This window comes from Serratia sp. CY82433, from assembly GCF_052166535.1.
Classification (GTDB): Bacteria; Pseudomonadota; Gammaproteobacteria; order Enterobacterales; family Enterobacteriaceae; genus Serratia; species Serratia sarumanii.
This window is the reverse complement of the sequence record NZ_JBJNOR010000001.1, coordinates 2532109-2589779: the sequence shown is the minus strand read 5'-3', so window position 1 is coordinate 2589779 and position 57671 is coordinate 2532109. Positions and strand designations below refer to the sequence as shown.

The following is a 57671-nucleotide window of genomic DNA, read 5'->3' as shown; positions in this document are numbered from 1 at the left end:
TCTTGCAGGCGATCTTCATCCAGGTAGCGCTGCAGCAGCATGTCGGCCTCGTCGGCGTTTTGTCCCAGTCCCAGGACGAACACCAGGCTGCGCTGATCGCCGTCGATCAGGCTGAGCGCCGACTGTACCGCGCCGCACGGATCCAGCCCGGCGCCGACCCTGCCGGAAAGCCGGCGCAGTTTCAGCACCGCCGGATTGGCCAGCGTGCCGTTGCGGCCGAGGAATTCACGCCGATCGCCGCTGATGGAACAGTGGGCGCCGGTAACGCCGAAAAAGGCGGTGCGCTCGGAACCGTTGCCGCCGTAATGGTTGGTGGCCAGAATGCCGCAGCCGCCCGTCGTCGTCGCGGCCTGTGTCACGACGTGCATGGCGGTTTTACTGCGCAAATCGCCGAGGATGAATTCCATGTAGCCGGTGGCGGAGAGTTTGCGCGTGCGGCCTGAACCGTTGGTCAGCGTCAGCAAAAACAGCTTCACCGGCGCGTCCTGCGCCACCAGCATCGTCAGTTGGCTGTCGATGCCGCCTTCGCGGTGCTCGAACACGCTGTAGCCAAAGCCGTGGCGCGTCAAATAGTGGCCGCGACCGCGGGCCGGCAGCGGCGTGGGGGACCAGACGTGGCCGCTTTCCTCGTCGCGCAGATAAAACGCTTCGCCACCGCGATCGCTGATGGGATCGTTATCCCACGGCGTCAGCCGGTACTCGTGAGCGTTTTCGTACCAGCTATAGGCCTGACCGCTTTCTGAGATAACCGTGCCAAACAGCGGGTTGGCGATAACGTTTGACCAGGGTGCCGGAGTGATCTTGTTCTCGTTCATCGCAATGACATATTCGCGTCCGTCGCTGGAGAATCCGCCCAGCCCGTTAAAGAATTGCAGGTCTTCGATGGCGGGCAACTGCGGCGAATGCAGGTTGCGCGGCAGGTTGTCTACCGTCGCCAGCTTCGACGACGCGGTGACCGGAGACAGCGGCTGTTGCAGGGTTTGCGGCAGCTGCAGGCGTTGGTTGAGCTGCTCCGCCAAACCGCCGCGTCGGTCGTCGAGATAGATGCGCGCCACGCTGAGCAGCAGACGATGGTCTTCCGGCGACATATGTTCGCTGGTCCGCACGAAAATGCCCCCCGGCTTGTCGGTCAGGGTGGATTCCATGCCGGCGGCGATCAAGCCCATGATCTGATTTTGCAGATCCTGGCGGTAGCCGCCGACGTCTTCGTTGAGGATCACCAGATCCACCTGCAGCCCCTTAAGGCGCCAATAGTTGTGTGCCTGGATCAGCTGCTGCACCAACGCGATATTCTCCGCGTCGCTGACCGTCAGCAGCACGATCGGCAGATCGCCTGAGATCGAATGCCCCCATAACCCGGACTGGCCGCGGCGGTTGCTGATGATTTCACCGCCGCCGGCGCGCATTTCCTGCGCCGGGAACACCACGGCGCCGGCCAGACGGTTGAACAGATTGGCGTCTTCCTCATTGGCGTTCAGTTGGCGCAACACCACCTGGCTGTGTGACCAGGCCAGTTCGAAGACGCGATCCGCCAAGTGGCGATCGCGATACTTTTCCAGCATCGCCAGACAGGAGGCGCGATCCTCGCAAACGCCGTAAAACACATCCAGCGTCAGCGGAACGTTGGGTTCCAGCACCACGCGCTGGCGGATGGCGATGATCGGATCGATAACCGGCCCGGCGCTGTTGGTCAGCGGCGCATTGTGGTACAACGCCTGCGGATTGGCCGGCGTGCGGCCGCGGCCGATAAATATGCCGCGATCGGTTTCGAACGAGGTTTGCGCGCTGTTTCCCTGTACCGTCATCATGTGCAGCAGCCACGGGCACGTCTCTTTTGGCTCGCGCGGTCTGCGATGACACAGGATCGCTTCCTGGTCTGGCAGTAGCTCGGTTTGCACGAACAGATTGCTAAAGGCCGGGTGCGCCAGATCGTTCCCGGCCGGTGCCAGCACCACTTCGGCATAGCTGGTGATCTCAAGGATGCGCGGCTGTTTACCGCGGTTGATGAGCGTCAGGCGGCGCAGTTCGATATCATCTTCCGGCGAAACCACCACCTGCGTTTTGACCGAAAGCGTGCCCAGATGGCGCTGGAATTCGGCGCCGGCGTCGTTGAACACCGCGCGATAGTCTTTGGCGCCGCCGCCGCCGATCGGTTGCCAGGTATTGCTCCACACTTCGCCGGTTTGCGGATCGCGCAGGTAGCAGAAAGCGCCCCAGTTATCACGGGTGGCGTCCTCGCGCCAACGGGTCAGCGCCAGGTTTTGCCACCGGCTGTAACTGCCGCCGGCCTGCGACAGCATCAGATGATAGTTGGCGTTGGACAACAGTTGCACTTCGGGTATCGGCGTATCGACGCGGGTGAATTCACGCGCGCTGAAGCTGGCCGGCTGGATGGTGCCTTCGTGGGTTTCGAAATGACGACGCGGGCTATAGAGCTCGACTGCGTCCGGCACGCGTTCCTGCAGCAGCAGGCGCGCTGACTGGAAGGCGGGATAGCGGGCGAAACGCGCCACCATCGGCGCATCCAGCAGCAGGTGCGACAGCGCCAGGAACCCCATGCCCTGGTGGTGTGCCATGTAGGAGCGGACGATCGTGTACAGTTGCCCGCGGCTCAGGCGTGCGGTGGTGTAATCGAGCGCTTCGTAAAAACCGTATCGCCCTTTGGCGCCGTTGTGTTCCAGCGTCAGCAGGTTATTGCAAGCGGCGACGGGCTCAACGATCAGTGCCATCAGCGTCGCGTAAGGGGCGATCACCATATCGTCGGCCAGGCCGCGCCGCAGCCCCAAACCGGGCACCCCAAAGGCGTGATATTGATAATTTTGCTGCGCGTCGAAGCCGAAATAGCCGGATTCGGAAACGCCCCAGGGGACGCCGCGCTCCTTACCCCAGGCGATTTGGCGCGCCACCGCCGCGCGGCACATCTGCACCAGCAGCGAATCGGGATAGGCGGGCATGACCAACTGCGGCATCAGGTATTCGAACATCGACCCGCTCCACGACATCAGCGCAGGCTCCTTGTCGATGACGGTGAACAGCCGGCCAAGGGCGAACCAGCTGCGCTGCGGCACCTGATTGGTCGCGATGGCCACGTAGTTGGTCAGACGGATTTCCGACGCCAGCAGATCGTATTTGCTGCTGTCCATGCGGTTATGGTCGCAGTTGAAGCCGACGCTCAGCAGGTGGGTCGATTCGTCATACAGGAAGTGGAAGTCCATCTGCGCCATTTTTTCCAGCCGCTGCCGCAGGCTGCCGAGTTGCGCCAGGCGCTGTTGCGCCAGCGCGGCGGCGGCATCGAGCCGGCTTTGTTGCTCGGCCGAAAGCCCCAGGTTCGCCGGGGCGTCGGCCAACCAGCGCAGGCTGGGCGGCTGCGCCAGATCCGGCGGCGCATCGCTCAGCCAGCCATACCATTGCGCCCATTCCGCACAGAGTTCATTAAGCTGCTGATGGAGCGCGCCGGCCCAGCGTTTAGTTTCTTCGTCGTGGTTTAACGCCGGCTCCTGCAACCCGTTGCTGTAGTTGCGCATGGCGTCCAATTCAAGCAGCAGCGCGGCGTACGGGCTGTTTTGCGCCTGTTGCCAATGTTGGCGCAGTTTGGCCAGGTTTTTCGGCGCTGCGTTTCCCCACTGCTGTTCCAGCAGTTCCAGGCTGTCTCCCAGACCGGCCACTATCCGCTGCGGATCGATGACCGGCTGTTGGGCCAGCGCCGGCAGCCCGGCGCAGAGCGTCAGCAGATGCCCGGCCAGGTTGCCGCTGTCGACGCTGGAAATATAGCGCGGGTTTAACGGCTCTAAGGTGCGCGTGTCGTACCAGTTGTACAGATGGCCGCGATAGTGCTCCATGCGATCCAGCGTATCGAGCGTCAGTTCAATGCGGCGCAGCGCCTCGCACAGCGTCAGGTAGCCGAAATCGCAGGCGGTGAGGTTGGCCAATAGCGACAAACCGATATTGGTCGGCGAGGTGCGGTGCGCTATCACCGGTTCCGGTATTTCCTGATAGTTGTCCGGCGGCAGCCAGTTCTCCTGAGCATTGACGAAGGTGTTGAAAAAGTCCCAGGTCTGGCGGCTGGTATGGCGCAGGAAGCGCCGTTGCTCCTCATCGATCGCCGTTTTGCTGCGCTGCGGCTCGCGGCTCAGGTAGTAGAGCAAGAACGGCGCGAATACCCACAGCGCGGAAAGCGGCAAGGCGACGACGAGCGCCATCGGGTTATGCCACGCGGTGAGCAGAAGCAACCCCGCCCCGGCCAGCGGATTGACCCACATGGCGCGATAGAAATTGGTCGGCGTCACCCGCAGGCGCGTTTTGCTCTGGGCGTAGCTGGTCCACTCTTGCAGATTGCGTTGGCTGAACAGCAGGCGCCATAGGGTAACGGCGATCGCTTTCAGGCTGTACAGCGCTTCGTGCGGGAGTGCCGCGAGGCGCAGGCCGATTTGTGCCAACCGGTGCAGCGTGCCCTTCAGCGCCAGCCGCACATGCTGGAGAAACGGGCGGCGTGGCGGTTTGCGCGCGATGTCCTGCAGCAGCGCCAGCGCGGAAGGCAGCAGCAGAAGGATAAAGACCACCGCCAGCCAGTAACCGGTGTTGGGCAACCCTGTCAGGCAGCAGAATAAAAGCAGCAACAGGCTGGGGGCCACCAGGCTGCGGCGCAGGTTGTCGAACAGCTTCCACTGCGACAGCGCGCTCAGCGGGTTGGCGCAGCGTGAGCCGTCCGCTTTTTTCACCCGCGGCAGCAGCCAGTTAAGCAACTGCCAGTCGCCGCGGATCCAGCGCGAACGGCGCGCCACGTCGACCAGATAGTTGCTGGGATATTGCTCATACAACAGCACATCGCTCAACAGCCCCGAGCGGGCATAGCAACCTTCCAGCAGATCGTGGCTCAGCACTAAATTCTCCGGGCAGGTGCCTTGCAGGCTGCGCGCAAACACGTCCACGTCGTAAATGCCTTTGCCGATGAATGAGCCTTCGCCAAACAGATCCTGATAAATGTCCGACGCCATGCGCGTATAGGGATCGTTGCCCGGCGTGCTGCTGCATAAGGCGGCGTAACGTCCCTGACCAAAACGCGGGATCTCTTCGGCCATGCGCGGCTGCAAAATGGCGTAGCCTTCCACCACGCGCTGTCTGTTTTCGTCATACTGCGGCTGGTTGAGCGGATGCGCCATGGCGGCGATCAGCTGGTGAGCGGTGTCGCGCGGCAATACGGTATCGCTGTCGAGGGTGATGACGTATTTGACGTTTTTCAGAGCCTCAAGGCCGGTGCCAACCAGGCTGGAGAAGGCGTTGTCGCGGTTGCGTAGCCAGTCGTTAAGCGCATTCAGCTTGCCGCGTTTGCGCTCCAGCCCCATCCACACGCCCTGTTTGTCATTCCACTGCCGATCGCGGTGGAACAGGAAAAAGTGGCCCGGCCCTTCACAGGGATAGCGTGCATTCAGCGCGCCGATTTTTTCACTGACGTAAGCCAGCAACGCGGCGTCGTCAGCCTGCCGCTGATGCGGGGCGTCGTTAAAGTCGGTGAGCAGCGCGAAATGCAGGTGTTTCATCGCATTACCCAGATAACAGACCTCCAGCGCGTTGAGCAGCCGGTCGATGCCGGTTTTCTCGTCGAGCAGGGTGGGGATCACCACCAATGTGCGGAACTCGGCCGGAATGCCGCAGGAGAAATCGAGCCTCGGCAAAGGTCGGGGTTCCCGGCTGCGGGTCGTAACCTCGCTGAGCAGGTTAAGCACGAATTGGCTGACGACGATCGCCAACGGGAAAAACAGCAGCGCCAATCCCCACCAGCTGATGCCGCTGCCCGCCGCGTGGCGCAACAGTTCCGCACAGCTGGCGGTGGTGAGCAGGCTGAGGCTGCCGAGCCAGGACAGCAGCGGCGCCTGGTTCAGCGCGTGGCGCACCCGGGTAATGCGGCTGAGGCGTACCGCCAACTGCTGTTCCAGCGCCGGTCTGCCGTCGTCGATCAGGTAGTAGCCGATGTGATGGTTGCGCGCATCGCCGACGGGATCTTCCGCCGCCACTCGCGCCATGTTGAGCACGTGTCGCGCAACCTGTACCTCGTCGTGCGGGCTGTGGCGGGCCAGCATTTCGATCACGTGGCGATAGTGATCGCGGGTGTCGAAGTGCATCATCGGATACACCCCAGCCGGATCCTGACGCAGCGTTTGATCTACCAGGCTCATGGTTTCCACAAATTCCGCCCAATCCATTTCGCTCAGCTGGCGCAGGCCGGCGATGCTGTTGCTGACCGACAGTTGGCTGACCGCCAACTGTTGGTTGAAGCGGTGGATCAGTTCATCGGAGGTCATGCTGACCTCCGCCAGACGCTGTTCCACCCAGGTGAGCGGCAGCGCCAGCATGGTGCCGTGGCCCTGCAGACGGCGCACCAGCTCGGCGACGAAGGCGCTGGTGCGCGGCGGATTGGATCGCGCCATGTCGGCGATAACGATGATCAAATTGGCCGGATCGTTTTCCGCCGATTCGAGCATTTTATTGACCCAGTCATCGGCCAGGTTGCGTTCACGCTGAGCCTGCGCTACCTCGACGCTGACGCGGCGCAGGTTGTCTATCAGCGCCAGACGCAGCATGCCCGGCAGCGCCCACAGTTCACCCAGCGTCAGATTGGTTTCCTTTTGATAGGCGGCGATATAGCGCGTCAGGCTCTCTGCGTCCCAGCGCCCGTCGCCGTGGGTGATGGCTTCGGCGGCGATGTCGTAAATGCGCGGGCAGTTGTGCGGTGCAGTCAGCTGCGGCAAGCCGCGGCCAAAGGTCTTAGGCAAGTGATGTCGCACCACGCGGATTTGCTCTTCGATCAAATAGTAATTATCGAGCAACCACTCCCCGGCGGGCGTCATGCTGCTTTTTTTGCCGTTGCTGAGCTGGCGGCAGCTCTCAGCCAGCACCCGTTCGTTGTGATCCAGCCGCTTCAGCAAATAGTAGGGGGTCTTACGCGTCGCCAGTTTGTGAGAGCGTGCCAGACGCTGGCCGTAGCGTTCCATCTGATCGACGGAAAACAGCTCGGCCTTGATGGTGCCGCCGAGCGGTTCCGGTTCGCCTTTAGCGCTTCTGGCGGCGAGCGGCTTTATTTTGCTGTTTTTGCGTTGACTTCTTAACCAATTGATAAGTTTTTCTTTCACACAAAAGCTCCTCACTTCTGACCAAAAGGGCAGCCGGTAAACCCGCTGGGAGTGCGTGAACATCCTGTATCTGGCGCCGGGAACATATGGCGTGGATTTGTTGCAGGAAGGAACAGACCTTTCCAGTATAGCTGTTCAGAATGAGATGCGTCTGTTTTTTAATCGTATTGTTTAATTTTAATAAACATTTGTCGAGGCGGGGCGTTCTGACCTATGCCCGATCAGCAACGGTATGTCATGGAGGTTGACTTGCTGTGGCGGGAAGATACGTCAGGATAAACTCACTGGGTATTTCCCTGATTTTTGTATGGACGGATTGAGCCGGCGCCGCCGCAAGTGTAAAGTATTTGTGTTTTTATTGTTTATTTTTTGTTCTAAATCAAATAATTATCTGGTGTAAACGCCCAGGGATATACGGCGTTCTTGCGCTGGCGCAAAAGCCGTGAAAATAACACCTCATATAATACAGAGCGTAACTACAGGCGCGGCGTCCGTCGGCTGCGCCGGAGACGATCTCTGCTAACTGACTTGTGAGCGAACTATGTCGACAAGTGTTTTTAATCGCCGGTGGGCGGCTGTGCTGCTCGAGGCGCTGGCCCGCCATGGGGTGCGGCATGTTTGTATCGCTCCGGGATCGCGCTCCACGCCGCTGACGCTGGCCGCCGCGGCTAACCGATCGTTTATCTGTCATACCCATTTTGACGAGCGCGGGCTCGGCCATCTGGCGCTTGGGCTGGCGAAGGCGGCGCGTGAGCCGGTGGCGGTGATCGTCACGTCCGGCACCGCGGCGGCCAACCTTTATCCCGCGTTGATCGAAGCCGGCCTGACCGGTGAGCGGCTGGTGTTTCTCACCGCCGATCGGCCGCCGGAGTTGATCGACTGCGGCGCCAATCAGGCGATCCGTCAAAACGGCCTCTACAGCAGCCACCCGACGCTGGCGATCGATCTGCCGCGTCCTACGCCGGATATTCCGGCCGCGTGGCTGGCCTCCAGCGTCGACAGCGCGATGGCGCGCCTGCAGCACGGCGCTTTGCACATCAACTGCCCGTTCGCCGAGCCGCTGTACGGCGGCGACGAACGTCACTATGCCGACTGGTCCGCCGCGCTGGGCGACTGGTGGCAGAGCGATCGCCCATGGCTGCAGGAAAGCGAGACGCATGCGGCGCCATTGCCGCAGCCGGACTGGTTCTTCTGGCGGCAAAAGCGCGGCGTGGTGTTGGCCGGGCGCATGAGCGCGCAAGAGGGCGCGCAGGTGGCCGAATGGGCCGCAACGCTGGGCTGGCCGCTGATCGGCGACGTGCTGTCGCAGACCGGGCAACCGCTGCCCTGCGCCGATTTGTGGCTCGCTCACCCGAAGGCGCAGCGCGTACTGCAAGATGCGCAGCTGGTGGTGCAGTTCGGCGGCAGCCTGACCGGCAAACGCCTGCTGCAGTGGCAGGCGCAGTGCCGGCCGGAAGAGTATTGGGTCATCGACGAGCTGCCGGGGCGGCTCGATCCGGCCCAGCACCGGGGGCGGCGCCTGCGCGCCGGCGTGGCGCAGTGGTTGGCGCAGCACCCGGCGCAGCCGCGCCAGCCTTGGGCCGCCGGGCTGGCCGTGCTGGCGGATAAAGCGCTGACGGCGGCATCCACGCATCTGCACGATAACTTTGGCGAAGCGCAGCTGGCGCACCGCCTGCCGGAGCTGCTGCCGGAGAACGGCCAGCTGTTTCTCGGCAACAGCCTGGTGGTGCGACTGATCGACGCGTTAACCACGCTGCCTGTCGCTTACCCGGTATTCAGTAACCGCGGCGCCAGCGGCATCGACGGCCTGATCTCCACCGCCGCCGGCGTACAGCGCGCCACCGCCCGGCCGACGTTGGCGGTGGTGGGCGACCTTTCCGCGTTGTATGACCTCAATGCGCTGGCGCTTTTACGCCACTGTTCGGCGCCGACGGTGCTGATCGTCGTCAATAACAACGGCGGCCAAATTTTCTCGCTGTTGCCGACGCCGGACGAGGAGCGCCAACGCTTTTACTGCATGCCGCAGAACGTCGAGTTCAGCCACGCGGCGGCGATGTTCCAGCTGGGTTACGCGCGGCCGGAGAACTGGAGCCAGCTGCAACAAGCGGTTGAACAAGGCTGGCGGCGCGGCGGCGCCACGCTTGTCGAACTGCAGGTGCCGCCGAGCGCGGGGGCCGAAAGCCTGCAATACCTGGTGCAACAGATGGCGGTGCAATGATGCTGGCGACGCGAATTTTGCAACAGGGCGAGGCGGGCCGCCCGTGGCTGGTGTGGCTGCATGGCCTGCTTGGCAACAACAATGAATGGCGGGTGATCGCCGCGCGCAGCCCGGAATGGCCGTCGCTGGCCATCGATCTGCCCGGCCACGGCGATTCCGTGGCGGTGAGCTGCCGCGGCTTCGACGACATCAGCGCGCAGATCGCCGCCGCGCTGCAGCTGCGCAATATCGAACGCTATTGGCTGGTGGGCTACTCGCTCGGCGGGCGCATCGCCATGTATCACGCCTGCCACGGCCACCATGCCGGCCTGCAGGGGGTGATCGTCGAGGGCGGTAATCCGGGGCTGGAGGACGAAGAACAGCGCCGCCGGCGCTGCGAACAGGATGCGCTGTGGGCGGCGCGTTTTCGCAGTGAGCCGATCGCCGAGGTCCTGGCGGACTGGTATCAGCAGCCGGTGTTCAAAGAGCTCAGCCACGTGCACCGCCAGGCGCTGATCGCCGCGCGCTCGGTCAACAGCGGCCCGGCGATCGCCGACATGCTCGAAGCCACGTCGCTCGGGCGGCAGCCCTATCTGGCGCCGCAGCTACGCCAACTGACCGTGCCGCTGCGGGTGCTGTGCGGTGAGAACGACCCCAAATTTCAACGGCTGGCGCGCGACGCCGGGTTGCCGTTGCGCATCGTGCCGCAGGCCGGGCACAACGCGCACCTGGCCAATCCGCAGGATTTCGTCGCCGAGCTGCAGACCTTTCTCGTTAACCCTGGTTAAAGGAACCGAACATGCTTTATCCGAATGAAGAACAGCTGTATGCCGCTATCGCCTGGCAGGATTGCACCGGCGATTTCGAAGACATTCTGTATCACAAGTCCGCCGACGGCATCGCCAAAATCACCATTAACCGGCCGCAGGTGCGCAACGCGTTTCGCCCGCAAACGGTTAAAGAGATGATCGACGCGCTGGCCAACGCCCGTTACGACGACGGCATTGGCGTCATTATTCTGACCGGCGCCGGCGATAAGGCCTTCTGCTCCGGCGGCGATCAGAAAGTGCGCGGCGATTACGGCGGCTATCGCGACGACAGCGGCGTGCATCACCTCAACGTGCTGGACTTCCAGCGCCAGATCCGCACCTGCCCGAAACCGGTGGTGGCGATGGTGGCCGGCTATTCGATCGGCGGCGGCCACGTGCTGCACATGATGTGCGATCTGACCATCGCGGCGGATAACGCCATCTTCGGCCAGACCGGCCCGAAAGTGGGCTCGTTCGACGGCGGTTGGGGCGCGTCTTACATGGCGCGCATCGTCGGCCAGAAGAAGGCGCGTGAAATCTGGTTCCTGTGCCGCCAGTACGATGCCGCCGCCGCGCTGGACATGGGGCTGGTCAATACCGTGGTGCCGCTGGCCGATCTGGAAAAAGAGACGGTGCGCTGGTGCCGCGAAATGCTGCAGAACAGCCCGATGGCGCTGCGCTGCCTGAAGGCGGCGCTGAACGCCGACTGCGACGGCCAGGCCGGTTTGCAGGAGCTGGCGGGCAACGCCACCATGCTGTTCTACATGACCGACGAAGGGCAGGAAGGGCGCAACGCGTTCAACGAGAAGCGTCAGCCGGACTTCAGCAAATTCAAGCGTAACCCGTAATGAACGGGGTAAACCGCAGCGCGGCGCTTTACCGTTACAGCCTGCCGATGGAGGCGGGCGTGGTGCTGCGCAATCAGCGGTTGAAAACGCGTGACGGATGGGTGGTGCAGCTGCGTCAGGGCGAGCGTGAAGGCTGGGGCGAGATCGCGCCGCTGCCGGAATTCAGCCGGGAAACGCTGGCGCAGGCCGAACAGGCCGCGTTGGACTGGCTGCAGGCCTGGTTGGCGGGCAACGAACCGGATGACAGCGCGCTGCCTTCGGTGGCCTTTGGGCTCAGCTGCGCGCAGGCCGAGCTGGAGCAGCGCTTGCCGACGCAGGCGGATTTCCGCAAGGCGCCGCTGTGTACCGGCGATCCGGATGAGCTGTTCGAGACATTGAACGCCTTGCCGGGCGAGAAAGTCGCCAAGGTGAAGGTGGGGCTGTATGAGGCGGTGCGCGACGGCATGATCGTCAACGTGCTGCTGGAGGCGCTGCCGGATCTGCGGCTGCGGCTGGACGCCAACCGCAGCTGGACCCGCGCCAAAGCCGACGGCTTCGCCAAATACGTCAACCCGGCGTGGCGCGATCGCATTGCCTTTTTGGAAGAGCCCTGCAAGACCCGTGATGAATCGCGCGATTTCGCCCGGGCGACCGGCATCGCCATCGCCTGGGATGAGAGCGTGCGCGAGGCGGACTTTGTGGTGCAGGCCGAGCCGGGCGTGGCGGCTATCGTGATCAAGCCGACGCTGGTCGGCAGCCTGGCGCGCTGCCAGGCGTTGGTGGCGCAGGCGCACGCGGCGGGGCTGACGGCGGTGATCAGCTCCAGCATCGAGTCCAGCCTGGGATTGACCCAGCTGGCGCGCATCGCCCGCTGGCTGACGCCGGACACCGTGCCGGGGCTGGACACGCTGGGGTTGATGCAGGCGCAGGTGCTGCGGCCTTGGCCGGGTAGCGCATTGCCGCTGCTGGATGCCTCGGCGCTGGAGTGCCTATGGCGCCGTTAAGCGATTGGCCATGGCGGCACTGGGCGAGCCTTCAACCGCAGGCGACGGCGCTGCTGCTTGGCGAGCGGCCGCTGAGTTGGCTGGCGTTGCAAGGCCAGGTGGATGAGCTGGCGGCGGATTTCCAGCACCAGGGCGTGGAGCCGGGCTGCGGCGTGGCGCTGTGCGGTAAAAACAGCTATCCACTGCTGCTGGCCTATCTGGCGCTGTTGCAGTGCGGCGCACGCCTGTTGCCGCTCAATCCCGCCTTGCCGACGCCGCTGCTGGCGCAGCTGTTGCCGGAATTGGATATGACCTTTGTCTTCGGCCCAGACTCGTTGCCGGCGCTGCCGGAAGACGTGATTCGATTGACCCCGCCGTCGACCGAGCCGCGTTGGCCAGACCTGCCGATGTGGGATGCGCAGCGTCTGGCGACGCTGACGTTGACTTCCGGTTCCAGCGGCATGCCGAAAGCGGCGGCGCACAGCTATGCCAACCATCTGGCCAGCGCCGCCGGGGTGTTGGGGCTGATGGCGTTTCAGCGCGAGGATTGCTGGCTGCTGTCATTGCCGCTGTTTCACGTCTCCGGACAGGGCATTGTCTGGCGCTGGCTGGCGGCGGGCGCCCGGTTGGCGGTGCGCGAGATGCACCCGCTGAACGAGGCGTTGGCGGGATGCACGCATGCCTCGTTGGTGCCGACCCAGCTGTGGCGGCTGTTGGCGCAACCGCTGGCGGGCATGACGCTGAAGGCGGTGCTGCTCGGCGGCGCGATGATCCCGGTGGAACTGACCGAACGGGCGGAGGCGGCGGGGATCCGTTGCTGGTGCGGCTACGGGCTGACCGAACTGGCCTCCACGGTGTGCGCCAAGCGCGCCGATGCGCGGCCGGGCGTCGGCCTGCCGCTCAGCGGCCGCGAGGTAAAACTGGTGGACGAAGAGGTCTGGATCCGCGCCGACAGCCTGGCGCTCGGCTACTGGCGTCATGGCCAGCTGCAGCCGCTGGCGGATGCTCAGGGCTGGTTCGCGACCCGCGATCGCGGCGCGATGGCCGAGGGGGAACTGCGTATTCTCGGCCGGCTGGACAACCTGTTTTTCAGCGGCGGCGAAGGGGTGCAGCCGGAGGATATCGAACGCGTGTTGGCGGCGCACCCGCAGATTTCGCAGGCGTTTGTGGTGCCGGCGGCGGACGCCGAGTTCGGCCAGCGGCCGGTGGCGGTAATCGACGGCGATCCGTCGCTGTCGCTGGCGGCGTTGCTCGCCTGGTCGCAGGACAAGCTGGCCAATTTCCAACGCCCGGCGGCGCTGCTCCCGCTGCCTGACGAGCTGAAAAACGGCGGCATCAAGATTTCGCGCCGCCAGTTGCAGCAATGGGTGGCGCAGCGCCTCTCTCAGGCATAAAAAAGCCGCCCGAAAGGGCGGCTGAGTGGATGACGGCAGGGGGTTATTGCAGCCCCAGCGCCTTGGCGACGCCGGCGCCGTAGTCCGGGTGCACCTTGGTGAACAGCTCGACCTGACGGCGCTGGATTTGCTCCGGCACCTGCGACAGTTCGCCGGCGATGCGGGTGAACATGCGCTGGTGCTCTTCGGCGCTCAGCAGGTTGAACAGCGCGCGCGGCTGGCTGTAGTAATCGTCGTCTTCACGATGATTCCAGTGGTCGGCCGCGCCCTCAATGCTCAGCGGCGGCTCGCTGAAGTCCGGCTGCTCCTGGAACAGGCCGAAGCTGTTTGGTTCGTAGGTGGCGCCGTTGCCGCTGTTGCCGTCCACGCGCATCGCGCCGTCGCGATGGTAGTTGTGGAACGGGCATTTGGCGCCGTTCACCGGGATCTGGTGGTGGTTGACGCCCAGGCGATAGCGGTGCGCATCGCCATAGGAGAACAGACGGCCCTGCAGCATTTTATCCGGCGAGAAACTGATGCCCGGCACCACGTTGGCGGGGTTCATCGCCACCTGCTCAACCTCGGAGAAGTAGTTGTCGGGGTTGCGGTTCAGCTCGAAATAGCCGACGTCGATCAGCGGATAGTCGCCGTGCGGCCACACCTTGGTCAGATCGAACGGGTTGTATGGCGTCTGCGAGGCTTCGTGTTCTGGCATGATCTGAATTTGCAGCTTCCAGCGCGGGAAGTCGCCGCGTTTGATCGCGTCGAACAGATCGCGCTGTGAGCTTTCGCGATCCTTGGCGATGATCGCTTCCGCTTCTTCATCCATCAGGTTTTCAATGCCTTGCTGGCAGCGGAAGTGGAATTTCACCCAGAAACGTTCGTTGGCGGCATTGATAAAGCTGAAGGTGTGGCTGCCGAAGCCGTGCATGTGGCGATAGGATTTCGGAATGCCGCGATCGCTGAAGTCAATGGTCAGCTGGTGCAGCGACTCCGGCAGGTGGGAGAAGAAGTCCCACTTGTAGACGGGGTTGCGCAGGTTGGTATGCGGATCGCGTTTCACCACGTGGTTGAGATCGGGGAATTTCAGCGGATCGCGCAGGTAGAACACCGGCGTATCGTTACCCACCAAATCCCAGTTGCCTTCTTCGGTATAGAACTTCATGGCGAAGCCGCGAATGTCGCGTTCGGCGTCGGCGGCGCCGCGTTCACCGGCGACGGTGGAGAAGCGGATGAACATGTCGGTCTGTTTGCCGACCTCGGAGAAGATCTTGGCGCGGGTGTAGCGGGTGATGTCGTGGGTGACGGTAAAGGTGCCGTAAGCGCCGGATCCCTTGGCGTGCATGCGGCGCTCGGGAATGACTTCACGGTCGAAGTGGGCCAATTTTTCCAGGAACCACACGTCCTGCAACAGCATCGGGCCGCGTTTGCCTGCGGTGATCACGTTATTGTTATCGACAACCGGGGCGCCGGCTGCGGTGGTCAGTCCTTTCTTGCTCATCACTTGCTCCTTATCGTAGTGCAGTTAAGTAAAGACTCGGGCGGTTTAAGCGTTCATCAGCATAGTCCTTTGGCGGGGCTTCTTCCCCTGACCTTGGTCAAAGCCACTACTAGTTGTAGCCCTATTGCCGAGCGACGGCAAATAGGTCTCGGTTATCGTTGGCATTGCCTTGACGAATATAGAATCTTGTTTGCAAATATTTACATTTATTTGATTATTGAAGAATTTTTTCGCTTTTATCCCTTAAATACTCATTGCGCTTTGGTATAGACTCGTGACGTTATTATTATGCGTTGATTCGATCATTCGGTACGGATGACAAACCAGAGGGAAAGATGATGAAAAAGACTTGGGTCGCGTGCGCGGCAGGATTGCTGTTGGTGACCGGCGCGGCGAACGCCATCAGCGTGTCGGGCGAAGCCGGGCAGCACTACACCAACCTGGGCGTTGGCATGAGCACCGGCTCTTCTGGTCTGGGCCTGACCGGCAACTGGGCGCGCAGCGACCACGACGGTAACGTCGGCAGCGTGGGGCTGAACTTCGGCGTGCCGCTGGGGCCGTTGACGGCGACCGTGGGTGCCAAAGCGCTGTACCTCAGCCCGAAAGACGGGAAGAGCGGCGGGGCGGTGGCGCTGGGCGGCGGCCTGGAGTGGGAGATCAACCGTTACTTCAGCCTGCACGGCGAAGGGTACTTTGCCCCTGAATCCTTCACCAGCGGCGTGAAAGCCTATAACGAAGCCAGCGGCGGCCTGCGCTGGAAGTTCCGTCCGCTGAGCGTGGACGTGGGCTACCGTTACATGCAAATGGAAGGCAAAGACGGGCGTCGCGACAACACGCTGGCCGATGGCCCTTACGTCGGCGTGGGTCTGAGCTTCTGACGCTGTGAAAAAGGGGCCTTCAGGCCCCTTTGTTCTTTCTGTTCCGCTTACCCTACCGCCGGCAGCATGCCGCTGGCGATGCCCAGTTGAATGGCGATCACCGTCACCCCGCAGACAAACACCAACGCCAGCGCCGGCGTACCGCCCCAGACGCGATACTGTGCCTGATGTTTTTGGCGCGTTTTCCATACCAGCAGTGAAGGCAACAGCAGGGCCAGCACCGACAGAGCGATGGCGGCGAATCCCAACGCCAGCACGAAGCCGCGAGGATAAAACAGTGCAAAGGCAAGCGGCGGCAGGAAGGTGATGGCACCGGTTTGCAGGCGGCCACGCACGTTGTCTTGCCGCTTGAACAGATCGGCCAGGAAATCGAACAGCCCGAGCGCGACGCCGAGGAACGAGGTCGCCAGCGCCAGATCGGCGAACAGGTGCACCGCCAGTTCAACGTGCGGCGAAGCCACCGCGTCGCGCACCGCCTGCAACAGACCGTTCAGCCCGGCCTGCTGCGCCAGAATGCCGACGAAGGTGTCGGAGCTGATGCTGCCCAGCGTTGCCAGCTGCCAGAAGATGTAGGCCATCAGCGGGATAGCGCTGCCGATGATAAACACCCAGCGCAGTTTGCGAATGTTGCCGCCCATATAGTTGACGATGCTCGGCACGCTGCCGTGGAAGCCGAAAGAGGTGAAGATCACCGGAATAGCCGACAGCGCCAGGCCTTGCTCCAGCGGCAGCGTCATCAGGTTGGTTTGGTGGATATTCGGCAACATCAGGCCTAGCATCACCACCAGAAATACCACTTTGGCGCTGAACAGGATGCGGTTGAACAAATCGACCGAGTGGGTGCCGATGCACACCACGCCGCCGGCCACCAGGGTGAACAGCAGAACGCCGAGCGACACCGGGAAGTCCTGCGACGTCCACTGGCTGATGCTGGTGGCGAGCAGTTCGCCGGCGCCGCTGATGTAGGCGGCGGTGAGGGCGTACATCAGGAACATCATGCTAAAGCTGGTCAGCCACTGGCCGCCGCCGCCGAGATAACGTTTGGCGAGGGTGCCCAGACCGGTATCCGCCTGCTCATGCTGGTAAACCTCTACCAGCAGCAGCGCGGTGTAACACATCAACAGCCACAGCCCGACCAGTAAGGCCAGCGTGACGCCGAAGCCGACGCCGGCCGCCGCCAGCGGCATCGCCAGCATCCCGGCGCCAATGGTGGTGCCCGCCACGATAAAAACACTGCCAAGAGTGCGATTCTTCACGTTTTTTCTCTACCAGCCGAAAGATTTTGAAAATTATAGGTAACGATTTATGAGGATGGCAGGATAGTGGAAGCCCTAATTTGTGTCAAATCGACGTTACGCATGGTGTACAGTAATGTTTACATTGCGGCGAGCTACATGGCACATGAGGAACGGACCCATGGCTGAAATTATCCGCAGGCGGCTAGTGAAAAGTTATTTACGGGCTTCTATAGTGGAATGACCAAAAAATGTGGGAGAGATCAATGTTAAGGGTGGAGATGCTCAGCACCGGCGATGAGGTGCTGCACGGGCAAATTATTGATACCAACGCCGCCTGGCTGGCGGACTACCTGTTCCAGCAGGGAGTGCCGATGAGCGGGCGGGAAACGGTCGGGGACAGCCTCTCTGCGTTGATCGAGATCCTGCAGGAACGAAGCCATATCGCCGATGTGCTGATCGTCAACGGCGGCCTGGGGCCGACCAGCGACGATCTCAGCGCGCTGGCCGCCGCCAAAGCCTGTGGCGTAGAGCTGGTCGAACGGGCCGACTGGCTGGCGCGCATGGAAGCCTATTTCGCTGAGCGCGGGCGGCCGATGGCACCTTCCAACCGCAAGCAGGCGCAGATCCCGGCCAACGCGGAAATGCTGGATAACCCGGTGGGCACCGCCTGCGGGTTCGCGCTGCAGCTGAACCGATGTCAGATGTTCTTCACCCCCGGCGTGCCGTCGGAATTCAAAGTGATGGTCGAACAGCAGATCGTGCCGCGTCTGCGCCAGCGCTTCACCTTGCCGACGCCGCCGCTCTGCCTGCGCCTGACCACCTTCGGCACCTCCGAGAGCGATCTGGCCGCCGAGCTGGACGGTATGCCGCTGCCGCCGGATGTGGTGCTGGGTTACCGTTCCTCCAGCCCGATCATCGAGCTGAAGCTGACCGGGCCGGAAAGCCGGCGTGTGGAAATGGATCAGGCCTGGCGGCGTGTGCGCGAGGTGGCGGGGGACAACTGCATTTTTGAAGGCACTATCGGGTTGCCGGCGACGCTGACGCAGCGCCTGAATCAGCAAGGGCTGAAGCTGGCGTTGAGCGAACAGTTCAGCGGCGGGTTGATCAATCTGCAGCTGCAGAGCGAAGGGGCGCCGTTGGCAGGGGGAGAGCTGCTGCCGGCGCACTGTATCGAAACGCTGGAAACGACGCTGGCGCGCGCCCGCTCGCTGGCGGAATTGACCGGCGCGCCGTTGGCGTTGGCGGTCAGCGCCATGTGCGACGATCAGGTGAGCATTGCGCTGCATACGCCGCGCGGCGGCATTGGCCAGACCGTGCGCTATCGCGCGTCGCGCCACGGCCTGCGGCTGCGTCAGGAGTCGGTGGCGATGCTGGCGCTGGATATGCTGCGCCGCTGGCTGAATGGGGGCCAGGCGTGCGGTAAAAACGCCTGGCTGGAGGTGGTGGAAATTATCGAGTGACGGTCATGGCGCCGAGTTGCCGGCGTCACGGTTTTGCTGCAGCCGTTCGGACGCCAGGCGTGAAAGGCGTATCGCCGCCGCGCCCCGCGTTTGCAGTTCTGTACCGTAGTTCCTGAGTGCCTGCGCGGCGAAACCGTGCTGCAGATCGCGGAAACGCTGGGATATGCCTCGCCGAGTAATTTTATCGCCATGTTTCGCAAAGCCTTTGGCGATCCCCCGGCGCGTTATTTTTCCGCATCGGCAGGAAAGGGGCGCTAAGCGGAATACTTTGAGGATAGTTATATATCCCTGATTAATCATAATGTTATAGGGGATATTCGCGGCGAGGGAATGCTGTTACTCTTTTGGCGGGTGCTTGAGACTGTTCGTCTTGGGCATTGTGTGACAAGGCGGATAGATGAAAGCCCCAGACTGACTCTCAATCAGAATGGGGCTGCACATACCGCCTAGACACCGGTATGGTAGCCCCTTCACAGCAAGGAGGCAAGCATGCGCTTAAGGCATGTGTTTCACTCGCTAACCGTTGTATGTATTACGGTTTTGTTATTTATCTGGATGATAAGAGACTCGCTGTGCGAGCTGAAAATCTACCAGGAAAATATCACTATCCTGATCAGGTTGGCGTGTGAGGTGAAGCGGTAATCATAGGGCGGGGGCAACCCCGCCTTCTGGTCTCCAGGCGCGGTTTCCGGCACCCGACTTTACATTTCCAGCTCGATATCCGTCAGCGGCATACAGCAGCAGGGCAGGATTTCGCCGGCGTTGATAAACGCCAGCGGCTGTTGGCGGTAGGCCACTTCGCCTTTCACCAGCTTCAGGCGGCAGGCGCCGCAATAGCCGGAGCGGCATTGGTACTCCACCTGCACGTCGTGCAACTCCAGCACGTCGAGCAGGCAGCTTTCACTGTTGGGGCAGGAGAGCTGCGTGCCGGCGGCGCGCAGCGTTACGATTGGCGTCGCCATCGCTTACAGTTCGAAGTCGCTCAGGTCGTCGGCGTTGATCTCCGAGTCGATCTGGCCAACCAGGTAGGAGCTCACTTCCACTTCCTGCGGCGCCACCTGCACGTTGTCGGACACCAACCAGGCGTTGATCCACGGGATCGGGTTGGAGCGGGTTTCGAACGGCAGACCGAGGCCGACCGCCTGCATGCGGATATTGGTGATGTACTCCACATACTGGCACAGGATGTCTTTGTTCAGGCCGATCATCGAGCCGTCGCGGAACAGGTATTCCGCCCACTCTTTTTCCTGCTGGGCAGCCAGCACGAACAGATCGTAGCACTGCTGTTGGCATTCCTCGGCGATCTCCGCCATTTCCGGATCGTCGGCGCCGGAACGCATCAGGTTCAGCATGTGCTGGGTGCCGGTCAGGTGCAGCGCTTCGTCGCGGGCGATCAGCTTGATGATTTTGGCGTTGCCTTCCATCAGTTCGCGCTCGGCGAACGCGAAGGAGCAGGCGAAGCTGACGTAGAAGCGGATCGCTTCCAGTGCGTTCACGCTCATCAGGCACAGGTACAGCTGTTTCTTCAGCGCGCGCAGATTGACGGTGACGGTTTTACCGTTCACCTGGTGGGTGCCTTCACCCAGCAGGTGATAGTAGCTGGTCATCTCGATCAGATCGTCGTAGTAGCCGGAGATGTCTTTCGCGCGCTTTTTGATCTCTTCGTTGGTGACGATGTCGTCGAACACCAGCGCCGGATCGTTGACGATATTGCGGATGATGTGGGTGTAAGAACGGGAGTGGATGGTCTCGGAGAATGACCAGGTTTCCACCCAGGTTTCCAGCTCAGGGATCGAGATCAGCGGCAGCAGAGCGACGTTCGGGCTGCGGCCCTGGATGGAATCCAGCAGCGTCTGATACTTCAGGTTGCTGATGAAGATATGCTTCTCGTGCTCCGGCAGCGCCTGGTAATCGATGCGATCGCGGGAGACGTCAACTTCTTCCGGGCGCCAGAAGAAGGAGAGCTGCTTTTCGATCAGCTTTTCGAAGATTTCATGCTTTTGCTGGTCGAAACGCGCAACGTTTACCGACTGGCCGAAGAACATCGGCTCTTGCAGCTGGTCGTTTTTGGTCTGAGAAAAAGTGGTGTAAGCCATAAGCCTGAATCCATCGTAACGTGGCTAAATGAAGGGGCCGGAAAATTCCGGCCCGCTAGGTCAAACTTTAGATCTTGCAGGCGCCGCTTTCGCAGTCGTCATCGCCGGCCTTGGCAGGCTGCAAATCTTCCTGGGCGTCTTCCGCACCGTCGCGGGTGTTTTGGTAGTACAGCGTTTTCACGCCGAACTTGTAGGTGGTGAGCAGGTCTTTCAACAGCTGCTTCATCGGCACCTTGCCGCCCGGGAAGCGGGTCGGATCGTAGTTGGTGTTGGCCGAAATCGACTGGTCGATGAATTTCTGCATCAGCCCCACCAGCTGCAGATAGCCGTCGTTGCTCGGCATTTCCCACAGCAGCTCGTAGTTGTCTTTCAGACGCTCATACTCCGGCACCACCTGGCGCAGGATGCCGTCTTTCGACGCCTTGATGCTGATGTGGCCGCGCGGCGGCTCGATGCCGTTGGTGGCGTTGGAAATCTGCGAAGAGGTTTCCGATGGCATCAGCGCAGACAGGGTCGAGTTGCGCAGGCCGGTTTCCTGGATCTCTTTACGCAGGGTTTCCCAGTCGTAGTGCAGCGGCTCGCTGCAGACCGCATCCAGGTCTTTCTTGTAAGTGTCGATAGGCAGGATGCCCTGCGAATAAGTGGTCTCTTTGAACCACGGGCAAGCGCCTTGTTCCTGAGCCAGGCGGTTGGAGGCTTTCAGCAGGTAGTACTGAATGGCTTCGAACGTTTTGTGCGTCAGGTTGTTGGCGCTGCCGTCGGAGTAGCGCACGCCGTTCTTCGCCAGGTAATAGGCGAAGTTGATGACACCGATGCCCAGGGTGCGGCGGCCCATCGCGCCACGGTGCGCGGCCTTGATCGGATAATCCTGGTAATCCAGCAGGGCGTCGAGTGAGCGCACCGCCAGGGTCGCCAGCTCTTCCAGATCGTCCAGGCTGTCGATCGCGCCCAAGTTGAAGGCCGACAGGGTGCACAGCGCGATCTCGCCGTTTTCGTCGTTGACGTCTTCCAGCGGCTTGGTCGGCAGGGCGATTTCCAGGCACAGGTTGGACTGACGCACCGGCGCGATCTGCGGATCGAACGGGCTGTGGGTGTTGCAGTGGTCGACGTTCTGGATGTAGATGCGGCCGGTAGAGGCGCGCTCTTGCATCATCAGCGAGAACAGCTCAACCGCTTTCACGCGCTTCTGGCGAATGCTGTCGTCTTTCTCGTACTGGGTATACAGGCGTTCGAATTCGTCCTGATCGGCGAAGAACGCGTCATACAGCCCCGGCACGTCGGACGGGCTGAACAGGGTGATGTCTTCGCCCTTGATCAGACGCTGGTACATCAGGCGGTTCAGCTGCACGCCGTAGTCCATGTGACGCACGCGGTTGCCTTCAACGCCGCGGTTGTTTTTCAACACCAGCAGGCTTTCCACTTCCAGGTGCCACATCGGGTAGAACAGCGTTGCTGCGCCACCGCGCACGCCGCCCTGCGAGCAGGATTTGACGGCGGTCTGGAAGTGTTTGTAGAACGGAATACAGCCGGTATGGAAGGCTTCACCGCCGCGGATCGGGCTGCCCAGCGCGCGGATGCGGCCGGCGTTGATGCCGATGCCGGCGCGCTGCGAAACGTATTTCACAATGGCGCTGGAGGTGGCGTTGATGGAATCCAGGCTGTCGCCGCACTCGATCAGCACGCAGGAGCTGAACTGGCGGGTTGGGGTGCGCACGCCGGACATGATCGGCGTAGGCAGCGAAATCTTGAAGGTGGAAATCGCGTCGTAGAAACGTTTGACGTAGTCCAGACGAGTTTCACGCGGGTAGTTGGAGAACAGGCAGGCGGACACCAGCATGTACAGGAACTGGGCGCTTTCGTAGATCTCGCCGCTGACGCGGTTCTGCACCAGATACTTGCCTTCCAGCTGCTTGACGGCGGCATAAGAGAAGTTCATGTCGCGCCAGTGATCGATAAAGGAATCCATCTGCTCGAACTCTTCAGCGCTGTAGTCTTCCAGCAGATGCTTATCGTATTTGCCCATCTCGACCATGCGCGTCACGTGAGCGTGCAGCTTCGGCGGCTCGAACTGGCCATAAGCCTTTTTACGCAGGTGGAAGATCGCCAGGCGAGCGGCCAGGTACTGATAGTCCGGCGCATCGCGGGATATCAGATCGGCTGCGGCTTTGATGATGGTTTCGTGAATGTCGGCGGTTTTGATGCCGTCATAAAACTGAATGTGTGAACGCAACTCTACTTGAGAAACCGAGACGTTGTGTAATCCCTCTGCGGCCCAATCGATGACCCGGTGGATTTTGTCGAGATTGATGCGCTCTTTACGGCCATCGCGTTTAGTTACAAGCAGACTTTGGTTCATGTGGTGTTTTACCTGTCCGTATGGTGCCCCTAAGCAGAAGTGTAGTCGCTCTGCTCAGTATGTAAACACTATATATAGGGGTTGTATGTCGGTGAGGTAACAAGATAGTGAGAAAAAACGGCGTTTGCAAGTGAACAAAACCGGCCTAATTTGTGGATAACTTGGGGGTGAAATGTAACTTGCCGTTCGCAGTGCGCGCCGTGACTGGCGCGACAAGCTTGTCAATAAGCGCGATCAGATTTTACTGAAAAACTGAAAAAATCGATCGTTTGGCGCTTTATTAAACGGGCGCTTTATTAAACGTTAGAAAAAAACGGCATATTGATCTGTTTTAATATTCTAAAAAACTGTTTACAACGGGTATTTTGAGCGAAATCGCGGAAATTAGGTATTTTTCCGAATACGCCAACGGCGCCGCCCCCCGGTAATGCAGGGCCGGCGCGGTTTACAGCGCTTAACCTTCGTGCTGGGTGTGCACCATGTAGTTTACGTCAACGTTGCGCCCAAGCTTGAAATGATCGGTGATCGGGTTGTAATGCAGGCCGATCATGTGCTTTTCGCGCAGTGGCGTGCCGTCGACCCAGCCGATCAGTTCGGAAGGGCGAATGAACTTCTTATGATCGTGGGTGCCCTGCGGCACCATCTTCAGCACGTACTCCGCGCCGATCACCGCCATCAGCCAGGCTTTGGTGTTGCGGTTGATGGTGGAGAAGAACACGTGGCCGCCCGGTTTCACCAGCTGGGCGCAGGCGCGCACCACCGAGGCCGGATCCGGCACGTGCTCCAGCATCTCCATGCAGGTGACCACGTCGTAGCGTTGCGGGTTGGCCTGAGCGTGGCTTTCCACCGTCTCCTGCACATAGGTGACGTTCATGCCGCTTTCCAGCGCGTGCAGCCGCGCGACCTGCAGCGGCTCCGCGCCCATGTCCAAGCCGGTGACCTTGGCGCCTTCGCGCGCCATGCTTTCCGCCAGAATGCCGCCGCCGCAGCCCACGTCGAGCACCTGCTTGTCAAAAATGCCGCCGGCACGCTGCATGATGTAGTTCAGGCGCAGCGGGTTGATGCGGTGCAGCGGTTTGAACTCGCCTTCCAGATCCCACCAGCGGGAGGCGACGGCCTCGAACTTGGCGATTTCCTGGTGGTCAACGTTTTGCACTCGGCTGGATGATTCTGCGTTCATGGGCTTGTCTGGCTCCTTGTTCTCGTTGCGCGGATTATACATGTTCCGGCGCGGCATCGTCTGCGCCGATGCGTTTTTAGCGCACTTATCTGCACAATTTCCGTGAAACAGCGGCGGTTATTTTCCCGTAAAGCGTGCTTTGTGATATAGTTTTACACCTTTGCCACTATGGCAGCGGGCAGATGAATCATTAGTAGAGGGATAGCAGCTCCATGAGCGACCTTGCCAGAGAAATCACACCGGTAAACATCGAAGACGAGTTGAAAAACTCGTATCTGGACTATGCGATGTCCGTTATTGTCGGACGTGCGCTGCCAGATGTTCGTGATGGACTGAAGCCGGTTCACCGCCGCGTTCTGTACGCGATGAGCGTATTGGGTAACGACTGGAATAAACCATACAAGAAATCGGCCCGTGTCGTCGGGGACGTGATCGGTAAATATCACCCGCACGGTGACAGCGCGGTTTACGACACTATCGTGCGTATGGCTCAGCCGTTTTCACTGCGCTACATGCTGGTGGACGGTCAGGGTAACTTCGGCTCCGTCGACGGCGACTCCGCCGCGGCGATGCGTTATACCGAAGTGCGCATGTCCAAGATTGCTCACGAACTGTTGGCGGATCTGGAAAAAGAAACCGTCGACTTCGTGCCTAACTATGATGGCACCGAGCAGATCCCGGCCGTCATGCCGACCAAGATCCCGAACCTGCTGGTCAACGGCTCGTCGGGCATCGCCGTGGGCATGGCCACCAATATCCCGCCGCACAACCTGGCGGAAGTCGTCAACGGCTGCCTGGCCTATATCGACGATGAAAACATCAGCATCGAAGGGCTGATGGAACACATCCCGGGGCCGGACTTCCCGACGGCGGCGATCATCAACGGCCGTCGCGGCATTGAAGAGGCCTACCGCACCGGGCGCGGCAAAGTCTACCTGCGCGCGCGCGCGGAAGTGGAAGCCGACGCCAAGACCGGGCGCGAAACCATCATCGTTCACGAGATCCCGTATCAGGTGAACAAGGCGCGTCTGATCGAGAAGATCGCCGAGCTGGTGAAAGAAAAGCGTGTGGAAGGCATCAGCGCGCTGCGCGACGAGTCCGATAAAGACGGCATGCGCATCGTGATCGAAGTCAAACGCGACGCGGTCGGCGAAGTGGTGCTGAACAACCTGTATGCGCTGACGCAACTGCAGGTCACTTTCGGCATCAACATGGTCGCGCTGCATCAGGGCCAGCCTAAGCTGCTGAACCTGAAAGACATCCTCGAAGCCTTCGTGCGTCACCGCCGCGAAGTGGTTACGCGTCGCACCATCTTCGAACTGCGCAAGGCCCGCGACCGCGCCCATATCCTGGAAGCGCTGGCTATCGCGCTGGCCAACATCGATCCGATCATCGAGCTGATTCGCCGTGCGCCGACCCCGGCCGAAGCGAAAGTCGCGCTGGTGGCGCAGCCGTGGGATCTGGGCAACGTCAGCGCCATGCTGGAGCGCGCCGGTGACGACGCCGCCCGCCCTGAGTGGCTGGAGCCGGAGTTCGGCATCCGCGACGGCAAATACTACCTGACCGAGCAGCAGGCTCAGGCGATTCTGGATCTGCGCCTGCAGAAACTGACCGGCCTGGAGCACGAGAAGCTGCTGGACGAATATAAAGAGCTGCTCAACTTTATCGCCGAGCTGATCTTTATCCTGGAAAGCCCAGAGCGCCTGATGGAAGTGATCCGCGAAGAGCTGGTGGCAGTCAAAGAGCTGTACAACGACGGCCGCCGCACCGAGATCACCGCCAATACTTCCGACATCAACATCGAAGACCTGATCAATCAGGAAGACGTGGTGGTGACCCTGTCTCACCAGGGCTACGTGAAGTATCAGCCGCTGTCCGACTATGAAGCGCAGCGCCGCGGCGGCAAAGGCAAGTCTGCAGCGCGTATCAAAGAAGAAGACTTTATCGATCGTCTGCTGGTGGCCAACACCCACGATACGATCCTGTGCTTCTCCAGCCGTGGCCGCCTGTACTGGATGAAGGTGTACCAACTGCCTGAAGCCAGCCGCGGCGCGCGCGGTCGCCCAATCGTCAACCTGCTGCCGCTGGAAGCCGATGAGCGTATCACCGCCATTCTGCCGGTGCGCGAGTATGAAGAAGGGCGCCACGTGTTCATGGCCACCGCCAGCGGTACCGTGAAGAAAACCGCGCTGACCGAGTTCAGCCGCCCACGCAGCGCCGGCATCATCGCCGTCAACCTCAACGAGGGCGACGAGCTGATCGGTGTCGATCTGACCGACGGCAGCAACGAAGTGATGTTGTTCTCCGCCAACGGTAAAGTGGTGCGCTTCCCGGAAACGCAGGTGCGTTCGATGGGCCGTACCGCGACCGGCGTGCGCGGCATCAACCTCGGCGAAGGCGACAGCGTGATCTCGCTGATTGTGCCGCGCGGCGAAGGCGACATCCTGACCGTCACGCAAAACGGTTTCGGTAAACGTACCGCGGTGACCGAGTATCCGACCAAGTCGCGCGCCACCCAGGGGGTTATCTCCATCAAGGTGAGCGAGCGTAATGGCCAGGTGGTCGGCGCCGTGCAGGTGGAAACCAGCGACCAGATCATGATGATCACCGATGCTGGCACGCTGGTGCGTACTCGCGTTTCGGAAGTCAGCGTGGTGGGCCGTAACACCCAGGGCGTGACGCTGATCCGCACGGCGGAAGACGAAAACGTCGTCGGTCTGCAGCGCGTGGCCGAGCCGGTGGAAGACGAAGAGCTGGACAGCCTGGAGCCGGGCGCGGAAGCGGTGGAAGAAGACACCACGCCGCTGGACGATGGCGACGACGCGGCTGAGCCGATGGACGACGACAACGTTTAAAGCAAAGGGCGTCGGCATGCCGGCACCATGATGTACTGAGACAAAAGGGTCTGGCAGCGATGCTAGGCCCTTTTTCAGTTATATGGTTTAATTGGCGCACCGAGCCGCCGGCCGCCGCGCCGGCGACAGCGTGCGCCGCCACTGACTTTCGTATGGTATCCGATTGAAATACTTAGCCTCTTTTCGAACTACGCTGAAGATATCCCGCTATCTGTTCCGGGTACTGGCGATTTTGCTGTGGTCGTTGGGTGCGCTGCTCACCACCTTTTATATTCTGAATATCCTGCATCAGAAAGAATCGGACATCCGGCAGGAGTACAACCTCAACTTCGACCAGGCGCAGGGCTACATCCGTCACTCCGCTGACATCATTCGCGACATCAAGTATATGGCGGAAAACCGCCTCAACGGTTCGGTCAGCGGCCTGGACATGTTCAGCGGCGTGATCCCCGGCAAGGGCAGCCCGCCGCAATTCTTTCCGCTGTACCCGGAGTCCAACTGCGCGCTGAGCACCACCTATCGCAGTTCGCTCGATTCGCTGAGCGGCCTGATCCAGTATTGGAAAGAGAACTTCGTGGCGGCCTACGATCTCAACCGGGTGTTCTTCATCGGCGGCGACAGCCTGTGTATGGCGGAATTCGGCGGCGGCAACGCGAGCGCCAATCGGGAAAACATGCTGAAGTTGCTGCACGAGCGGATTCTGAAATACCGCAACGCCAAGAATCTCGACAAAGACAACAACCTGTATTGGATCAGCCCCAGCGCGCAGCGGCCGGACGTCGGTTATCTGTACGTGCTGACGCCTCTCTATATCGGCAACAAGCTGGAGGCGTTGCTGGGCATCGAGCAAACCGTTCGGCTGGAAGATTTCGTTACCGCCGGCAACCTGCCGATCGGCGTCACGCTGCTGGATGAGAACAACGAGCCGGTGCTGCGCCTGGCGGATGGCGAACGCTATGCCGCTGCGCTCAACAGCTACCCCGAAGAGCATGCCTACTTCGGTTATGTCGACAATTACCGCGACCTGATCCTGAAGAAAGCGCTGCCGCCTTCTTCGCTGAGCATCGTCTATGCGCTGCCGGTGAAAAGCGTGGTGGAACGCTTCAAAATGCTGATCCTCAACGCGCTGTTGCTGAACCTGTTGTCGGCCATCGTGCTGTTCACGCTGGCGTGGCTGTTTGAGCGCAAGATGTTCCTGCCGGCGGAGGACAACGCGTTTCGCCTGGAAGAGCACGAGCAGTTCAACCGCAAGATCGTCGCTTCGGCGCCGGTGGGCATCTGTATCCTGCGCATCAGCGACGGCACCAATATCCTGAGTAACGAACTGGCGCACAACTACATCAACCTGTTGACCCACGAAGATCGCGATCGCATAACGCGCATCATTTGCGAACAGCAGGCGAATTTCGTCGATGTGATGACCAGCAACAACAACAACTTGCAGATCAGCTTTGTCCATTCGCGCTACCGTAACGAAGAGGTGGCGATTTGCGTGTTGGTGGACGTCAGCGCGCGCGTGAAGATGGAAGAGTCGCTGCAGGAGATGGCGGCGGCGGCGGAGCAGGCCAGCCAGTCGAAATCGATGTTCCTGGCCACCGTCAGCCATGAGCTGCGCACGCCGCTGTACGGCATCATCGGCAACCTTGATCTGCTGCAAACCAAGGCGTTGCCGCAAGGGGTCGATCGGCTGGTCAATGCGATGAACAACTCTTCCGGCCTGCTGCTGAAAATCATCAGCGATATCCTCGATTTCTCCAAAATCGAGTCCGAGCAGTTGAAGATTGAACCGCGCGAGTTCTCCTGTCTGGAGGTGATCACCCATATCGCCGGCAACTATTTGCCGCTGGTGGTCAAGAAACGTCTGGGGCTGTACTGCTTTATCGAACAGAACGTGCCGGAGCGTATCTTCGGCGATCCGGTGCGGCTGCAGCAGGTGCTCTCCAACCTGGTGAACAACGCCATCAAGTTCACCGATACCGGTTGTATCGTGCTGCAGGTCTGCACCCGCGGCAGCTACCTGGAGTTCAGCGTGCGCGATACCGGCGTCGGCATCCCGGAGAAGGAGATTTCGCGCCTGTTCGATCCGTTCTTCCAGGTGGGGACCGGCGTGCAGCGTCATTTCCAGGGCACCGGCCTGGGATTGGCGATCTGCGAGAAATTGGTCAACCTGATGGACGGCGACGTCTCCGTCGAGTCCGAGCCGGGCCTGGGCAGCTTGTTCAGCATTCGCATTCCATTGTTTAACGCCCAGTTTCCGATCCCGCAGGCCAGCGATACCTGGCAGGGGCGTCGGCTGTGGCTGGATATCCGCAATCAGCGGCTGGAAAGCTACCTGATGGCGATCCTGGGCGGCTACGGCGCCGATATCCAGCGCTATGACGGGCAGGAGACCGCCGCGGGAGAGGTGCTGCTCAGCGATCATCCGCTGATGCTGGATGCGCCGCTGCTGGCTCAGATCCAATTCTCCACCGAGCATATTGGCCCATCACAGGAAACCCGGCCGGGCTATTGGATGCACAGTACCTCCACGCCGCGTGAAACGCTGACCTTGCTCAACCGGTTGTTCGGCGTCGGCAGTGGTGCGGCAGAAGCGCTGGTGCAGCTGCCGGTGCCCGCCAAGGCCAGCGCGGCGGACAACGGCGATATTCATCTGCTGGTGGTCGACGATCATCCGATCAACCGTCGCCTGTTGTCCGATCAGCTGGGATCGCTGGGATATCAGGTGGTGACCGCCAACGACGGCGTCGACGCGCTCGGCGTGCTGAAACAGCATCGCGTCGATATTGTGCTGACCGACGTCAATATGCCGAATATGGACGGTTATCGTCTGACGCAGGCGCTGCGGCAGATGCAGTTCAGCGCGCCGGTGATCGGCGTGACGGCGAACGCGCTGGCGGAAGAGAGGCAGCGTTGCCTCGAGGCGGGTATGGATAATTGCCTGTCGAAACCGGTCACGCTGGAGACGCTGGAACAGACGTTGGCTTACTACAGCCAGCAGGTGCGCTACAGCCGCAGCGAGGCTTGAAAAGCAAACAGGCACGGCGAATGCCGTGCCTGTTTGGTGTTAACCTGCCGTGAGTCAGGCTTTAGTCTTTGTCCAACGGCGTCATGCTGACGGAGGAGAGGTAGTTGAGCAGGGCGATGTCGTTCTCGACGCCCAGCTTCATCATCGCCGATTTCTTCTGGCTGCTGATGGTTTTGATGCTGCGGTTGAGCTTCTTGGCGATCTCGGTCACCAGGAAACCTTCGGCGAAAAGGCGCAGCACTTCGCTCTCTTTCGGCGACAGGCGTTTGTCGCCATAGCCGCTGGCGCTGATCTTCTCCAGCAGTTTAGAGACGCTTTCCGGCGTGAACTTCTTGCCTTTCTGCAGGGCGGCCAGCGCCTTCGGCAGATCGGTCGGCGCGCCTTGTTTCAGCACGATGCCTTCGATATCCAGATCCAATACCGCGCTCAGGATCGCCGGGTTGTTGTTCATGGTCAGCACGATGATCGACAACTGCGGATAGTGACGCTTGATGTACTTAATCAGCGTGATGCCGTCGCCATACTTGTCACCCGGCATCGACAGATCGGTGATCAGCACGTTGGCGTCCAGCTTGGACAGATTGTTGATCAGTGCGGTTGAGTCTTCGAACTCCCCAACGACATTCACCCATTCAATTTGCTCAAGTGACTTCCGGATGCCAAACAGTACGATAGGATGGTCATCAGCAATAATTACGTTCAGGTTATTCATGTTGTTGGCTACCTTGCTTCAGCAGTCTGCTGACGAAAAAATCAATCTGACTGATGTTATTCTCGATCTCGGGCGCATCACCTTCTGCGATGCGCTGTTCTAACGATTCGCACAGCTGCTTGCCGGGAAGCAGATTTAACATGGCAAACACGCCTTTCAGGCGATGTGCGGTTTGTGACAGCGCATTGAAATCACTGCTGCCCGCCTCAGTATACAGTTTTTTGACATCGTCGGGTACTGTATCGACAAACAGCCCATAGTAATCACTTGATTTCAATTGTTTTTCATAGAGTTGGATATCTTCTGAACTCAATGAAAGCGGGCTTTCTTCCTGTTCCAGCGCGGCCATTTGCTGTTCGATCAGTATCAGCACGGCGTCGATTAATGCGCCGTTCAGGTTGTAGTTCACCCGAATGTAGCGTTTATCCAGCGCTTGCCAACCCGGCTCATCGGTCGCCAGCAGCAGGGTGTAATCATCGGCTCGCTGCGGGTTATCGGTCAGCAGCACGTCATAATCGCGATTGACCGCGCGATCGTCGGCGACGAGGCAGTCGGCGCCGTAGGCCTGCAGCAGACGGGTCACGATGCCGCGCACTTCATCCGACGTGACGTCCAGCAGGGCGGTGACGCCGTCGAGCAGTTTTTCCTGCTCCTGCGGCTCTTTTTTCTCCATCTCCATGGCGACGCGAATGGTGTAGCGAGTGCCGATATCCACCTTGCTGCGAATGTCCAACTGGCCGTTAAGCTTCTTGCACAGCTGATTGCACAGGAAGAAGGTGAGGCCGGAACCGTGGTTGAAGCGGTCCACCAGCGTCTGGCTGAGGAACGGATAGTTGAGGTTGCTGATCTCTTCGTTGGAGATGCCGGAGCCGGTGTCGTTGATTTGGAAAATCAGGCGATCCGGGTGCTCGGGCTCATGGTCGACAACCAGGGAAATCTTGCCGCAGGCGGTGGTGATAATGGCGTAATGCACCAGCAGCGAGATCACCTTGCGCAGCGCGTTGGCGTCGCCGATATAGTTCTGCTCGACGTCCAGCTGGAAATGCTTGAACAGCGCCAGCCCCTTCTGATTAAGGGCGGGCAGGGCCTCCAACAGCAACTCGTCGATCATCGCCGTCGGGCTAAACGGCTCGCGCGAGGGTTGCCAGTCCTGGGTTTCCAGCCGGGTCAGCAGGGTGATGTTATCGATCAATTCCAGCACCGAAGCCGACGCCGCCGTCAGCTGGCCCAGCAGCGCCTGCTGCTGTTCCTCATCCGGCCGGCCGTGCAGACGATCGACCAGATCGTGCATCTGGCGTACCGGCTGATTCAGCTCAATGCCCAGGTTGTGCAGCATCAGCTTGCGCGCCTGAACGTTTTTGTCGTATTCGCGCCGTGCCTGCTGCAGCCGCTTGTTCACCATCACCTCTTTATCCTGATCGTGCATCAGGAACAGGTAGGTGTCCGGCGACAGCTGGCTGCGGAAGATGCGGATTTCATACACCTCGTTGTTGACCGTCGCCTGGATCACCCCGTGATGCTGTTCGGCCATATGGGCGATCTTTTGCAGACTGAGGTGCGGCAACAGGTGCTCGGCGATTTTATTGCTGGCGATCACCGCATTGTTGGCGAAGCTGTAGACCAGCAGGCCGGAAGGCAGGCTGGAGACGATTTCCTGATTCAGCGCGCGCTCGGCCTCCAGTTCCACCGCCATGTTTTCGCTCGGGCGAATGTACTGGCGGCGGATAAAGTAGATGCTCAGCATCGACAGCGCCAGCAGCAGCAAGTTGACCGCGATCAGCCAGATGTTGTTGCGCAGCAGGTCGATGGCCAGATTGATGGCCGAAACGCGATACACCACCTTCAGCGGCGCATTGGGCAGGGCGGCGCTGAACTCCACCCAGCCGCCGCTCATCGTCGCATGGGTGCCGAGGACGGTTTCCGCCGGGATGGTGCTGTCGTCGAGATCAACATCGTCCGGCTGCAGCAGGAAATTGGCGCGGGCCAGATTGGCCGGAATGATGTCGTTGATCGGCAAGTCGAAGGCGATCACCGTCGCCAGATGCCCTGGCTGATTGAAAGTGGTGCGAATCGAGAACGAATAGGCGTTCTGGAAGCGCTGCTTGCGCAGATCGGAAAAGCTCTCGCGCTCGTCGAGCATATTGGCCTGCTGCAGCATCTCGGCGCGGCGTTCGTCCGCCGAGGTGGTCAGGTAGCTTTCCCGAAAGCGCGAAGCCAGCTCTTTGAGCGGCTGAGTGGTGATCAGGCTGAGGCTGTTGTCCTGACCATTGAGGTAATACATGGCGTAGTTTTCGGTCTTGGCGCCCCAGCGGGTGTCCAGGTAATCCGAGATGTTGGCGATCATCGCCAGCGTGCTCTCGTCATGGCTGCCGAAGATCACCGCGTCGGTTTTCTTGTGCGGTTTCTCGATATAATAGACGTCGGGCCGCAGGCGGGTTTCCTGCAAACCGGGATCGACATTCTGCGCCGGCGCATTGCCGAATTTGTCATAGACCTGATAGGTCATATAGCGGTAGGTATCGATGCGCTTTTGCAGCGAACCGGCAATGCTGTTCAGCGCGTACTTTTTTTCCGCCAGCCAGGCGTTGGTGTAGTTGTAGCCATACAGGCCGATGCCGATCGTCAGCAGCACGATAAACAGCAGGAAGCAGCGGGTAATGTTGCTGGAGCTGATGGTCAATTGTTTATTTTGCATAGTGGCTGCGCATTCCTGAATCAGCGAGTGACGGCCCTGGCGCTGGCGGTCACCGCCAACAGCAGAGCGGCTACGCAGGCGAAGGCCACCGTCAGGCTGGAAAACTGAGCGATGAAGCCGATCAGAGCCGGGCCGGCCAGAATACCGGCATAGCCGACGGTGGTGACGGAGGCGATCGCCAAATTGGCCGGCATGTCGCGCTGGTTGCCTGCAGCGCTGAACAGGATCGGCACCACGTTCGAGGCGCCCAGGCCGACCAGCATGAAACCGACCAGCGACACGGTGGCGTGATTGAAGGCGATGGCCAGACTCAGGCCGAGAGCGGCGCACAGGCTGCCCAGCAGCAACACCCGGTAGCGGCCCAGCGAGTTCACCACCCGATCGCCATTGAGCCGGCCGAGCGTCATGGTGATGGAAAACAGCGCATAACCCAGACCGGCCTGGCTGTGTTCGACGCCGCGCAATGTGGTGAGGAACAGCGCGCTCCAGTCGAGCATCGATCCTTCCGCCAGGAACATGATGAAGCAAAGAATGCCGATGAACATCACCCAGCCGCGCGGCAAGACGAACATCGGCCCGCCGTCGTCGGCGCCGCTCTCACGCAGCAGATGGCGGCTGGCGAGCGCCAGCAGCACTATCACCGCCAGTACGGTAAGCAGGGTGGATTGCAGCGGCGTCAGCCCCAGCCACAACAGCGCGCTGACGCCGCCGGCACCGGCAATGCCGCCGATGCTGAAGAAACCGTGAAAGCCGGACATCATCGCCTTGCCGCTGGCGCGTTCGACGATCACCGCCTGAACGTTCATCGCTACGTCGATCATGCCGATCGCCGCACCGAACAGCAGCAGCGCCACGGCCATGCCGCCGAGAGAGTCCATCAGCGCCAGCAGCGGCAGATCGATGCACAATCCCAGCCCCGCCATCAAAATCACCGAGCGGCAGCCCAATTTGCCGGTCAGGAAACCGGTCAGCGGCATCGCCAGCATGGAGCCGGCGCCGATACAGAGCAGCAACAGGCCGAGCGAGCCGTCGTCGATGCCGATGCGCGCTTTGGCGAAGGGGACCAGCGGCGCCCAGGCGGCCATGCCGAGACCGGCGACGAAAAAGGCCAGACGGGTGGCGATCTGTTGAGGAACGCCGGGCGTTTGCTGTTCATTACACAAGGTGGCTGTCATGTAAGCGTCAGGATCTTGGGTCAAAAGAATGGTGAAAGTTACTGACAGTTTTTATCACAATCCGCGATCCGGGTCGAAAATATTCGTGCCTGACACATCCCTGGCGCCGCCTCTGCGCACCAGCCACAGCGCGATAGCCTGGACAATATAGTCCTTTTGCCGCTCGTCCAGTGCGACGCCCTGCGGTATGCCGTGCCACTTTTCCAGGCAGCCGCGGCAGCAGGTGGCGGTGGCGTGCTGGGCGACGAACACCGGGTGGCCACGCATCGGCGTTTGCTTGCCGTCGTTTTTAGGGTGGGCGGCGGCCAGGCGGCGATCGATAAAATCGCGGGCATGGCTGAGGATAAGGGGTAATCCCTTGCCCTCGAGATAAGCCTGGTCTTTGGCATTTAAACGGAAGCGAGCGCGGAAGGGGGAACTTTGCAGCCGCCGCCACAGCACGTCGGGTTGAAAGGGCATCATGAATTTTACTCGCTGAAGGTATCGCCGGGTTGCGCGGCGTGGCGGAAGAGCGGCTGAAAGATCCGGCGCGTTTGCCGCTGTTTATCGCCATCGATGCGTTTATCAACGAAACGACGGCATTGGCCGACTATATCGTCCCGGACACCCATAACTTTGAGAGCTGGGGATTCAGCGCCCCCTGGGGCGGCGTCGCCAGCAAGGCCACCACTGCGCGCTGGCCGATAGTGACGCCGGCGACCGCGAAAACGGCGCAAGGGCAGCCGATCTCCATGGAGGCGTTTTGCATCGCCGTCGCCAAACGCCTGGCGCTGCCGGGGTTCGGCGATCGCGCTATCGGCGACGGCCGGGGCGGGCTGCTGCCGCTCAACCGCGCCGAGGATTATTATCTGCGCGCCGCCGCCAACGTGGCGTTTGCCGGCAAGGCGCCGGTGCCGGCCGTGAGGGAGGAAGAGCTGGCGTTGAGCGGCGTCGATCGCTTGTTGCCGCAGCTTGCGCAGACGCTGCGCGCCGATGAGATCGGCCGCGTGGCGTTTATCTACAGCCGCGGCGGCCGCTTCGCCGGTCATGACAGCGGCCGCCGCGACGGCAGCGTGGGCAACCGCTGGGAGAAGCCGCTGCAGATCTGGAATGCGGAAGTGGCGAAGCACCGGCATGCGATTACCGGCGAGCGTTTCAGCGGCTGCCCAACCTGCTACCCGGCGCGTTTGTCGGACGGCCGCGCGGTGGAAGAACTCTACCCTGAGCGGCAGTGGCCGCTGCGGCTGATGTCCTTCAAATCCAATGTGATGAGCAGCTCCACCGCGGTGATCCGGCGCCTGCACGACGTGAAGCCGGTGAACCTGGTGGCGCTGAACCCGGCGGACGGGGCGCGTTTCGGCATTCAACACGGTGATTGGGTGAGCATCAGCACCCCGGGCGGCAGCCGTGAGGCGCAGATCAGTCTGCTGGCGGGGGTGATGCCCGGCGTGATCGCGGTGGAACACGGCTACGGCCACCGGGAGATGGGCGCCAGCCAGCACTACCTGGACGGCGAGCCGCTGGCGATGGATAAGCGCATTGCCGCCGGCATCAACCTCAACGATCTGGGGTTTGCCGATCCGACGCGCGAAGTGCCGAACACCTGGCTGGACTGGGTGACCGGTGCGGCGGTGCGCCAGGGGATTCCAGCGGCGATCGTCAAACTTTCCGCGTAAACGGCAGACGAAAAAAAACCTGCTGTAACAGCAGGTTTTATTAAATTTGGTCGGCATGAGAGGATTCGAACCTCCGACCCCCGACACCCCATGACGGTGCGCTACCAGGCTGCGCTACATGCCGACGCTATGAAAAATCATACTACCGATTCCCGATGTTAATGCAAGCGCCTCGCCTCTTGATTGCTTTAGTTTTAAGCAGTTAGTTGGCGATAAAGCGTTTTACATCGGTCAGCACCTGCAACAGCAGAGCAAGCTGCGGTTTCTCGTCTTTTATTTCATCGCCGTTCTGATCGTAGACGCGATAGTTGCCGCTGTTGTCCAGCATCAGCGTCTGCGTCGGCGTGATGATCACCAGCTGATTGCCATCGCCGGTGGCGATCCAGTCGTTGCGGCGCTGGGCGGTGAACAGATCTTCGCCCTGCGAATAGTCTTTCGGCGCGGTCTTCACGTGCAGCAATCGTTGCATCAGGGTGCGCATCACGTCGTTATGGCCGGTCAGTTTGCTGATGGTCTGCGCCGGGGTGCCCGGCCAGTGGATCACCAACGGCACCTGCAGCTGCGCCTGGTTGAAACCGGTGCCGGCGCCCCATTGGCCTTTGCCGCTGTCGTTGAACTCGACGCCGTGCTCGGCGGTGATCACCACCACGGTTTTATCCAGCAGGCCGCGCTGTTTCAGGGTGTCCAGCACCTGGGCTATCTGGGCGTCCACGTCTTGCGCGCCGGTGCGATAGCGCCGAATAAAGTCGGCCGGAGCCGGGGTTTTGTCGCCTTCGACAGCCTCGGCGCCGCTGAAGCTGATATAGGAGAACCACGGCTCTTTGCTACCCTGATCCGCCAGCCAACGCTGCCATTGCTGCGTGGTTTGCGCGTCGCTTTGCGGCGCCGGCGTCGGCAGCGAGAAGTCGGTCAACAGCGCCTGACGGTACAGGCTGGCGTTGAAGCCATCGGAGGAGAACAGCCCCAGCTGGTAGCCCCGATCGCCGAGCGCAGCGATCAGCGCCGACGGCTTGCGGCCGGCGAGCACGCTGTCCAGATAGGTCGGGGAAATGCCGTAGAACAGGCCGAACAGCCCGGTATCGGCATGGTTGCCCGAACTGTAATGATCGCTGAAACGCACGTTTTCCTGGGCGAAGCGCGTCAGCGCCGGCATGTCCTGCGCCACGTCTTTAGCGCGAATGCCGTCCACCACGATCATCAGCAGGTTATAGCCGCTGCCTTTATCGCCGTAGCTGAGATCGCTGAGCGGATACTCTACCGCCACCGCTTCCGGATTGCCCTGTTGCATCAGGCGGCGCTCATACTCTTGCTGGTCGAGCAGGCCGTGTTTTTCGAGGAACTTGCGCGCGGTCATCGGGTACGAGAGCGGCAGGTTGGCTCGCTGCATGGTGATCGGGCGATAGAAGTTGGCGTCGGCCCAGATGTAAATCAGGTGCGACGCGAAAAAGGCGCTGATAAACAGCGCCGCCAGCGGTTTGCCGAAGCGGCGGCGGTTCAGGCTGCGCAGCTTCTGCCAGCTCCAGGTGGCGAACAGCATCTCCACCAGGAAGATCGCCGGCACGCAGATGAACATCAGCTGCCAGTCGCGCGAAAGCTCGCTTTGGTCCGGGTTGACCACCAGATCCCACACCACCGGATTGAGGTGCAGGTGGAAATGGGAGAACACTTCGCTGTCGACCAGCAACAGCGTGAGCCCGATGGTGGCCAGCGCGGCGGAAATAAATCGCAGCAGCCGCTGCGACATCACCACGAAGGTGAGCGGGAAGATCACCAGCAAATAGCCGGCGAACACGATAAAGCTGAAATGCCCCAGCAGGCTGACAAAGGCATAAACCCGGCCCAGCAGGGATGCGGGCCAGTCGGTGACAAACAGGTAACGGCTGCCCAGCCCAAGGGCGAGCAAAATGTTGAATAAGGCGAACCAGTGCCCCCAGCTGATCATCTGGGAGACTTTTTCACGATAACGCTGACGGTTTGTCACCATAAGTCAATATTAATGTGCTTTATCTTCACGGACAGAAGCCTGCAGGGCTTCCGCGAACGATCTCGCCAGGGTTTTCCGCTGCGCGGGGGCAACGCTGGTGTTGATCAAATTAGTGACCATATTGCCCAGCACCATCAGGGAAAGATCGGTGGGGGTATGGTGTTTTTCCAGAACATTGACCAGCTCTGAGAGCAGTTGTTCAACGTGTTCGTCACTGTAACGGGATGATTGTGGCATAAAATTGCGCTTAGTAATCTGCAAAGTGCCCTATCTTACCGTATAGGGCAGTGATTTTCCGCTCTTTTATCACTTCCTGTCATTCGGGAAATTGTTCGCCCGCGCCGGGGCTGCCCCTCGCAGCGCCTTTCCGGTTTGCCGCGGTTTTTAGTATTGCAGGGCGGGGCCTTCAGTGTTTGAATACGCGCCTAAAGAACAGGAGGATTTACCATGAGTCTGGATATCGACCAGATCGCTCTGCACCAGTTGGTGAAACGCGACGAGCAAACGCTGGACGTGGTGCTGCGCGATTCCTTGCTTCCCACCAACGCGGCGGTGGAAGAAATGATGACGGAACTGCATCGCGTCTATAGCGCCAAGAGCAAGGCCTTGGGCCTGTTCAACGAAGGCAGCGAGCTGGCGGAAGCGCTGCGCACCTGCCGCAAGGACGATAAGGACTTTCTGGCCTTCAGCCGCGCGGCGACCGGCCGCCTGCGCGACGAACTGGCGAAGTATCCGTTCGCCGAAGGCGGCGTGGTGCTGTTTGGCCAATACCGTTATCTGGCGGTGGAGTATCTGCTGATCGCGGTGCTGAACAGCCGTAACAGCATGCGCGTCAACGAAGAGCTGGATATCAACACCACCCACTATCTGGACATCAACAACGCTGATATCGTCGCGCGCATCGATCTGACCGAATGGGAAACCAACCCGGAATCGACCCGCTACCTGACCTTCCTGCGCGGGCGCGTGGGCCGCAAGGTCGCCGACTTCTTCATGGATTTCCTGGCGGCGTCCGAAGGGTTGGACACCAAGGCGCAAAACCGTGGGCTGCTGCAGGCGGTGGACGACTACTGCGCCGATGCGCAGCTGGACAAGAACGAGCGCCAGTCGGTGCGCCAGCAGGTGTACAGCTACTGCAACGAACAGCTGCAGGCGGGCGAAGAGATTGAGCTGCAGGCGCTGTCGCAGGAGCTGTCGCCGGTCGGCGAGAAAGACTTCATGCAGTTCTCCAGCGAGCAAGGGTATGAGCTGGAAGAAAGCTTCCCGGCGGATCGCGGCACGCTGCGCCAACTAACCAAATTCGCCGGCAGCGGCGGCGGCATCAGCCTGAACTTCGACGCCATGCTGCTGGGCGAGCGCATTTTCTGGGATGCGGCCACCGACACCCTGACCATCAGAGGCACGCCGCCGAATCTGCGCGATCAGCTGCAGCGCCGGACCGGCAGCGGCAAGTAAGCGCGCCGAATCGCAGACAATAAAAAACGCCGCAATTGCGGCGTTCTTTATTTCGGCGTCCCGAAAGGTTCGAAAACGTAGCGATTAAACGCGAACGAAGTCGATGTGAGCCAGTTTTGGCTTGAACGGGTGACGCTGTACAGCCTGAACCTTAACTTTGGTTTCTTTACCGTCGATAACCAGAGTTACTGCTTCGCTGTAGAATTCTGGTTTAGCTTCCATGTTCTTGACAGAATCATGGTCCAATTCGATGGAAACTGCAGCTTCTTTGCCACCGTAAACGATAGCTGGGAATTTGTTTGCTGCACGCAGGCGGCGGCTCGCACCTTTACCCTGGTCTTTACGTACTTCTGCATTGATAGTGAACATTGTTTTTTCTCTTAAAAGAAAATTTACCCTGCTACAGGCGACCCAAGTAGCAAGTTCGGAATTCCGCTTTAACGCTGGGCAGGCCCAGGTAAAGCGCGCGGCATTTTAACGGAAAGCCGCCTGCAGGGCAACGAAAACCTGCCCAGATTGAGGGCCGTTCGCTCAGGCCAACTGATTGGCGCGGCGGAAACGGCCTTGATAATCGAACACTTTCTCGCGCACCTGCCAAAACTGCCCGCGTTTGCGCGCCACCACGAAATCCGGATGGCGCAGCGCCTGCTGTTGCGCCAGCACGTCGGCGGCGGTGTGCCAGGCGAACGGCACGCCCGGCGCGCGCTGGTGCGGGCGCAGGAACAGCATTTCGAACGCTTTGCGCTGCGCCGGCGTCTGCAGGCGGAAGCGCTCGCTGGTGCTGGTGCCGTCCTCGTCGTAATAGGTGGCCTTCAGCCATTCGCCCTTGTCGTCGCGGCCGCTTTGCAATTCCATGCCGCCGCAGCGCAGCACCAGCGCGTCTTTCAGCTTCAGCGCCGCCTTCAGCATGTCATCGGGATCGACCAGCACCTCCTGGCACTGATGGCAGCGGCGCGCGGCGATGTCGTTCTCCGCGCCGCAGTGCGGGCAGCTCTTGAACCGGAAGCGGTAATCGCACTGTTCGCGGTGGCCGTCGTCGTCTTCCAGCCAGCCCTGACAGCGGCGGCCGTAGTGCTCGATGATGTCGCCATTCTCGGTGCACTTGCCCCAGAACAGGTTGGCGAAGCCGCAGGCCGGGCAGAACACCTGCACCGGCTGGCTGTCGCCGTGCGGCTTGCTGACGCCGACCTCCGGCGTGAACAGATCGTGCGGGTTGCCGGCGTAGTCGAGGATCAGGCAATCCTCCTTGCCGGGCGCCAGCCGCAGACCGCGGCCGACGATCTGCTGATACAGGCTGACGGACTCGGTCGGGCGCAGAATAGCGATCAGATCGACGTGCGGCGCGTCGAAGCCGGTGGTCAATACCGCTACGTTGACCAGATAGCGCAGCTGCTGCTGTTTGAACGCCTCGATCAGCGCATCGCGCTCGGCGGGCGGCGTTTCGGCGCTGACCAGCGCGGCCTCGCCGTTCGGCAGCAGGCCGTGGATCTCGCGGGCGTGCTCGACGGTGGCGGCGAAGATCATCACCCCTTTACGATCTTGGGCGTACTCTACAATCTGGCTGATGATATGCGGCGTGACGCGGTTTTGCCGCTTCAGCTCACGGTTCAGATCCGCTTCGCTGAACAGGCCGTTGCTTCTGGCCTCCAGCCGGCTGAAATCGTACTGCACGATCGGCATGTCCAGCCGCTCAGGCGGCACCAGGAAGCCGTTCTTAATCATGTAGCGCAGCGGCAGCTCGTAGATGCAGTCGCGAAACAGGCTGGCGCCGTCGCCGCGGGTGAAGCCGTGGTAGTGATACTGGTAAATCCAGCCCTTGCCCAGGCGATAGGGCGTGGCGGTCAGCCCCAGCAGCCGCAGCTGCGGGTTGGTTTTCTGCAAATGCTGGATGATTTGCTGGTACTGGCTGTCGTCGTCGTCGCTGATGCGGTGGCATTCATCGACGATCAGCAGCGAGAAGGCACCGTCGAACAGCGGCAGGTTGCGCGCCACCGACTGCACGCTGCCGAACACCACCTTGCCGGCGCTCTCTTTTTGTTGCAGGCCGGCGGCGAAGATGTCCGCTTCCAGGCCGTAGGCGCAGTATTTGGCGTGGTTTTGCGCCACCAGTTCCTTGACGTGCGCCAGCACCAGCACCCGCCCGCGGGCGCGCTTCGCCAGTTCGGCGATCACCAGGCTTTTGCCGGCGCCGGTCGGCAGCACAATCAGCGCCGGTTCGGGGTGCCGCCGGAAATGATTGATGGTGGCTTCGACCGCTTCCAGTTGGTAGGGGCGTAGGGTAAAGGCCATAAATGAACGCCGTAGGTTGGAATGGGCCGCCGGGAAGCGGTTTTGTCACCTCTGTTCCCACAGAAAGCGTGACATTTTACGCCCGGGCGGCCGAAAAATTTCCATTATTATGCCTTCTGCGCGCGCGCGGTGCGAGAAGCGTGAAAATTACCCCTGTCGGGCAACGCGTTGTGCCGCTATACTCGTGTGACAGCAATCGCTGTTCCCCCACGCGATTTCCCCCCTGAACCTGCCATTTGCACCCGGTGCAACGGCGGGCGTCATATTTTGGCAATACGATCAATGCGATCATAACAACGACAGGCAAAGCAGATCCCATGCGATTGGACAAGTTTTTATCTCAGCAGTTAGGCATCAGCCGTGCGCTGGTCGCGCGCGAACTTCGGGCTAAACGCGTCACCGTTGACGGTGAGGTGGTGAAGAGCGGGGCGATCAAACTGACCCCGGAGCAAGAAGTGGCGTTCGACGGCAATCCGCTGCAGCAGCAGAACGGCCCGCGCTATTTCATGCTCAACAAACCGCAGGGCTACGTCTGCTCCACCGACGATCCCGATCATCCGACGGTGCTGTATTTCCTCGATGAGCCGGTCGCGTACAAGCTGCACGCCGCCGGGCGGTTGGATATCGACACCACCGGGCTGGTGCTGATGACCGACGACGGCCAGTGGTCGCACCGCGTCACGTCGCCGCGCCACCACTGCGAGAAAACCTATTTGGTCACGCTGGAGCACCCGTTGGCGGAAGACACCGCGCAGCGTTTCGCCGAAGGGGTGCAACTGCACAACGAGAAAGATCTGACGCGGCCGGCGACGTTGGAGCAGGTCGACGAGCGCGTGGTGCGCCTGACCATCAGCGAAGGGCGCTACCACCAGGTGAAGCGGATGTTCGCCGCCGTCGGCAACCGGGTGATCGAGTTGCACCGTGAGCGCATCGGCGCCATCGTGCTGGATGACGATCTGGCGCCGGGTGAATACCGCCCACTGACCGAAGAAGAGATCGCCAGCGTGGGCGCGCCGCACCTGCAGGACTGATAACCGATCATTGATTGCGGCCGATTAAGGAGTCGTGGAACGTGCAACAGAACCGAACCTCTCATCTCGGTTTGATTTTCATTCTGGGGCTGTTGTCCATGTTGATGCCGTTGGCGATCGACATGTACCTGCCCAGTATGCCGGTGATCGCCGCCCAGTTTGGCGTCGAGTCCGGCAGCGTGCAGATGACGCTCAGCGCCTATATGCTCGGCTTTGCCTTCGGGCAGCTGTTCTATGGGCCCATGTCGGACAGCATCGGCCGCAAGCCGGTGATCCTGTGGGGAACGCTGATCTTCGCCATCGCCGGCTGCGCCTGCGCCATGGCGCAGTCTATCGATCAGCTGATCGGGCTGCGTTTCCTGCACGGTCTGGCCGCCGCCGCCGCCAGCGTGGTGATTAACGCCCTGATGCGCGACATGTTCACCAAGGATGAGTTCTCGCGCATGATGTCGTTCGTCATTCTGGTGATGACCATCGCGCCGCTGCTGGCGCCGATGATCGGCGGTGCGCTGCTGTTGTGGTTCAGCTGGCACGCCATCTTCTGGACCATGGGTGCCGCGGCGCTGATCGGTTCACTGCTGGTGGCCTTGTTCATCAAGGAGACGCTGCCGAAAGAGCGGCGTCAGCGGTTCCACCTGCGCACCACGCTGGGCAACTTCGGTTCGCTGTTCCGCCACAAGCGGGTGCTGAGCTACATGTTGGCCAGCGCCTTCTCGTTTGCGGGCATGTTCTCGTTCCTCAGCGCCGGGCCGTTCGTCTACATCGAACTGAACCACGTTTCGCCGCAGCACTTCGGCTACTATTTTGCGCTGAACATCGTCTTCCTGTTCCTGACGACGCTGATCAACAGCCGCAACGTGCGGCGGTTCGGCGCGGTCAAGATGTTCAAGCTGGGGCTGCTGGTGCAGCTGGCGATGGGGCTGTGGCTGCTGGCGGTAAGCGCCGTCGGCCTGGGCTTCTGGGCGCTGGTGATCGGCGTAGCGGTCTACCTGGGGTGCATCGCGATGATTTCCTCCAACGCCATGGCGGTGATCCTGGATGATTTTCCGCATATGGCGGGCACCGCGTCTTCCCTGGCCGGCACGTTGCGCTTCAGCATCGGCGCGCTGGTGGGGGCGGTGCTGTCGATGGCGCCGGGCAAAAGCGCCTGGCCAATGGTCACCTCGATGGCGCTGTGCAGCATCGTGGCGGTGCTGTTCTACGTTTACGCCAGCCGGCCGCGCGATCGCGCAGCCTGACGTTCTCCCGACTCGGGGCGTTTCGCCCCGCAGCGTCATGGGGTTGCGCCCTGCCATTTCAGGGTGCAACCGGCAATGAATAATTTGTTGCTAAATATATGCCTGCTGATTAATCGGTCATTTTCCCATCTGTGTGCTTTTTGTTAAAAAACTCCGCCATCGTGCCGCCCGATATTCCCCGGGAGGCGCGGCGTTCTGTCGGCTGCGCCGCGCGAGTGGTTTGTATTAGGATTGATGTAAATCAAGGCATTAGCAGGAGAGGCTGCGCTAACGTGGCGGGTGAAATGTTTCTTCAATGTAAAAATATGGCGACGGAAAAGTAGTCGCATTGCAAGAAAAAAGAGTTGAGATCGCTGCGGGAAAGGGTTACATATAACGCAAAAATGCGAGCTGAGTCGCAAAATGCCGTGAAATAACACCGCACGGCGCGCCAAAAAATGGCGCGGCATCGGCAAGCACGGGGTCAGGTTAATGGTTTGCGGCAAAATTTACATTTAAATAACATTTGTGCGCGGCAGAGTCGGGAGTCAACGGCTATAACTTAGTAACCCTGTCAGGTAAAAGTGTTTCACCTTTTCAAACTAGGGATTTCATGTGGAGAGTATCCAACTTTCGGTAGTGCATCGCTTGCCGCAAAGTTATCGTTGGCTATCCGGTTTCACCGGCGTGAAGGTCGAACCGATTCCGTTTAACGGAATAGACGAAGATAACAACCTGATTGGGCTGAAGTTGCTCAGCCATGAAGGGGCCGAGGCCTGGCAGGTAATGCAACAGCTCAATCTGTCGCTGCAGGAGATTCAGGTCGACTGCGCGATTGTCGAATGGGAAGGAGAGCCTTGCCTGTTCGTGCAGCGCAGCGACGAGAGCGCCACCATGTGCCGCCTCAAAAACGTCGGCGCCGCGATCGCCGAACCGCTCAGCGCGCAGTACCCCTTCTGAATTCGCCGCTAATCCGCCAACTGCAGCAGTTGACGGGTATAGTCGGCGGCGGGCGCCGCGAAAATCGCCCGGCAGTCTCCCTGTTCAACCACTTCTCCCTGTCGCAGCACGATGACCTGGTGGCATAGCGAACGCACCACCTGCAGGTCATGGCTGATGAACAGATAAGCCAGCCGGTGACGTTGCTGCAGCGATTTCAGCAGCGCCAGGATCTGCGCCTGCACCGATTTATCCAGCGAAGAGGTCGGCTCGTCGAGGATCAGCAGCTGCGGCTGCAGGATCAGCGCGCGCGCGATGGCGATACGCTGGCGCTGCCCGCCGGAAAACTCGGTGGGATAGCGGTGGCGCAGCTGCGGATCCAGGCCGACCTCCTGCAACACCTCGATCACGCGCTGTTCCCGCTGCTCGGCGCTAAGCTGCTGGTGCACTTCCAGCCCCTCGGCGATGATTTGCTGCACGTTAAGGCGCGGGTTCAGGGCGGAATAGGGATCCTGGAAGACGATTTGCATCCGGCTGCGGTAGGGCAGCATCTGCTTCATCGTGAGCGGATGCAGCGGTTCGCCGTCGAACCAGATGGCGCCTTGTGAGGCCAACAGGCGCAGCAGCGCCAGCCCGGTGGTGCTTTTGCCCGAGCCGGATTCCCCCACCAGCCCCACGCTTTCCCCGGCCCGCAGCTCGAAACTCAATGATTTCAATGCATAGTGATAATCCACCGTGCGGCGCAGCAGGCCGCGGCGAATGGGGAAGCGCACCTGCAGGTTCTCCACCTTGAGCAGCGGCCGCTCGTCGCCGGGGCGCCCGTTGGCCGCGGCAGGCAACGGCAGCGGTTCACCGACGTCTTCGGCGGCCAGCAGCTGCTGCGTGTAAGGATGCTGCGGCCGGCTGAACAGCCGCGCGCGGGCGTTTTGCTCCACGCAGCGCCCCTGGCGCATCACCGCCACGTTGTCCGCCAGGCGGCGCACGATATTCAGGTTATGGGTGATGAACAGCAGCCCCATGTCCATCTCTCGTTTCAATTCTTGCAGCAGCGTCAGGATCTGCGCCTGGATAGTGACGTCGAGCGCGGTGGTGGGTTCGTCGGCGATCAGCAGTTTCGGTCGGGTCAACACCGCCATGGCGATCATCACCCGCTGGCGTTCGCCGCCGGACAGCTGATGCGGATAGTCCTGCAGCCGGCTTTTGGCCTGGCGGATGCCGACGCGCTCCAGGCACTCGACGATCTCCGCGCGCGCGGCATCGCGCCGCAGGCCGCGGTGCAGCATCAGCACTTCCGCCAGCTGTTTCTCGATGGTGTGCAGCGGGTTAAGCGACACCATCGGTTCCTGAAAGATCATCGCGATCTGATTGCCGCGCACCTTGCGCAGCGCCGCTTCCGGCGCATGCAGCAACGAATCGCCGTTGAACAGAATGTCGCCGGCAGGGTAAACCACCGGCGGCGCGGGCAGCAGGCGCAGTATCGACAGGGCGGTGACGCTTTTGCCGGAGCCGGATTCCCCTACCAGCGCCAGCGTTTCCGCCGGCGCGATTTGCAGCGAGAGTTCGTTGACCACCGGCGTGACGGTGTCGCCCTGGCGGAAGGCGATGCTGAGATCCTGAATAGCGAGCAAAGGAGTGGCCATATCAATGCGCCTTGCTGGGGTCAAAGGCGTCGCGCACCGCTTCGCCGATAAAGATTAATAACGACAGCAGCACCGCCAAGACCAGGAAGGCGGTGATGCCGAGCCACGGCGCCTGCAGATTGTTTTTGCCTTGCAGCAGCAACTCACCGAGCGACGGCGAACCGATCGGCAGACCGAAACCGAGGAAATCGAGCGACGTCAGGGTGGTGATCGAGCCGCACAGGATAAACGGCAGGAAGGTCAGCGTCGCCACCATGGCGTTGGGCAGCATATGGCGGGACATGATAACGCGATCCGGCACGCCCATGGCGCGCGCGGCGCGGATGTAGTCAAAATTGCGGGTGCGCAGGAATTCGGCGCGCACCACCCCCACCAGGCTCATCCAGCCGAACAGGATGGTGATGCCGAGCAGCCACCAGAAATTGGGCTGGACGATGCTCGACAGCAGAATGATCAGAAACAGCGTCGGCATGCCCGACCACACTTCGATAAAGCGCTGCCCCCACAGATCGAAGCGCCCGCCATAATACCCTTGCGTCGCGCCGACGCACACGCCGATCAGGCTGGAAAACAGCGTCAATGCCAGGCCGAACAGCATCGAGATGCGAAAACCGTACAGCACACGAGCGAGCACGTCGCCGCCGTTGCTGTCGGTGCCGAGCAGGTTGTGGCGCGAAGGCGGCGAGGGGAAGGGCACCTCGGTGGCGAAGTTGATGGTGTCGTAGCTGAAGCGGATCGGCGCCCAAACCGCCCAGCCGTGCCGTTCGATCTGCCGCTGTACGAACGGATCCTGATAGTCGGCTTCGGTGTTCAGCTCGCCGCCGAAGGCGGTTTCGCTGTAGCTAATCATAAACGGCAGGTACAACCGGCCTTCATAACGCACCAACAGCGGTTTGTTATTGGCGATCAGATCGGCGGCCAGGCTCAGGGTGAACAGCACCAAGAAGATCCACAGCGACCAGTAGCCGCGGCGGTTGCGGCGAAAACGCGCCCAGCGCGCCTGGTTGATCGGGCTAAGGCGGCTCATTGGCGGGCCTCGAAGTCAATGCGCGGATCGACCAGGGTGTAGGTGATATCGCTGAGGATATTCAACAGCAGGCCGATCAGGGTGAAGATATACAGCGTGCCGAACATCACCGGGTAGTCGCGCTGCAGCGTGGCGTCGTAGCCCAGCAGCCCCAGGCCGTTGAGCGAGAACATGACTTCTATCAGCAGCGAGCCGGTGAAGAACATGCTGATAAAGGTGGCCGGAAAACCGGCGATCACCAGCAGCATGGCGTTGCGGAACACGTGGCGGTAGAGGATTTTTTTCTCATCCAGCCCCTTGGCGCGGGCGGTGGTGACGTACTGCTTGCGGATCTCGTCGAGGAACGAGTTTTTGGTCAGCATGGTCAGGGTGGCGAAGCCGCCGATCACCGTCGCCAGCACCGGCAACGTGATGTGCCACAGGTAGTCGGCGATCTTCGCCGGCCACGAGAGGGCGTCGAAGTTGCTGGAGACCAGGCCGCGCAGCGGGAACCAGTCGAGGTAGCTGCCGCCGGCGAACAGCACAATCATCAGGATGGCGAACAGGAAAGCCGGAATGGCGTAGCCGATGATGATCAGCGTGCTGCTCCAGGTATCGAACGCGCTGCCGTTGTGGACGGCCTTGCGGATGCCGAGCGGGATCGACACCAGGTAGATGATCAGCGTGCTCCAAAGGCCCAGCGTGATGGAGACCGGCAGGCTCTGGCCGATCAGCTGCATCACCGAGGCGCCGCGAAACAGGCTGTCGCCGAAGTCGAAGCGCATATAGTTCCACAGCATGGTGAAGTAGCGCTCGTGCAGCGGTTTATCGAAGCCGTAACGTTGGGTGATCTCGGCGATCACCTCCGGATCCAGACCGCGCGAACCGCGGTATTGGCTGTCGCCTGCCGCGATGCCCGCTCGGGCATGGCCCAGGCCTTCGCTGACGCCGCCGCTGCCAAAACCGCTGCCATGCCCCAGCTCAATGGCGGCGATGGCCTGATCGACCGGGCCGCCGGGGGCAATTTGCACGATAAAAAAGTTGATGGTGATGATCGCCCACAGCGTGGGGATCACCAGTAACAGTCTGCGTATCAGATAGGCCGCCATTCCGACTCCTTATTGCCGTTGAGCCGGTAAACGCGCCGCCTTGTTGACGTCGTACCACCAGTTATCGAAGCCGATCGCATAGGCCGGGCGGATCGACGGCGTGGAGAACTTGTCCCAATAGGCGTAACGATCGTGGTTGGAGTACCACATCGGCAGCATGTAGTTGTTCCAGGTCAGCACCCGATCCAGCGCGCGGCCGAGCGGCAACAGGGCCTTTTCGTCGCCCTGATGGGCGGCGATTTGCCTCACCAGGCTGTCGACCGCCGGATCTTTGACGCCGGCCGTGTTGTAGCTGGAATCGATGTACTGCGAATCCCACAGGATTTGCAGATCGGCGCTGGGGAACGGCATCGCCATATATACGGTCGACATCATGTCGAAATCGCGTTCGCGCAGGCGGCGGGTGTACTGTGAGGCGTCAACTTCGCGAATTTGCATCTCGATGCCCAATCGCTGCAGGTTGTGGCGGAATGGCAGCACATATTGGAAGTTGCTGCCGCTCAGCAGCATCAGCTCGAAAGTGAACGGCTGGCCGGTTTTGGCGTTGACCAACTTTTGATTTTTGACCACCCAACCGGCTTCTTTCAGCAGTTGGGTCGCTTTCAGCAGGTTTTGCCGATCGTTGCCGCTGCCGTCGGAGGAGGGCGGCTGGTAGATGCTGGTGAACACCTCCGGCGGCACCTGGCCTTTGAGCGGTGCCAGCAAGGCCAGTTCGGCGGCGTCCGGGTAGCTACGGGCGGCGTAGGCGGTGTTTTGGAAATAGCTGTCGGCGCGCTGATAGGCGTTGTAATACAGCGCCTTGTTCATCCAGTTAAAGTCGAAAGCCAGGCCAATCGCTTCCCGTACCCGACGATCGGCGAACAGCGGTTTTTGGATGTTGAATGCCAGCCAGCGGGTATTCTGTGCCGCCTGGTTGGTCTCGTCCTGCTTGATGATGTAGTTGCGCGCGAAGTTGCCGCCCTGATACTGGGTGGCCCAGCTTTTGGGCGACGGCTCGATGCGGAAATCGTAAGCGCCGGCCTTGAAGGCTTCCAGCGCCACTTTGTCGTCCAGGTAATAATCGTAGCGAATGCTGTCGAAGTTATAGCGGCCGCGGTTCACCGGCAGGTTGGCGGCCCAGTAGTCGCGTACTCGCTGGTAGGTGATGTACTGGCCGAGGCGGTAATCGCCGATTTTATACGGGCCGCTGGCGAGCGGCGGGATGTTGAGCGGCTCATTGAGCTTATACCCTTGCCAAAAAGCAGCCGGGAGGATCGGCAGACTGCCGAATAGCGACAGCATCGCCTCTTTGTTCGGCTGCGGAAACTCTATACGCACCGTCAAACGCGAGATAGCCTTGACCGTGACGCCTTTGTAATAAGAGCGAAACTGCGGCACGCCTTCGGTCATGAATTTATTGAAGGTGAAGGCCACGTCGGCGGCGGTGATCGGGCTGCCGTCCTGAAAGCGGGCGCGCGCGTTGATATCCACTTCGACCCACCGCAGATCGCTGGGATAACGAGCCGATTCGGCAATCAGCGGATAAAAGCTGCCGGGTTCGTCGTCGGACGTCGCGAACAGGGTATCGTACAGTTGTTCGGTACGGGCACCGGGCACGCCGCGGGTGGCGAAGCGGTTGAAGTTGTCGTAGGTACCGATGGCCGCCAGCCGCACGTCGCCGCCCTTGGGCGCCGCCGGGTTGACGTAGTCGAAATGGCTGAAGTCGGTGGCGTATTTCGGTTCACCGAGAAGGGCGAAAGCGTAGCTTTCGTTGAGGGCTTCGGCCTGCAGACCGAAGCTCAGTGCCGAGAGCACCAGAGCAGCGAAAATGCGCACGGACATCGGACGGTAAGCTCCTGCTGTGGAATAAAGTACAACCTGCGCCCAGCATAACATTCTTCGGGTGAGCGCAGGGTAAAGATGCTTAAAGATTAACTATTTTTTTGCCTGATAATCAAAGACCTGATGAGCATTGCAGTAAGCGACGAAATTGTCGATGCTCAGCGGCTTGCTGAAGTAGTAGCCCTGCATGAAGTTAACGCCGTGTTCTTGCAGGAACTGCATCTGCTCGGCGGTTTCCACGCCCTCGGCCACCGTCAGCATTTTCAGCTTTTTCGCCAACGAGATCACCGCATCCAGCACCGGCGCGGTGACCGTGTCCTGGCCGATGGTGTTGACGAAGCCACGATCGATCTTCAGGTAATCCATGGTGAAGCGCTCAAGATAGATCAACGCGCTGTGCCCGGTGCCAAAATCGTCCACCGCGATCTCGATGCCCTGTTTGTGCAGCCAGTCAAACTCCGCCAGCGCACTCTCTTCTTCCACCATGCCACGCTCGGTGATTTCAAACACCAGCGTAAAGTAATCGCCCGGCAGCTGCGTCAACAGTTCATACACGTCCTGGTGGAACGACGGCGCGCTCAGGTGGGCGGGGGAGATGTTGAGCCCGACCTTGCCTCCCCGCGGCAGCGCTTTGGCGAGCTGCGGCGCATCTTCGGCGATCAGCCTGAACAGGTGGCGGGTGAGCGGCACGATCAGCCCGTTGCTTTCGGCGTAGGGGATAAAGACGTCGGGCGGGATGCGGCCTTCGATCGGATGCTGCCAGCGGATCAGCGCTTCCAGCCCGCCGATGCTGTTGCTGTCGGTATGGAACACCGGCTGGTATTCGATAAAGAACTCGTTGCGCTTGATGCCGCGCAGCAGTGCGCGTTCCGGGCTTTGCCGCAGCAGCAGCATGTAATAGCAGAGTACGCCGATCATCAATGACAGCACCAGGCTGCCCAGCAGCGTCAGGCGAATGTCGTTGGGGGTCAGTTTCTCGTTGTAGAACAGGATGGTCAGCGGCAGATTGGGCAGCGTCAGTTTATCCGCCTTGCCCTTCGGCAACTGATCGACCGGCATCAGGTTCGGGCTGAAGGTGGTCAGCGCGCGGTTGCCCATCACGATGGCGATGCCCGGCGCCTGTTCGTCGTGCGAGGTGAACAGCAGATAGGGCATCAGATCGATGTCCAGCGTAGCGAGGATGCCGGTGGCCTTTTCGTCGGGATGCCGCAGCCAAACTGCAACCGCCGGTTTGTTCGGCACGATCGGCGTGCCCTGCTGCAGCTTGAGATCCAGGGGCAGATTCCAGTCGATATCCTGGTAGAGATTTTTCATCGGCAACATCATGTCGCCGGTGGCGGAAGAGCAATAGGCGTAGCCGTCTTTCACCAACAGGAAGGTGCGCACGCCGCTGGTAAAGGCCGCCTGGTAGGTAATGTCCGACTGGCTTGAGAGGCAAGGCTTGGCCAGCAGCGGCATCATTTGCTGCATCACCGTCTTCAGGTGCGAGATATAACCCAGCGTGAACTTTTGCGTGCGCGCTTCGACCTTATGTTGATATTGCGTGCGCTGGTGGTTAATCAAAGAAAGCGTGACCGCGGTGAAGAGCGTAAAAAATACCAGGGCGGCGACGCCGCTTTTAGCCAGGCTGCGCTGTCGGTGAGACACGCTGCGGGCAAAAGCTCTTTTCAAGCCCATAACCGAGTCCTCTGCAACAGGGCGTCAGGGGTGTCGCGCAGCCATTTAATGGATTGTGCCAACGGCTTTTTTTTCATTTTTGCCTTTTTATCCCGTACCAACCGGCGGCGTTGTTTAAATATGCGGCGTCGCCGACAGAAATATAATGCGCCTATTTTAAGCGGAAACGTTTTAAATAACGCCGGGGCGCCGTTGCCGTCATCTGACGATAATAGGCGAGTTTTTCCTCGATGGCGCGATTTCCTGCCAACAGTTTATCAAAATAATGGCGTGCGGCAGCGTTAAGCGGAGAAAGATGGCGATAAGGCAGGGAGCAATCTTGATGATATCTGTTAGACAACCAAAAAAAACGCCGCCCGTAGGCGGCGCTTATCGCTCGTTTGGTATTCAGGATCTTCAAGGCATTGCGCCGTTAACCGTTGGTCAACACCCGGCGCGCTTCTCGATAACGTTTATTCCAATAGTTATCGGTCAGCTTGGAAATCATGACCCCACTGCTGGTGGAGGCGTGAACGAACTGATCGTTGCCTAAATAGATGCCGACATGGCGCCCGGTGGAACCTGCGCGGAACAGCACCAAATCGCCGACGCGCAGCTTGGTGCGCTGGATTTTCTTGCCGAGATCTTCCTGTTCATAGGTAGAACGCGGTAAATCCATGCCGAACTGTTCGCGGAAGGTGCGTTGAACAAACGCCGAGCAATCGATGCCGCGCTTGCTGTCACCGCCTAAACGGTAGCGAACGCCTTTCCAGTCCGCGTACTGATCCATAATCTTTGACTTGACGTCAACGTTGCGGACCATCGCTTCGAATTCATCCTGAGAGGCTTGCAGTAAAAGACCGTCTTTGTCATTAACTGCACGCATCTCAGTTTGTGCGTTATTCAAGTTCGAAGTGTGAGTCGAGCTGCATGCGGAGAGCATAACCGCAGCGGCAATTGCAGGGACTACCCGCAAAAAATATCTCAGAAACGGTTGAGATTTGACCATTGTTGTTGTTTTCCCTTGAAGTCCTTAACGACGAAAGTCGCTACCTGAAAAATGCCAAACGAAACGAGCCTAGTCCGCACCTGTTGCATCGACAACCAGTTACCGTTGAAAACGTGCGAGAACGCACATTTTTATCGGATTCCATACTGATTCGACTTAAACCAGGCACAAACGCATCTGAGATTACCGGAACAAATAGGGGATTGCGAGCCTTTTTCCCGTCTTTTTTATATGAATTTGTGATGTAACATAATGTAAATCTTCATATAAAAAACGCCAATTGTCCGATGTATGAATCTGGCGTGAAATCAGGTTGCAAAAGCGTTAACGGGCGGTGACGATATTTTGCGCTCAGCGAAGGGATTAAGGCCGGGAGGCGGGCGCCTCCCGGCATGAGTCATAGACGCAAGTTATGGTTGGCCGGGGCGATGCTTGCCGGGCAACAGGCGATTCAACCGATCGACGATCCAGTCGCTGCAAGGCGTCATCAGCACCCAGCTGGCGCCAACCAGCACCACTGAAAGCGAGCCGACGGCGATATCGGTAAACCAGTGGGCGCCAATCATCACGCGTGGCAATGAGAAGAGCAGCGTAATCAGCAGGGCGACGGCGAAGGCGCGGCGGCCGAAATAGCGCAGCATAAAGCAGGAAAAAATAATCAGCATCATGCCGTGGTCGCCGGGGAAGCTGTCGCTGGAAGCGTCCTTGGTGGGGATGCCGGTCAGCTCGCTGACGCGATAGATATTGTCGAAGGTCAGGGTGGGGCTCGGATGCTTCACCGGCAGCAGGTGGCCAAGCTGGTTCAGCACCACGGCGGTCAGCAGCATCACCACGCCGGTGATCACCAGGCGGCGGCGGCCGGCGGCGTCCTGCTTCAGGTAGAAGTACAAATACAGCAGGCCCATGGCGAGCAGCGAAATCACGTCAAACGCGCGGTTGTTGGTGATGGCGACCAGGTGCAAAAACGCCGGGTCGGTGGCCAGATGGCGGTTAAAGAAGAAAAAGATCGCCGAGTCCAGGGTAAACCAGCCGCCGTGATTGGCCGGCAGGAACCAGGACAGGAACAGCGCAACGCCCAGTAAGTTGAAGAGGATAATGAGGGGTAAATTGCGGCGTGTCATGACATAACCTGTTGGCAAAATGAAAACGAAATAAAACCCGGCCGCCCTGCGGCAACCGGGGGGCAACGGTACGGGGTCTAACTTAAACGAATCTTAAACAAGGCGGATTGCAGGGCGTTCCAATCGGCATTTTCGCTGTGGATAAGCTCAATTCGGCTGTCGAGCGGCGCGACTGGGCGGGTTTCGATGTTGAGATCCTGTCCCTGACGATTGATCAGCAATGTGCCTTCGGGGATGCGCACCGCGCCTTTGGCGCGTTCTACCGGCGCGAGTCGCACCCATTCCATAAAGCCGACGGTGTCGAATTGGGTGTCGCCGTCAAAAATCCAGCCGCAGCTGGTGAAGCCTTGCCCCTCGTTCAACGCTCGCCGCCAGCGGGCGTGCTCCGGCAGCCGCAGCGCCGCCAGCCCCTGCGTTTTCGCCTGACCATGATGATGCTGCGCGTCCGGCAATTCTGTACGATTCGTGCGCGGAAGTGACAACAGCGCGACATCCGCTTCGCCTTGCGCGATGGCATAACAGGGCCGCCGCAGCGGATCTTGCGCCCTCCAGGCCTCCAGCGCCCGCCTGTCTTCCGGCTGATAGGTATCGCTTTTGCTGGCCAAAATAACGTCGGCCGCGGCCAGCTGATCGCGGAAGTTTTCGTTGTCGCGGTAGCGGGGCTGGCTGAGCTGGCGGGCATCCAGCAGGCACAGGGTGGCCTGCAGATCGATCCAGCCGGCATAGCTCTCCTGGGTCAGCAGCGACAGAATTTGTTTCGGATGCCCGAGCCCGGTCGGCTCGATCAGCAGCCGATCCGGTTTGGCCTGCTGTAACAGCATATTCAAGCCCACCTGCATCGGCAGGCCGTTGACGCAGCACATGCAGCCACCGGGGATCTCTTTGAGCACCGCGCCGCTGTCTGCCAGCAGCGCGCCGTCGATGCCGATCTCGCCGAATTCATTGACCAATACCGCCCAGCGCTCATGTTCGGGCTTATGAGCCAGCAAATGGCGGATAGTGGTGGTTTTACCGCTGCCGAGGAAACCGGTAATCAAATTGGTTTTGGTCATTAATAATTCCTGGAGCAAAAATTAACCTGCTTAATAAATGAGTTACGCAGCCTTATCGGTGAAACCGCCGCGATTTAATTTGTGCTCTATCTCGCAAATTTTGCACGTCACCATGCGCTTTTCAACCGACAAAATCCACCGTTCATAACAAGAAAGTTCTTAGATAAAACCCTGTATTAGATGCGGTTAACTTTTGTTAGTAGCTTGTTTTTACATTGTTAATGACGCGATTAACGATCAAATCTCGTCCCTTTCCTTGCGATTATTCCTAACAAGATCCTCTATGGTTAAATTGGCTTAACTAAAAATGAGGTTGCCATGAATACCTTTCGGTTATTTTTGATCGTAGGAATGTTGTTTTCATGGACGGCAGTGAGTCATGCAGGAGTGGCCGGCGGGGTAATTCGCTTCGTCGGTTCTATCGTTGAAAGTCCTTGCACGGTCAATATTGCAGATTCTAAGGCGAATACGCAATGTTACCGCAACGGCCAGCGTTATCAGGCCCAGCAAGCGTTGTCAGGTTTTGATACTACACGCAAAGAACTTCCGCTAAATCTAGGCACAACCGAAATGAAGTGGGTAGACCAACAGAAGAAACTCGCTGTTATGACGGTCGTTTATCGTTAAGTCGTTCCGCCATGCCGGCGTAACGTTACGCCGGCATGGTTATTCTCGGCCCTGCAGGCTTCTCACCGCAGCACCCACTCCTTCACCGTTTCACGCGCACCGCGATCGCGCAGCGACAAATAGGCTTGCGTCACCGCGTCGGCAAACGCCGCATGCGTTGCCAGCGATTCGCCGAACACCGATTTCAGCGCCAGCAGCGCCGTTACGCGCCGCCGATCGTCCGGCGTAGCGGCAATAGTCTGGTGCAGCGCGTCTGCCAGCGGATCGCGAATGTCGATCGGCTGACCGGCGTCATCGACGCCGCCGACGTAACGCATCCAGCCCGCCACGCCCAGCGCCAGCCCGCTATAGTCGCCGCCGTGCCGCAGATGCCAGCGCACCGCGTCCAGCAGGCGCTGCGGCAGCTTCTGCGAACCGTCCATGGCGATCTGCCAGGTGAGGTGTTGCAGCGCCGGGTTGCTGAAGCGCGCGATAAGCTGTGCGGCGTAGTCGGTCAGACTGATGCCGGTAACGCTCAGGGTGGGCGCCTGTTCGTCCAGCATCAACCGCAGGGCGGCGCGACGGTAGTGTTCATCCGCCATGCACTCGTTGATATAGCGGTAGCCACCCAGGTAGCCGAGGTAAGCCAGGAACGAGTGGCTGCCGTTCAGCATGCGCAGTTTCATGTGCTCAAACGGCAGCACATCGCTGACCAGCTGGGCGCCGGCCAGCTCCCACGCCGGGCGTCCGGCGGCGAAGTTGTCTTCCACCACCCATTGAATAAAGGGCTCGCAGGCGATGGCGCATTCGTCGCGCACGCCGCCCAGCGCGGCGGCAATCTCATCCAGCGTGGCCGGCGTGGCGGCCGGCACGATGCGATCCACCATGGTGCAGGGGAAGGTGGCGGCAGTGGCGATCCAATCGGCGAGCGACGGATCCCGCGCCTGCGCCAGATCGAGCACCGCCCGGCGCAGCACGTGGCCGTTCTCCGGAATATTGTCGCAGGAGAGCAGGGAGAAGGCGGGCAGGCCGCGTTCGCGCCGCAGCCGCAGCGCCTCCACCAAAATGCCGGGCACGGTCTGCGGCTGATGCGGCCACGCCAGATCGGCGACGATCCCCGGATGCTGCCGATCCAATCGCCCGCTGCCGGGCTCGATGCAGTAGCCTTTTTCGGTGATGGTCATCGAGACGATCGCCACCTGCGGCTCGGCCAGTTTCTCCAGCACCGCGGCGATGCCCTCCAGCTTGCGGTGCAGGCTCTCATGCACCGCGCCGACCACGATGGCCTGATTGCCGTCTGCGCCTTTCTCCAGCACGCTGTACAGATGATCCTGTTGCCGCAGCGCCTCAAACAGCGGCACGCCGCCGGACAGGCTGATCTCGCAGATGCCCCAGTCGCCGCCGTGGGCGTTCAGCACCCGATCGGTCAGCAGCGCCTGATGCGCGCGGTGGAACGCGCCGAAGCCAAGGTGCGCGATGCGGCTGCGCAGAGCCCGGCGGTCATAGCCCGGCTGCCGGACGGCGCCCGGCAATGGGGTGTTGGCGATCGTTTTCATCTCATCTCCAAAGCATGTAAGACAGCTGGCGGGCCAGT

Annotated in this window: 41 protein-coding genes, 1 tRNA gene and 1 pseudogene (1 of these 43 running past the window's edge); 17 read left to right on the top strand and 26 right to left on the bottom strand. The window is 60.4% G+C overall.

Features of this window, described 5'->3' with window-relative positions; all coding sequences use genetic code 11:
* On the bottom strand, positions 1 to 7127 hold the 5' portion of the coding sequence (locus ACJ8PI_RS12505) for a glycoside hydrolase family 94 protein (RefSeq protein ID WP_164134523.1). 1531 nt of this gene lie to the left of the window's left edge; 7127 of the gene's 8658 nt are visible here — the first part of the coding sequence; it begins with the start codon at positions 7125 to 7127; the stop codon falls past the left edge of the window.
* A 541-nt stretch (positions 7128 to 7668) separates the two neighbouring features.
* Between ACJ8PI_RS12505 and menD the strand changes: the two genes are divergently transcribed.
* From menD to menE, 5 genes are read left to right on the top strand one after another with little or no spacing between them, the layout of a single operon-like run.
* A complete protein-coding gene (gene menD / locus ACJ8PI_RS12500; protein WP_164134524.1) occupies positions 7669 to 9345 on the top strand; it encodes a 2-succinyl-5-enolpyruvyl-6-hydroxy-3-cyclohexene-1-carboxylic-acid synthase in 1677 nt (558 codons plus the stop codon).
* Positions 9342 to 10112, top strand: coding sequence for a 2-succinyl-6-hydroxy-2,4-cyclohexadiene-1-carboxylate synthase (gene menH / locus ACJ8PI_RS12495; protein WP_033648035.1), 771 nt, complete (start codon positions 9342 to 9344; stop codon positions 10110 to 10112). The genes menD and menH overlap by 4 nt, the downstream gene beginning before the upstream one ends.
* Positions 10113 to 10123: 11 nt before the next feature.
* Entirely contained in the window at positions 10124 to 10981 is an 858-nt protein-coding gene (gene menB / locus ACJ8PI_RS12490; RefSeq protein ID WP_033635308.1) for a 1,4-dihydroxy-2-naphthoyl-CoA synthase, read from the top strand.
* Complete coding sequence (menC, locus tag ACJ8PI_RS12485; protein WP_161764473.1) at positions 10981 to 11964, top strand: o-succinylbenzoate synthase; 984 nt, start codon at positions 10981 to 10983, stop codon at positions 11962 to 11964. The genes menB and menC overlap by 1 nt, the downstream gene beginning before the upstream one ends.
* A complete protein-coding gene (gene menE, locus ACJ8PI_RS12480; protein ID WP_164134525.1) occupies positions 11952 to 13337 on the top strand; it encodes an o-succinylbenzoate--CoA ligase in 1386 nt (461 codons plus the stop codon). The genes menC and menE overlap by 13 nt, the downstream gene beginning before the upstream one ends.
* 43 nt (positions 13338 to 13380) lie before the next feature.
* Here menE and katA read toward each other — a convergent pair whose 3' ends face one another.
* Positions 13381 to 14817 carry a catalase KatA gene (gene katA, locus ACJ8PI_RS12475; protein WP_033653775.1) on the bottom strand — a complete coding sequence of 479 codons (1437 nt, stop codon included), beginning with the start codon at positions 14815 to 14817 and terminating at the stop codon, positions 13381 to 13383.
* Positions 14818 to 15155: 338 nt separating this feature from the next.
* On the opposite strand from katA, the gene ACJ8PI_RS12470 reads away from it, so the two are divergent.
* Positions 15156 to 15695: a YfaZ family outer membrane protein gene (locus tag ACJ8PI_RS12470; protein WP_004935943.1), complete on the top strand. Its 540-nt coding sequence runs from the start codon at positions 15156 to 15158 to the stop codon at positions 15693 to 15695.
* Positions 15696 to 15742: 47 nt separating this feature from the next.
* Here ACJ8PI_RS12470 and tyrP read toward each other — a convergent pair whose 3' ends face one another.
* Entirely contained in the window at positions 15743 to 16951 is a 1209-nt protein-coding gene (gene tyrP, locus ACJ8PI_RS12465; protein ID WP_015378562.1) for a tyrosine transporter TyrP, read from the bottom strand.
* Positions 16952 to 17196: 245 nt separating this feature from the next.
* Between tyrP and ACJ8PI_RS12460 the strand changes: the two genes are divergently transcribed.
* The 3 genes from ACJ8PI_RS12460 (at position 17197) to ACJ8PI_RS12450 (ending at position 19035) form a co-directional block, all read left to right on the top strand.
* Positions 17197 to 18393: a nicotinamide mononucleotide deamidase-related protein YfaY gene (locus ACJ8PI_RS12460; protein WP_164134526.1), complete on the top strand. Its 1197-nt coding sequence runs from the start codon at positions 17197 to 17199 to the stop codon at positions 18391 to 18393.
* 135 nt (positions 18394 to 18528) lie between these two features.
* On the top strand, positions 18529 to 18651 hold the full coding sequence (locus ACJ8PI_RS12455; protein ID WP_230199872.1) for a helix-turn-helix domain-containing protein: 123 nt from the start codon (positions 18529 to 18531) through the stop codon (positions 18649 to 18651).
* Between the two features lie 231 nt (positions 18652 to 18882).
* Entirely contained in the window at positions 18883 to 19035 is a 153-nt protein-coding gene (locus tag ACJ8PI_RS12450; RefSeq protein ID WP_004935921.1) for a Hok/Gef family protein, read from the top strand.
* A 59-nt stretch (positions 19036 to 19094) separates the two neighbouring features.
* Here the strand turns inward: ACJ8PI_RS12450 and yfaE are convergent, their stop codons facing one another.
* From yfaE to ubiG, 4 genes are all read right to left on the bottom strand, one after another.
* Positions 19095 to 19355, bottom strand: coding sequence for a class I ribonucleotide reductase maintenance protein YfaE (gene yfaE / locus ACJ8PI_RS12445; RefSeq protein ID WP_033635302.1), 261 nt, complete (start codon positions 19353 to 19355; stop codon positions 19095 to 19097).
* A 3-nt stretch (positions 19356 to 19358) separates the two neighbouring features.
* Positions 19359 to 20489 (bottom strand): class Ia ribonucleoside-diphosphate reductase subunit beta, encoded by a 1131-nt coding sequence (gene nrdB / locus ACJ8PI_RS12440; RefSeq protein ID WP_019453694.1) that lies wholly within the window; start codon positions 20487 to 20489, stop codon positions 19359 to 19361.
* Positions 20490 to 20556: 67 nt separating this feature from the next.
* Positions 20557 to 22845: a class 1a ribonucleoside-diphosphate reductase subunit alpha gene (gene nrdA / locus ACJ8PI_RS12435; RefSeq protein ID WP_033635301.1), complete on the bottom strand. Its 2289-nt coding sequence runs from the start codon at positions 22843 to 22845 to the stop codon at positions 20557 to 20559.
* 454 nt (positions 22846 to 23299) lie between these two features.
* On the bottom strand, positions 23300 to 24025 hold the full coding sequence (ubiG, locus tag ACJ8PI_RS12430) for a bifunctional 2-polyprenyl-6-hydroxyphenol methylase/3-demethylubiquinol 3-O-methyltransferase UbiG (RefSeq protein ID WP_033641383.1): 726 nt from the start codon (positions 24023 to 24025) through the stop codon (positions 23300 to 23302).
* A gap of 212 nt (positions 24026 to 24237) precedes the next feature.
* On the opposite strand from ubiG, the gene gyrA reads away from it, so the two are divergent.
* Positions 24238 to 26880, top strand: a complete 2643-nt coding sequence (gene gyrA, locus ACJ8PI_RS12425) for a DNA topoisomerase (ATP-hydrolyzing) subunit A (protein WP_004935906.1) — start codon at positions 24238 to 24240, stop codon at positions 26878 to 26880.
* Positions 26881 to 27043: 163 nt separating this feature from the next.
* Positions 27044 to 29905, top strand: coding sequence for a two-component system sensor histidine kinase RcsC (gene rcsC, locus ACJ8PI_RS12420; RefSeq protein ID WP_041036029.1), 2862 nt, complete (start codon positions 27044 to 27046; stop codon positions 29903 to 29905).
* Between the two features lie 61 nt (positions 29906 to 29966).
* On the opposite strand, the gene rcsB is transcribed toward rcsC, so the two are convergent.
* From rcsB to ACJ8PI_RS12400, 4 genes are read right to left on the bottom strand one after another with little or no spacing between them, the layout of a single operon-like run.
* Positions 29967 to 30617 carry a response regulator transcription factor RcsB gene (gene rcsB, locus ACJ8PI_RS12415; protein WP_004935900.1) on the bottom strand — a complete coding sequence of 217 codons (651 nt, stop codon included), beginning with the start codon at positions 30615 to 30617 and terminating at the stop codon, positions 29967 to 29969.
* The gene (rcsD, locus tag ACJ8PI_RS12410) at positions 30610 to 33312 is read right to left on the bottom strand and encodes a phosphotransferase RcsD (RefSeq protein ID WP_033653782.1); all 2703 of its coding nucleotides are present in this window, start codon (positions 33310 to 33312) and stop codon (positions 30610 to 30612) included. Before rcsD ends, rcsB begins: the two co-directional genes overlap by 8 nt.
* Positions 33313 to 33332: 20 nt before the next feature.
* Positions 33333 to 34487 (bottom strand): MFS transporter, encoded by a 1155-nt coding sequence (locus ACJ8PI_RS12405; protein ID WP_033648025.1) that lies wholly within the window; start codon positions 34485 to 34487, stop codon positions 33333 to 33335.
* A gap of 54 nt (positions 34488 to 34541) precedes the next feature.
* Positions 34542 to 34949, bottom strand: a complete 408-nt coding sequence (locus ACJ8PI_RS12400; protein ID WP_086580209.1) for a DUF4186 domain-containing protein — start codon at positions 34947 to 34949, stop codon at positions 34542 to 34544.
* A 17-nt stretch (positions 34950 to 34966) separates the two neighbouring features.
* On the opposite strand from ACJ8PI_RS12400, the pseudogene ACJ8PI_RS12395 reads away from it, so the two are divergent.
* A pseudogene (locus ACJ8PI_RS12395) lies at positions 34967 to 36142 on the top strand (molybdopterin dinucleotide binding domain-containing protein); the annotation flags it as partial.
* A gap of 47 nt (positions 36143 to 36189) precedes the next feature.
* Here the strand turns inward: ACJ8PI_RS12395 and ACJ8PI_RS12390 are convergent.
* The 3 genes from ACJ8PI_RS12390 to ACJ8PI_RS12380 all read right to left on the bottom strand — a co-directional run bounded on the left by ACJ8PI_RS12390 (position 36190) and on the right by ACJ8PI_RS12380 (position 38363).
* Positions 36190 to 36266: transfer RNA gene (locus ACJ8PI_RS12390), tRNA-Pro, on the bottom strand.
* A gap of 78 nt (positions 36267 to 36344) precedes the next feature.
* Entirely contained in the window at positions 36345 to 38126 is a 1782-nt protein-coding gene (yejM, locus tag ACJ8PI_RS12385; RefSeq protein ID WP_033635286.1) for an LPS biosynthesis-modulating metalloenzyme YejM, read from the bottom strand.
* A gap of 9 nt (positions 38127 to 38135) precedes the next feature.
* Positions 38136 to 38363 (bottom strand): YejL family protein, encoded by a 228-nt coding sequence (locus tag ACJ8PI_RS12380; protein WP_004935782.1) that lies wholly within the window; start codon positions 38361 to 38363, stop codon positions 38136 to 38138.
* A gap of 210 nt (positions 38364 to 38573) precedes the next feature.
* Between ACJ8PI_RS12380 and yejK the strand changes: the two genes are divergently transcribed.
* Positions 38574 to 39581, top strand: coding sequence for a nucleoid-associated protein YejK (gene yejK, locus ACJ8PI_RS12375; protein WP_039565050.1), 1008 nt, complete (start codon positions 38574 to 38576; stop codon positions 39579 to 39581).
* An 84-nt stretch (positions 39582 to 39665) separates the two neighbouring features.
* Here the strand turns inward: yejK and rplY are convergent, their stop codons facing one another.
* Positions 39666 to 39950 (bottom strand): 50S ribosomal protein L25, encoded by a 285-nt coding sequence (gene rplY / locus ACJ8PI_RS12370; RefSeq protein WP_004935776.1) that lies wholly within the window; start codon positions 39948 to 39950, stop codon positions 39666 to 39668.
* Positions 39951 to 40112: 162 nt separating this feature from the next.
* Complete coding sequence (locus ACJ8PI_RS12365) at positions 40113 to 41870, bottom strand: DEAD/DEAH box helicase (protein WP_033635283.1); 1758 nt, start codon at positions 41868 to 41870, stop codon at positions 40113 to 40115.
* 317 nt (positions 41871 to 42187) lie between these two features.
* Here ACJ8PI_RS12365 and rsuA point away from each other — a divergent pair, with 317 nt between their 5' ends.
* From rsuA to ACJ8PI_RS12350, 3 genes are all read left to right on the top strand, one after another.
* Positions 42188 to 42901, top strand: a complete 714-nt coding sequence (gene rsuA / locus ACJ8PI_RS12360) for a 16S rRNA pseudouridine(516) synthase RsuA (RefSeq protein ID WP_033648013.1) — start codon at positions 42188 to 42190, stop codon at positions 42899 to 42901.
* A 41-nt stretch (positions 42902 to 42942) separates the two neighbouring features.
* Positions 42943 to 44139: a Bcr/CflA family multidrug efflux MFS transporter gene (locus ACJ8PI_RS12355; protein WP_025303559.1), complete on the top strand. Its 1197-nt coding sequence runs from the start codon at positions 42943 to 42945 to the stop codon at positions 44137 to 44139.
* Positions 44140 to 44733: 594 nt separating this feature from the next.
* Positions 44734 to 45078, top strand: a complete 345-nt coding sequence (locus ACJ8PI_RS12350; protein WP_004935763.1) for a YejG family protein — start codon at positions 44734 to 44736, stop codon at positions 45076 to 45078.
* A gap of 8 nt (positions 45079 to 45086) precedes the next feature.
* On the opposite strand, the gene yejF is transcribed toward ACJ8PI_RS12350, so the two are convergent.
* The 9 genes from yejF to ACJ8PI_RS12305 form a co-directional block, all read right to left on the bottom strand.
* Entirely contained in the window at positions 45087 to 46697 is a 1611-nt protein-coding gene (gene yejF / locus ACJ8PI_RS12345) for a microcin C ABC transporter ATP-binding protein YejF (RefSeq protein ID WP_049213405.1), read from the bottom strand.
* 1 nt (position 46698) lies between these two features.
* A complete protein-coding gene (locus ACJ8PI_RS12340; RefSeq protein WP_164134527.1) occupies positions 46699 to 47724 on the bottom strand; it encodes an ABC transporter permease in 1026 nt (341 codons plus the stop codon).
* A complete protein-coding gene (locus ACJ8PI_RS12335; protein WP_164134528.1) occupies positions 47721 to 48812 on the bottom strand; it encodes a microcin C ABC transporter permease YejB in 1092 nt (363 codons plus the stop codon). Before ACJ8PI_RS12335 ends, ACJ8PI_RS12340 begins: the two co-directional genes overlap by 4 nt.
* A 9-nt stretch (positions 48813 to 48821) precedes the next feature.
* Positions 48822 to 50633, bottom strand: coding sequence for an extracellular solute-binding protein (locus tag ACJ8PI_RS12330; protein ID WP_164134529.1), 1812 nt, complete (start codon positions 50631 to 50633; stop codon positions 48822 to 48824).
* Between the two features lie 93 nt (positions 50634 to 50726).
* Entirely contained in the window at positions 50727 to 52310 is a 1584-nt protein-coding gene (locus ACJ8PI_RS12325; protein ID WP_033648009.1) for a cyclic di-GMP phosphodiesterase, read from the bottom strand.
* A gap of 151 nt (positions 52311 to 52461) precedes the next feature.
* Complete coding sequence (locus ACJ8PI_RS12320) at positions 52462 to 52710, bottom strand: hypothetical protein (protein WP_125460721.1); 249 nt, start codon at positions 52708 to 52710, stop codon at positions 52462 to 52464.
* Positions 52711 to 52722: 12 nt separating this feature from the next.
* Complete coding sequence (mepS, locus tag ACJ8PI_RS12315) at positions 52723 to 53298, bottom strand: bifunctional murein DD-endopeptidase/murein LD-carboxypeptidase (RefSeq protein WP_033635277.1); 576 nt, start codon at positions 53296 to 53298, stop codon at positions 52723 to 52725.
* A 410-nt stretch (positions 53299 to 53708) separates the two neighbouring features.
* Positions 53709 to 54419, bottom strand: coding sequence for a phosphatase PAP2 family protein (locus ACJ8PI_RS12310; RefSeq protein WP_043147725.1), 711 nt, complete (start codon positions 54417 to 54419; stop codon positions 53709 to 53711).
* 77 nt (positions 54420 to 54496) lie between these two features.
* Positions 54497 to 55471 (bottom strand): CobW family GTP-binding protein, encoded by a 975-nt coding sequence (locus ACJ8PI_RS12305; protein ID WP_033648007.1) that lies wholly within the window; start codon positions 55469 to 55471, stop codon positions 54497 to 54499.
* A 318-nt stretch (positions 55472 to 55789) separates the two neighbouring features.
* Here ACJ8PI_RS12305 and ACJ8PI_RS12300 point away from each other — a divergent pair, with 318 nt between their 5' ends.
* Positions 55790 to 56098 (top strand): type 1 fimbrial protein, encoded by a 309-nt coding sequence (locus ACJ8PI_RS12300; RefSeq protein WP_033635274.1) that lies wholly within the window; start codon positions 55790 to 55792, stop codon positions 56096 to 56098.
* Positions 56099 to 56160: 62 nt separating this feature from the next.
* Here the strand turns inward: ACJ8PI_RS12300 and ACJ8PI_RS12295 are convergent, their stop codons facing one another.
* Complete coding sequence (locus ACJ8PI_RS12295) at positions 56161 to 57633, bottom strand: mannitol dehydrogenase family protein (RefSeq protein ID WP_164134530.1); 1473 nt, start codon at positions 57631 to 57633, stop codon at positions 56161 to 56163.
* Positions 57634 to 57671 lie beyond the last annotated feature (38 nt).

Coding starts and splice junctions, on each gene's coding strand:
- nrdA (WP_033635301.1), bottom strand. CDS start 22,845: ATGAACCAAAGTCTGCTTGTAACTAAACGCGATGGCCGTAAAGAGCGC.
- ubiG (WP_033641383.1), bottom strand. CDS start 24,025: ATGAACGCAGAATCATCCAGCCGAGTGCAAAACGTTGACCACCAGGAA.
- menE (WP_164134525.1), top strand. CDS start 11,952: ATGGCGCCGTTAAGCGATTGGCCATGGCGGCACTGGGCGAGCCTTCAA.
- menD (WP_164134524.1), top strand. CDS start 7,669: ATGTCGACAAGTGTTTTTAATCGCCGGTGGGCGGCTGTGCTGCTCGAG.
- mepS (WP_033635277.1), bottom strand. CDS start 53,298: ATGGTCAAATCTCAACCGTTTCTGAGATATTTTTTGCGGGTAGTCCCT.
- ACJ8PI_RS12365 (WP_033635283.1), bottom strand. CDS start 41,870: ATGGCCTTTACCCTACGCCCCTACCAACTGGAAGCGGTCGAAGCCACC.
- katA (WP_033653775.1), bottom strand. CDS start 14,817: ATGAGCAAGAAAGGACTGACCACCGCAGCCGGCGCCCCGGTTGTCGAT.
- rplY (WP_004935776.1), bottom strand. CDS start 39,950: ATGTTCACTATCAATGCAGAAGTACGTAAAGACCAGGGTAAAGGTGCG.
- ACJ8PI_RS12310 (WP_043147725.1), bottom strand. CDS start 54,419: ATGACACGCCGCAATTTACCCCTCATTATCCTCTTCAACTTACTGGGC.
- ACJ8PI_RS12330 (WP_164134529.1), bottom strand. CDS start 50,633: ATGTCCGTGCGCATTTTCGCTGCTCTGGTGCTCTCGGCACTGAGCTTC.
- ACJ8PI_RS12380 (WP_004935782.1), bottom strand. CDS start 38,363: ATGCCACAATCATCCCGTTACAGTGACGAACACGTTGAACAACTGCTC.
- ACJ8PI_RS12460 (WP_164134526.1), top strand. CDS start 17,197: ATGTTAAGGGTGGAGATGCTCAGCACCGGCGATGAGGTGCTGCACGGG.
- ACJ8PI_RS12450 (WP_004935921.1), top strand. CDS start 18,883: ATGCGCTTAAGGCATGTGTTTCACTCGCTAACCGTTGTATGTATTACG.
- yejM (WP_033635286.1), bottom strand. CDS start 38,126: ATGGTGACAAACCGTCAGCGTTATCGTGAAAAAGTCTCCCAGATGATC.
- rsuA (WP_033648013.1), top strand. CDS start 42,188: ATGCGATTGGACAAGTTTTTATCTCAGCAGTTAGGCATCAGCCGTGCG.
- menC (WP_161764473.1), top strand. CDS start 10,981: ATGAACGGGGTAAACCGCAGCGCGGCGCTTTACCGTTACAGCCTGCCG.
- nrdB (WP_019453694.1), bottom strand. CDS start 20,489: ATGGCTTACACCACTTTTTCTCAGACCAAAAACGACCAGCTGCAAGAG.
- ACJ8PI_RS12295 (WP_164134530.1), bottom strand. CDS start 57,633: ATGAAAACGATCGCCAACACCCCATTGCCGGGCGCCGTCCGGCAGCCG.
- ACJ8PI_RS12305 (WP_033648007.1), bottom strand. CDS start 55,471: ATGACCAAAACCAATTTGATTACCGGTTTCCTCGGCAGCGGTAAAACC.
- yejK (WP_039565050.1), top strand. CDS start 38,574: ATGAGTCTGGATATCGACCAGATCGCTCTGCACCAGTTGGTGAAACGC.
- gyrA (WP_004935906.1), top strand. CDS start 24,238: ATGAGCGACCTTGCCAGAGAAATCACACCGGTAAACATCGAAGACGAG.
- ACJ8PI_RS12470 (WP_004935943.1), top strand. CDS start 15,156: ATGAAAAAGACTTGGGTCGCGTGCGCGGCAGGATTGCTGTTGGTGACC.
- yfaE (WP_033635302.1), bottom strand. CDS start 19,355: ATGGCGACGCCAATCGTAACGCTGCGCGCCGCCGGCACGCAGCTCTCC.
- ACJ8PI_RS12405 (WP_033648025.1), bottom strand. CDS start 34,487: ATGACAGCCACCTTGTGTAATGAACAGCAAACGCCCGGCGTTCCTCAA.
- ACJ8PI_RS12300 (WP_033635274.1), top strand. CDS start 55,790: ATGAATACCTTTCGGTTATTTTTGATCGTAGGAATGTTGTTTTCATGG.
- rcsD (WP_033653782.1), bottom strand. CDS start 33,312: ATGCAAAATAAACAATTGACCATCAGCTCCAGCAACATTACCCGCTGC.
- yejF (WP_049213405.1), bottom strand. CDS start 46,697: ATGGCCACTCCTTTGCTCGCTATTCAGGATCTCAGCATCGCCTTCCGC.
- menH (WP_033648035.1), top strand. CDS start 9,342: ATGATGCTGGCGACGCGAATTTTGCAACAGGGCGAGGCGGGCCGCCCG.
- ACJ8PI_RS12335 (WP_164134528.1), bottom strand. CDS start 48,812: ATGGCGGCCTATCTGATACGCAGACTGTTACTGGTGATCCCCACGCTG.
- ACJ8PI_RS12340 (WP_164134527.1), bottom strand. CDS start 47,724: ATGAGCCGCCTTAGCCCGATCAACCAGGCGCGCTGGGCGCGTTTTCGC.
- menB (WP_033635308.1), top strand. CDS start 10,124: ATGCTTTATCCGAATGAAGAACAGCTGTATGCCGCTATCGCCTGGCAG.
- ACJ8PI_RS12325 (WP_033648009.1), bottom strand. CDS start 52,310: ATGGGCTTGAAAAGAGCTTTTGCCCGCAGCGTGTCTCACCGACAGCGC.
- ACJ8PI_RS12400 (WP_086580209.1), bottom strand. CDS start 34,949: ATGATGCCCTTTCAACCCGACGTGCTGTGGCGGCGGCTGCAAAGTTCC.
- rcsB (WP_004935900.1), bottom strand. CDS start 30,617: ATGAATAACCTGAACGTAATTATTGCTGATGACCATCCTATCGTACTG.